Consider the following 57,671-nt stretch of genomic DNA (forward strand, 5'->3'; position numbering starts at 1 on the left):
CGACATTATGTTGGTATTGATGATCATCTTCCTGGTGACAGCGACCGTTGCGAACCCATCAATTCCATTAACCTTGCCACAAACGACTGCGGAAATTATTGATCTTCCGCCAGAGAACATTACCATCAGCATTAACTCTCAGGGTGATGTGGCATGGAATGGTGATGTGCTTAGCCTGGAACAGCTGGAAACCCGTTTCAATGAAGCTGGGCAGGCAGAGCGTCAGCCAACGATTGTATTGAAGGCGGATAAGGAATCACGTTACGACACCGTTGCTCAAGTGATGTCACGCGCGAGTGGAGCCGGACTCACCGATATTGCTTTTGCAACCGATAACTGATTTTTCCAAGATCAAAAAAAGCGACCTGAGATGGTCGCTTTTTTATGACAATATTGCTTTACTTCAACAGTTCTACAAACTTGGCACGTAGCTTGTTGAGCTTTGGAGGAATGGCAAAGTTGCAATAACCCTGACTTGGGTTTTTGGCAAAAAAGTTCTGATGATAATCTTCAGCTGGATAGAAGGTCGGAGCAGGACTGAGTTCAGTGACTACATTTAAACCTTCAGCCTTCAGTGCATCAATAGCTTCTTGTGACTGCCGTTGCTGTTCTTCGTTCAGATAGTAAATAACAGAACGATACTGTGTACCGACATCATTGCCTTGGCGATTGAGCGTTGTTGGATCATGAGTGGCAAAGAATACATCCAGCAATTGCTTAAAGCTGATCTGACTTTCATCGAAATCAATCAGAATCACTTCTGCATGGTTGGTATCACCATTACAGATCTCTTCATAGGTTGGATGAGTGGTATGTCCACCGGCATAGCCACTAACGACTTTGCTGACACCACGAATCTGCAGGAATACCGCTTCGGTACACCAAAAGCATCCACCACCAAATAGCGCCTGTTGCATAATCTTGTCCTTAATTCCGAGTTTCTGTCTCTATTCTACGCTGTAAATATCAAATAGAAAAAAGCCTGTAAAAACAGGCTTTTTATTTAAGCTTTAGCGCGGTTGTACCGGGCTTGCCAGCTGAATGACTGGGTTGCCATAGCTATCGAGCAGCTTCAGGGTTTTACCAAAAACCTGATAGTGGGTCACTTTAGCCAAGGCTTCATTAAATTTTTGATCCAGATTGTCATTGTTCAGACAAGCCATTTTTGTACCCGCCATCTGGCTAAGATTCAAAGTGTCTTTGCCTGCAGTATAGCTGCCCATAATACGGTTACAGCCATCGGCACCGCTAACACGCTGAGTGGCAGCATCAAATTGCAGGCTTGGGATATTACGTGTGGTAGGTGCAGTGGTGATTTCTGTACTGCCAATGTGAGTGACAATCCAGGTGCGGTTCTGAAGTTGCTGTAGATTTTCAACCGCTTGGGAAGAGGTCTGGTCTGGTGTGGTTTGACAGCCTGTTATTGCCAGCGCTGAAACGAACATTGCAATTGTGGTCACTTTTTTTAACATTGGGCTTACTCTTTTTCTTTGATACATCACTGTATATAAACAGAAAAAATAGAATGATACCAATACAATTTGTATCTTCGGGCTCCCGGGATGATAGGTTCTATTCTGCTTTTGGCGCAGGTAATCCTTGCCGCAGTAGGGCAGAATATTGTTCACTACTGACCTGAGCAAATTCTTTGACACGTGGGTTTACATGCGCTCGAGCATACCAGGTGCTTAAGTCCCAATCCTGATTCAGCGCTTGCAGGTCATACATATAATTTGGCAAATAACCCGACGCCAGCAGGCGATAATCTGTTGGTAATGGTTTCAGGGAAACAGCCTGAACCATATCAAACACCAGGGTAGTGCAATTACTGGTTAGAGTGTTATACCACTTCGGCTGTTGAGCCAAATCATCCACCTTGTTGAGATATTCTTTGAAAAGCGCCTTGGCTTGTGCCTGTGGCATATTAACCGGAAAAAAATATACCTGCTCACCGCGGGTGTTGCTACGGGTGTAGATAATATCCCGTTCATCAGCTGCCACCAGACTCAGCTCAAACTTGCGGAAGAAGCCGCCGATAGCAGAGAAATCTTCATTTTTTTCCTTACGGATTTCAATCGAAAAAGTCAGCGGCTTCTGGTCAGCAAAGTCAAAACTCACCAGGGTATGGGCAATATGCGGTCCCATCCAGTAAGAGGTGATGACATTGACCCCGGTGATCTGATTTAAATTGATGCTGCGACTTTCCCAGCGCTCAATATATTTCCCATTTGGCAGCCAGACAAAATTACGCACATTATGTAAGGTGACTTGATCGCCTTGTTGTTCATAACTGAGAATACGGGCAACTTCAGGATTCCACTCCCGGTCCTGACGAGCGTCCAGACTGAAATACCAGAACAGGCTAAATAGAAAAGCCAGAATATAAAGAAGGGTATCTACACCACGTGAAATCAGATGACGGCTAAAATAAATGCCGAGAACTGCACAGGCTAAAATAATCCAAAGACCAATCAGCACAGAACTGCCAATCATGCCTAAGGGTTGCTGTACCCAAATCGCAAGGCACAGCCATAGACTTGATGCGATGACAAACAGGGTAAATACTGCATTCAGTAACCAGAATAGCCAGTGAGGTGCAGGATTTCCCTGTGTATGCATAATTGAATCTTTAATTAAAAATTATTCTTCATTTTCTATAAGTTGCAAACTCAAAAGCAATCCCGGTTTTGTCGTCGATATGTTGTTCGGAAAAAACTTTTTTGAATTCAGCAGGAATTTCCGGGTAGAAGGCATGACCTTGTACATCCAGTTCGACATGGGTCAGTTCCAGACGGTCAGCAATACTCATTGTCTGTTTGAAGATTTCACCACCCCCAATAATATAAATAGACTCCGGTTTTTCTGACGCTTTTACATCTGCAACAGCTTGGTTCAAGGCATCTTCAATCGTGTGTGCGACTTTAGTACCTTCAAAAGACCAGTCTGTATCACGGGTAATGACCCAGTTGACACGTTTAGGCAAGGCACGTCCCATGGATTCAAGGGTCTTACGTCCCATTACAATTACACCGCCCTGGGTGATTTCCTTAAAATGTTTTAGATCTGCTGAGATATGCCAAGGCAGGTCATTGTCCTTACCAATACAGCGCTGCTGATCCATTGCAACGACATGAACGACTTCTAAATCCTGAAATGCCATACCCACACTCAAAAACAAGTAAAAATTGTTCCTATTAAAATGCAAAATCCCACTTTAAGCAAAGTGGGATTTTGATTTTCTTGGGTTTGGGAAAAATTAAACCGTGATAGGCGCTTTAATTGCCGGATGGGATTCATAGCCGACAATTTCAATATCTTCAAATTTGAAATCGAATAGATCTTTAATTTCAGGATTCAGTTTTAACTGACATAGACCTAAAGGCTCACGACTCAGCTGAAGTTTGGCTTGTTCAAAGTGGTTGGCATACAGGTGCTTATCACTAATTTAAAAAATTAATTATAGTATTATTAAAATCTTCAGGCTGTTCAAGGTTAGAAATATGAGATGCATTTATATTAAATAATTGGCTGTTAAAAATTTGCTTTTGAATAAACAAGCCATCTTCCATGGTCGTAACGGGATCTTGTTGACCAGCAATGATAAATACCGGAATTTTAACTTGCTTTAGTTGTTCTCGAAGATCTGCCTTCGCTAAAGCTTCACAGCAACTTGCATAACCTTCAGGGCTGCCAGCGCCTAAGTCGTTTGAAAGTTTAGTAATAATGTCTGGGTTGCTTTGGACAAAAGCTTCAGTAAACCAACGCCCAGCTGCAGTCGATGCGATCGGCATTAAACCTTGTTCACGAACCAGTGTCGCACGCTCTAACCATGCTTTTTCCTAACCAATTTTTGCTGCCGTATTGCATACTATCACCTGATTAAAGCGTTCTGGACGGTTAATTGCCAACCATTGACCGGTTAAACCACCCATTGAAATGCCACAGAAGGCAGCTTTTTCAATATTCAGATGATCAAGCAAATTTACGACGTCCTGACCCAATTGATCAATCGTGTAAGGGCCTTGTGGCGCTTCCGACCCACCGTGACCACGGGTGTCATAGCAAATCACAAAATGATCTTGTGCAAAGAAATCAATCTGTGGTTGCCACATTTTGAAGTTGGTACCCAGCGAATTTGAGAAAACCAGTGCAGGTTTTGCGGCATCACCAAAAGTCTGGTAATTGATTTGGGCATCATTTGATGTAAATGTTGGCATTGAAATCCCTCCCGACCTCCCTTTCTTGCATTTGATTCAAAGCAGTACTTTGAATCTACATTCAGGGAGGAGGTTTATCTTTTTAATAGGTTGTTAGACGCGTTCAATAATCAAAGCGATGCCTTGACCCACACCAATACACATTGAGCATAGCGCATATTTGCCACCAGTCTGTTCAAGCTGGTTCAGTGCAGTCGTTACCAAACGTGCACCTGAAGCACCCAGTGGGTGACCGAGTGCAATCGCACCACCATTCGAATTCACACGTGCTTCATCATCCGCAAGACCTAAATCACGAGTTACCGCCAGTGCCTGAGCAGCAAAAGCTTCATTCAGCTCGATCACATCCATCTGCTCTAAAGTCAGACCAGTTTGTGCCAATAGTTTCTTGATGGCAGGTGCTGGACCAAAGCCCATGATGCGCGGTTCAACACCGACAACGGTTGAGCCAATGATTTTGGCACGCGGTTTTAAGCCGTATTGTGCAATGGCGTCATCGGATGCAACCAACAGTGCTGCTGCACCATCGTTAATGCCTGATGCATTACCTGCTGTGACTGTACCATCTGCTTTTACCACAGGTTTCAATTTCGCCAACGCTTCTGCAGTGGTAGACGCACGTGGATGTTCATCTTTATCCACGACCACTGGATCGCCTTTACGTTGTGGAATCACCACAGGCACGATTTCATTCTTAAAGAAACCATTGGCCTGCGCTGCTGCGGTACGTTGCTGGCTGGTCAGGGCAAACTTGTCCTGATCTTCACGGTTGATGTTGAACTGTTCCGCCAGATTTTCAGCCGTTTGCGGCATGGTTTCGACGCCGTACATTTCTTTGAGTTTCGGGTTAATGAAACGCCAGCCCATGGTGGTATCTTCAATCTTCTGGCTACGGCCATACGCTGTTTCTGACTTGCCCATCACGAATGGGGCACGCGACATGCTTTCTACACCGCCGGCAATAATCAGATTAGCTTCACCGGCTTTAATCGCCCGTGCTGCCATTGCGATTGCATCCATCGATGAACCACATAGGCGGTTCACGGTCGTTGCCGGCACCTGATAAGGCACACCTGCAAGCAGGGATGACATGCGCCCGACGTTACGGTTATCTTCACCAGCCTGGTTGGCACAGCCATAGATCACGTCATCAACCTGTTCCCAGTTCACACTTGGGTTGCGTTCCATCAATGCTTTAATTGGCAGCGCACCCAGGTCATCTGCACGGACAGGCGCGAGGCCACCGGCATAACGGCCGAATGGGGTACGGATGGCATCAATGATGTATGCGTTTTTCATATTTTTACTTTCCAAATCTTTGAATCCCTCCCGACCTCCCTTTAATAAAGGGAGGAGTTCCATACATAAAATAGAGATATGGAAGTCCCCCCTTTGAAAAAAGGGGGATTTAGGGGGATTTAAAATTATCTTTAAAGTGTATTAACCTTGAGTCGCATCAATCAGTTTGGCACCGGTCAATGACTGCAATTCTTCAAATGACAGACCTTCGACTTTCTCAATCACTTTCATGCCTTCAGAGGTGACATCAATCACACACAGGTCGGTATAAATACGGTCGACACATTTCAGGCCAGTCGCAGGATAAGACAGTTCAGCTACAATTTTTGGCTCGCCTTTTTTAGTCACATGGTCGGTGGTGATGAAAACTTTCTTGGCACCGACAGCCAGATCCATCGCACCGCCAACCGCCGGAATCGCATCCGGTGCGCCAGTATGCCAGTTGGCCAGGTCACCATTTTCAGCCACCTGGAACGCGCCCAATACGGCGATGTCTAAATGACCACCACGCATCATCGCGAAAGAATCACCATGATGGAAGAATGAGCCGCCTTCAAGTAATGTGACGAATTCTTTACCTGCATTGATCAGCTCCGGATCACGGTCTTCTTCAGCAGGAGGAGGACCGAATGCTAACAGGCCATTTTCAGAATGCAGGAAGACGTCTTTATCGCTTGGCAGATAGCTTGAAATCTTTGTTGGTAAACCAATACCCAAGTTCACATAAGCGCCATCAGGAATATCTTGTGCCACACGTTCAGCGATCTGGTCACGGGTCAGTTTGCTATAGCTCATTATTTATCTCCGATGCCAATTATTGTGCAGGCTTAACTTGAACAATGTGTTGAACAAAAATTCCCGGGGTGATGATGTGCTCTGGATCCAGTGCACCCAGTTCAACCACTTCAGAAACTTGAGCAATGGTCACATCTGCTGCCATTGCCATGATTGGGCCGAAGTTACGCGCAGATTTACGGTAGACCAGATTGCCCCAACGATCGCCTTTAGAAGCTTTAATTAAAGCAAAGTCAGCTTTAATTGGATTTTCTAAAACGTAGTCTTTACCTTCATAGTTCATGGTCGGTTTGCCTTCAGCCAGCAAAGTACCAAAACCGGTAGGGGTATAGATTGGACCTAGGCCCATACCAGCGGCCTGGATACGGCAAGCCAGATTACCTTGCGGTACCAGTTCCAGTTCAATTTTTCCTGCACGATAAAGCTCGTCAAATACCCAGGAATCAGACTGACGCGGGAATGAGCAGATGATTTTACGCACTGCACCAGCTTTGAGTAATTTAGCCAGACCATAGTCGCCATTACCGGCATTGTTGTTAACAATAATCAGGTCTTTAATACCCAATTCGATTAGACCATCAATCAGTTCAGCAGGCTGACCCGCTGTACCGAAACCACCGATCATAATGGTAGAACCGTCCTTGATTTGGGAAAGAGCTGTTTGTAATGATGTTGATTTATTAATCATAAAAATTGCTCAAACTAATATTAATTTATATTTAAATCATTATTAATCAGTATTTTTACTTATAGTGATTAGTAATGATTCAATTCAATTAGAGAGGAAAAGAATGGATAGTGTGGACTATCCATTCTTAAGAGTAATTAAGCGCTGACGCGACGACGCTCGATTTCTGTAGTTGGCGCAGATGCAGTTTCTTTTACAAGTTGAACATTAAATTGAATATGTTTGAATGGCTTATTTACGCCACGACGTACAATTTCCACTTCGTCAGTAATGTCTACAGCTATTGCCACTAGGCCATCACGGGTAGCAAAAGCAAAGTCATCCCAAAGATATTGATCACCTTCGATGTTAAATTGAGTCGTCAACTTACGATAACCAGGTGCTGATACGAAGTAATGCACATGAGAAGGGCGGTTGCCATGACGGCCCAATTTATTTAAAACAAATTGAGTGGTACCTTCTGGCGGGCAGCCATAGCCGACAGGCATTGTGGTCTGAGCAACATATTTACCGTCTTGATCTGCATGGATCGTACGGCGAAGGTTGAAGTCTGATTGAGACTTATCAAAGAATGAATAATTGCCTAAGCTATTTGCATGCCAAACTTCAACTTTAGCACCTTCAATAATATTGCCTTCAGTATCAGTCACGGTACCTTCAATAAATAAAGTATCAACTTTGTCAGATTCCGATCCATCGTCCATGCGTGCGAAACCTACAGACTCTGGTGCACCTGCTACATACAGAGGACCTTCGATGGTACGCGGAGTACCGCCTGTTACTCCTGCTTTTGCATCAGCTTCATCAGCACGAAGGTCTAAGAAATGTTCTAAGCCTAGACCCGCTGCAAGAAGACCAAGTTCATTTGCTTGACCTGCATCAGTGAAATATTCAAGACCTTTCCAAACTTCTGATTGAGTTAAGTCTAAATCCTCAATGGCTTTAAATAGATCTGAAACCAAACGAACAACAACTTGCTGTACACGTGCATCTACAGGCCCAGTTGCAGTATCTACGTTCATTTTTTTTACTAAAGCATCGATTTCTTGATGGTTCATGCTACTTACTCCTTAAGTATTTTTTGTTAATTAGGACAATTTTTACTTTTGAAAAAATCTTGTCCTGATCCTTATTACTAACTATTTATCGTATTTATTAGATTGATCTTAAGATATTGAGACAAATCAATTAACTATCATTATCTCGAATTGAAGATGGATGACGGTTTAAGGCCATCACTTCAATTTTCATAAATGGATAAAGCGGTAAGCCTTGTAAAAGGTTGTGTAATTCCTCATTACTTTCCACATCAAAAATACTGATATTCGAGTACTGTCCCGTAATTCGCCAGATATGACGCCATTTACCTTGACGTTGCAATTCTTGTGAATACGCTTTTTCAACAGCTTTAATTTCGTTAACTTGCGCTTCTGGCAAGTCACGAGGAATATTCACATCCATTCGTACATGAAACAACATAGTTTCACTCCTTAATATCAATGTTCAAATTATTTACGTCGAAGTTGATCTAGTTTATCTTCATTAATTTCAATACCTAGGCCATTACCTTGGGGTAAATGCAGTTCAAAGTTTTCGTATTGAAGGGGTGTTTTTAAAATTTCTTGAGTCAAAAGTAGGGGGCCGAATAATTCGGTTCCATATGCTAGATTCTTAAAAGTAGAAAAAAGATGTGCCGAGGCCATCGTTCCAATGGATCCTTCAAGCATGGTCCCGCCATACAAGTCAATTCCAGCTAGATTTGCAATAGTTGCAACATCACGTCCCTCAAATAGGCCACCTGATTGCGCAACTTTGACAGCAAAGACAGATGCAGCATTCGTTTTTGCTAAACGATAAGCAGAAGCAGGGCCCATCAAAGATTCATCAGCCATAATGGCAATATCAAATCGATGGGTTAATCGCTGCATAGCGTCGATGTTATCAATTGCACACGGTTGTTCGATTAGATCGACACCACCGTCTTGGAGGAGTTGAATTCCTTTAATCGCTTCTAGTTCAGACCAAGCTCTGTTTACATCTACACGGATTGACACGTCAGGGCCGAGTGCTTTCTTAATGGTCAATACATGTTCGACATCAGCCTCAACTGGGCGTGAACCAATTTTTAGTTTGAAGAAATTATGACGTTTTGCTGCCAACATTTTTTGTGCTTCAGCAATATCTTTATCTGTGTCACCTGAAGCCAATACCCATAGAACTGGAACGCTGTCACGTAGTCGGCCACCTAGAACTTCTGATAATGGCAAACCTAAACGTTGTGCTTGAATATCCAGTAAAGCTGTTTGTATTGCGCATTTAGCAAAACGATTCCCATTGATATTTTTTTGAATAATCTGCAATGTTTGTGCGATATTCAAATGTGATAAAGTTTTAAGTAGAGGAGAGAAGTAAGTATCAATGTTTACCTTGATACTTTCAGGACTTTCTTCACCATAACCTAAGCCACCAATCGTGGTTGCCTCACCCCAACCTACAAATCCATCTTCAGTCTCAATTTTGATTAAGACTAATGTTTGGGTTTGCATTGTTGCAACGGCCATTTTATGAGGGCGAATTGTCGGTATCTCAGCGAGTATAGTTTCTATATTCTTGTACATATAGCGTTATAATCCATATATTGCTGTAAATACCTTAGTTGATATTTTTCTTTTTAAATAGAAATGTTTTAGTATTTAAAAATACTTAAAAGGTATAATAGTGGGAAATTTCAATGGAATTGAGAAGTTTAAAGTACTTTGTCGCAGTGGTTGAGGAAAAAAGTGTTACCAAAGCTGCGGCACGATTATGTATCGCCCAGCCACCTTTAACGAGACAGATTAAAAATTTAGAAGATGAATTAGGGGTTACCTTATTTGAAAGAGGTACACGGCCGATAAAAACTAGCGAAGTCGGTGAGTATTTTTATCAATATGCTGTGCAAATTTTAACACTTACGGCACATGCTAAAACGATGGTAAGCCGCTACAATGTTAAGAACACTGCGATCAGAATCGGCTACGTGGGTTCACTGTTCTATTGGAAGTTGCCTGAAATCATAGATCATCTTCGTAAGAATATAAGAGATATTAAAATTGAACTTATCGAATGTGGTACGCGAGATCAAGTTGAAGCCTTGAAAATGGGTAAGATTGATATGGGATTCGGTCGTCTCGGTATTAGTGATCCATCTATACGTAGAACAATCCTAGAGCGAGAAAAATTGCTCTTAGCCGTACATAAGGATCATCCTCTAACTCAATATCAGCAGCAGGGGGTTTATCTATCACAATTTCTTAACGAAATCATCTACATTTATCCAAATGCTCCAAAACCAAGTTTCTCGACATTTATTCAGAGTTTATTTTCAGAGTTAGATTTAATTCCACAGAACCTTAGAGAAGTACGAGAAATTCACATGGCATTAGGATTGGTATCATCTGGTGAAGGGATTTGCATTATTCCGGTAAGTGCGAGTGCTATTGGTATGCGTAATTTGCAATATATTCCTATCCTAGATAATGAGGCATATAGTCCTATTTCAATTGCTTATCGCAGCATTGATAATAATATCTATATCTCTCAGATTTTAGATTATATGCATGAGCTTTCCCCAACAAATACATCCATATGAGTATGAGGGATGTTCATAAGATAATTTAAGTAATAGAGCAAAAGAGTTTTCAATCGCTGCCTTAGGAAAGAGAATTAAGGCAGCAAAGATAGCAAGTTAAATACCAATTTAGCGTGTAGGCATTAAATCAAAAATTTTCTTTAATTGGGTATTAAGCTGCAAAAGCTCCTCTTCTTCAAAAGAGTTTAAAATCCCGGCTAAAGTAATTTTGTTAATCTGATTAATCTGTTCAACGAGGTCATAACCTTTATCAGTTAACTTCACCATTGAGATCCGTTCATCGAAAGGTGAGGAAAAAATGGTCACAATATCTTCATCAACCAAACGGTAAATTGCTTTTGTAGCAGTCGTAAGCTTAATGGTAGATAAATTTGAAATCTCAGTAATATTCGCTTCATTGAGCGCATTTAAGCTGAGAATGATTTTACGCTTTGTATTGTCTAATCCAATTTTTTTTAAAGATTTATCAATTAGTTGAGCATATTTTCCATTCACCTGTGAGATCCAGAAGAAAGGAAACTTCTCGAGGCTTTTAGGGTCCTGGTTAGGTAAGAAACTCTCAAAATCTTTCAACATAATCGTACGCTAGTAAATTGAAATAAATCGTATTATACAAGCATTCATTATATTACGGAAAAATAAATAACTTATTTACTTGACAATTACATTGAATTTTCAGATATTGGATTTAATTAATAAAATTACATGGAAAAGTGAATTGAATAGTGTATATGAAGCTACGTTAATCGGTTCAGGCCGCCATCGTGTAATCATAAAAGACTCAATTGATATTAAGGGATTGCGAACAACTTTGGGAAGTTGTGCACTACTTGATGTAGCACCAGCTACAAAGAATGCAGATGTGATAGACCATTTACTAGCTCATGATTGTCAAATTGTCGGTAAGGCAGTCATGCATGAGCTTGCTTATGGCATTACAGGAATAAACTATCATTTTGGAACGCCAACTAATCCTAAATATCCTGAACTGATTCCTGGGGGGTCGTCGAGTGGTTCTGCAGCAGCTATTGCAGAAAATTTGGCTGAATTTAGTTTGGGCACAGATACAGGTGGTTCTATACGTATGCCAGCAGCGTGTTGTGGCGTATATGGTCTAAAACCGACTTTCGCACGCGTTAGCCGTATCGGAGTTCATCCTAAAGATACGTCACTTGACTGTGTAGGTCCATTTGCAAACTCTGTAGATGCAATTGAACTTGCAATGCAGTGCATTGATCCAACCTTCAAACCTTTCCCTCTTATTAATAAGCCGCCACGCTTAGCACTACTTGATGTTGATGCAGAAGAAGTCGTGAAATCGACTCTGTTACAGGAATTGAAAAATACAAGTATCGCTTATGAGGTTGTGAAAGCAGAGTCTTTTAAGGCTGCTTTCGAAGCAGGCATGCATGTGATTAATTATGAAACATGGCAAGCCTTTGGTCATTTAACTGAGACTGGAAAAATTGCAGATGATGTTCAGCAGCGTTTGCTTAAGGCATCTGCTACAACACTGGAACAAGTCGATAATGCAAATCAAATTCGAGAAAAATTCCGTAAAGAAATTGATGACATCTTAGAAAAATTTGATGCGATCTGTTTGCCAACACTTCCACAGATTCCACCTAAAGTAGTTGATGCTGCTAATACTGTTGCGTTCCTAAATTTAACGGCATTAGTAAGACCTTTTAATTTATCAGGTCATCCGGCTATCACTATTCCTTATGAAACGGCACAAGGTCAACCCGTAGGGTTGCAACTGGTCGCTAAACACCATGCAGATGAACAACTCTGTGCCATAGCAAAATATATTTCAGATGCGAATAAATCTGCACAAGGAGCTAGCTCATGAACGCTTTAGCTGAAAAAAAATCAAAAATAGAAATAACGGATATGACAGCGTTATGTCAGGAAATTAAAACACGTGCATGTACTGGCGAGTTTGATGATCAGGGATATGTGTCTCAAGACATTATCGAAAAATTAAAAGAAGTTGGGATTTATCGTGCTTTGGTTCCAGCACGTTTTGGTGGTGATGAATGTTCCCCAAGACAATTCTGTGAATGTATTGAACGTATTTCAATGGCAGATGGATCCGTAGGTTGGGTAGCAAGTTTTGGAATGAGCCCAGCTTATTTAGGATGTCTACCAGTCCCTACTTTGGAAAAAATTTATCAAAATGGACCTGATGTGGTTTTTGCTGCCGGTATTTTTCCGCCACAACCTGCTGAGGTCACAGACAACGGTTTTAGGGTCAAAGGCCGTTGGAAATTCTCAAGTGGATGCTTAGGGGCGGATATTATCGGCGTGGGAATTGCACCGAAAAAAGTCAATGAAGCTTCAGGTCTACCTAGAATTGCAGTGATGCCTGCAAGCAAATTGAAAATTGAAATGACTTGGGACACCGTCGGTTTAAAGGGCACAGGTAGTCATGATCTTGTTGTTGATAACATTGAAGTAAGTGAAGACTGGACATTTGTTCGAGGGGTGGCTTCACCTTTACCTGAACCTTTTTTTAAATATCCATCTTTATCATTTGCGACACAAGTTTTAACTGTGGTTGGAATTGGTGTGGCAGCAGCAGCACTGGAAGAATTTAAGGCTTTAGCGCCCGGAAAAGCTTCAATCACAGGTGGTTCTGAAATCGCAAATCGTCCTGTTACTCAGTACGAATTTGCTCAAGCTGAAGCTGAGTTTCAAGCGGCTCGTTCTTGGTTCTATCAGACGATGGATAATGCTTGGCAGGCAATTTTGAATGGTGAAAAACCAAGCCCTGAACAAATCAGCAATATGCGTCTTTCATGTACACATGCAGCGAGAACCAGTGCCGAAGTCGCACGAAAAATACAAATGCTAGCAGGTATGACAGCCATTTATACCAACAACCCATTTAGCCGCTATGTCAATGATGCAAATGTGGTGACGCAACATGCATTCATGGGGGATGCAACATTATTAAATGCAGGAGCAATGAGCTTTGGCTTACCACCAACTCCAGGCTATTTGTAATTTAAAAGACAAAATTGATCACATTTTAAAATGAACTAAAAGGAAAAATCTCATGGAAAAAAAATCACCTTTACGCGTTTTATTCTGCATGGGCATTAACCAAAACTTTTTTGATGCTGCTCCAGAAGAAGCAAAAGCAGTGTGGGCAGCATTTGGTGAAATGTGGAATGGTATTCATGACCTACCAGGTGTACATGTATACGGCAATTTAGATGATGACCAAAGTATGGTTGGTCCAAGTACTGGTTTTCCTTGGACAACTTATCTGCTCGCAGATGTACCTGACATTGAAACTGTACATGCGGCATGTAACTTAGTGCGTACAACACTTGTGGGTGAAGGTCCTTATAAGTTGTGGAAGTACTGCAAAATTGAAGCACGTACAGGACGTGAATTGATTATCCAACGTTAAGTTTAGACCGTTTGAAGGTAGTGTTATGGATGTCAGCGAATTAGATCTTAATCAATTGATTAAACGTGTGGAGCATTTAGAAGCAGCTAATGCGATCCGAAATTGTATTAATCGCTATATGGAAATTTGTGACAATTTAGATGCAAATACAAATCTAGATGAGCTCATGGCGCTATTTGCTGCTGACAGTATTTGGGAAGGTATTGGTGAGAAATATAGTAAAAGTTTTGGACGTTATACAACGTGGCAATCTATTTACGACATGTTCAAAAGCTATACACAAAAAGACTCCCATTTTCTTATGAACGCTCATTTTTTGAGTTCCGAGCAGATTTATGTAGATGGCACGACAGCAAAAGGTAGTTGGTTAATGCTACAGACCTCTACCTTTAAAAGCCATCAGAGCCATCTCAATGCTGCAAAGTTGACGGTTCAATTTAATAAAAACCCAAATGGGCAATGGCAGATTAAACACTTTCAAACGGAAAACATTTTTAGTCGTCCTGTAGGTCACTGGAATAGCACTGCTGAATTACCTGTACCTCAAGCGCATAGCTCAGATATGCAAGCTTAAGACTAGTCAAAAAAAATAGGAAATAGATATGAATAGCCTTATTCCAACACAAAATATTGAACTTGATTACAACGAATTAGTCCAAAGTGATCGTGTGCATACATCACTTTATAAAGATCCAGCTATTTTCGAACAGGAAATGGATAAGATTTTTAATAATACTTGGGTCTGGGTCGCACATGCCAGTGAAATCCCAGATATGGGTAGTTATAAAACCATCAATATAGGTTTACAACCTGTTGTAGTTGTACGTGATCGTAAAAAACAAGTACACGTTTTACTAAACCGTTGTCGTCACCGTGCAGCAACAGTATGTGAACATAAAAAAGGTAAAACCAATAGCTTCGTATGTCCATATCATGGTTGGAGTTATGCATTGGATGGCACATTACGTGGCGTTCCGTCTCCAGAAAGTTATGGCGAATGCTTAGATAAATCAGAATTGCCAATGGTGAGTCTGCGTGTCGAAGAATATAACGGCATGATCTTCGCAACCTTCAAACAAGACATCGAACCATTAGCAGACTTCCTTGGTCCTGCGAAAAAATGGATTGATTTATTTATGAAACAAGGTGCAGGTTATCCAGTTAAAGTCTTAGGAGAACATCGTTTTACTTTCCCGGGCAACTGGAAAATCCAACTTGAAAATACAACAGATGCGTATCACTTCCCCTTGGTACACAAATCCTTCTTAAGTTCAGTTGATGAAAAAACAGAAGAACTCTTTAACTTCGAAAATCAGCCGGGTTACGTTGAAGATTTAGGTAATGGTCACAGCGTCATGGTGATGATTCCAGAACTTATTGATTTAGAAGAAGAGTTAATGGAGCGCCCTATTCAAGAACGCTTTGAAGAACTTGCTCAAGCACTACGTAACGAAGGTCATGAAGAGCTCGAAGTTCGTCGTATATGCCGTGCAGTGGGTGGATCGGGTTTTAACCTGAATATTTTCCCAAATATCGCATGCTCAATGGCATTCTTCCGGGTTATGCAGCCTTTAGCAGTTGATAAAACGGAAATTCATCATTCAGTCATCACTATGGATGGCGGTCCACAAATTGCCAACCAATATCGTTTACGTTTGCATGAACATTTCCAAGGCCCATTTGGTTTCGGTACGCCTGATGATGCAGAAGCATGGGAACGCGTGCAAAAAGGTTCAAGTGCAGGCAATGATCTTTGGATCATGTTACATCGTGGTCTACCAGGCGAAATCAAAACTGAAGATGGCTTGAAGAGTGATGTAAGTGCGGAAACAGGCATGCGTGCTGCTTACCAGCAGTGGAAAAAGATGATGACGGTCTAAGGAGAATGCAATGAAAATTGATGTGAATTTAGTGAATGAAGTAACAGCATTTATCTGGTCAGAAGCTGACATGCTTGATCATTCCGAGTATCGGACATGGTTATCACTGTGGGAAGAGCAAGGTCTCTATATTATCCCGATTGATCCTGCATTAACCGATTATGAAAATCATCTGAACTATGCCTATGACAATCACCATATGCGTCAGCTACGTGTAGAGCGTTTAGAAAATGGTGAAGCAATTTCAACTTCACCGAAGGCCAATACAATTCGTAGCTTATCACGTGTCCGTATTCTTCAAAATGACAACAATGAAATCGTATTACGTTGTGCGCAAAACCTACGCGAATTCCGTAAAGAAAACTTGCGTCATTATACCGCAGACGTTACTTATCATTTAGTTCGCGATGGAGAACAAGGTTTTAAGATCCGTCGTAAAATCATTAATTTAATTAACTCAACTGATACCTTAGCTGGTATTAGCTATATCTTGTAATGGAGTGAAGATGAAAAAAGTCGCTTTAGTTACAGGTGCAGCATCAGGTTTAGGTTGGACGATTGCAGAACATTTTGCATCATTAGATTATCAGGTTATCGTCTCAGACATGAATCCTGAGCTCGCTCAACAAAATATTGCTAAAAGTCAATTTTTGGCAAATATGTCTGTTTTGAAACTGGATATAGCAGAGTGTGCTGATTTTAAAAATGCGATTGTATTTATTGAGCAAAATTTTCAGCGTTTAGATGTCGTAGTGAATAATGCAGCAGTGACTAAAGCGACGCCGGTACTTGAAATTACAGCAGAAGAATTTGACTGGGTTTGTCAAGTCAATCAACGAGGTACGTTCACTGCCTGCCAAGTATTTGGTCAATACATGGCAAGTAAAGGCTATGGCCGTATGATCAACCTGTCTTCGCTGGCGGGTCAAAATGGCGGAACTGCAACGGGTGCACACTATGCCGCATCTAAGGGTGCCATTACAACATTGACCAAAATTTTTGCTAAGCAGTTTGCAGCACAAGGAGTGACTGTAAATGCAATTGCGCCAGGTCCAATGGATTCACCAATGGTTCGTCAAGTTGTCGGCGAAGAAAATTTCGAAAAATTCGTGACCAATATTCCTGTCCAACAACTTGGTTCTATGCATTTTATAGCACAGACAATTGCTTTATTGGCTCAGCCAGAGGCGGCCTTTGTTACAGGTGCAACATGGGACATTAATGGTGGCTTATTTATGCGCTAAATGCGTATAAGGTGAAAATATGACTGAATTATTTGATGTAGTACTCCAAAGCCGCCGGGTAGAGGGTGGCACAATTGCTGTGCTAGAACTCACCTCAGCAAATAACGTTACATTACCAAGTATAGAAGCAGGGGCACATATCGATGTGCATTTGCCAAATGGTTTAATACGCCAATATTCACTATGTCAGAATCCCAAGCAAACTGGAATTTTCCGTCTAGGTATTTTGAAGGATCCACAATCGCGTGGTGGGTCAACTTGTGCATTTGATGAGTTGACACCAGGCATGCATTTACAAGTGAGTGCACCCAGAAATTTATTTCCACTCGTAGACGCTTCTCATTCGATATTGATTGGTGGGGGCATCGGAATTACACCATTGATTACGATGGCATATGAATTACTAGCGCAAGGTAAATCATTTGAATTGCATTATTGCGGAAGTAGTCGTGAATGCTGTGCTTTTGTTGAAGAAATTGAACATGGTCCGCTGGGTGAGTTTACAAAATTCCATTTTAAAGCCGAAGGTGCAAGTCACCGTGACTATCTGACAGACCATTTTAAACAGCTCGATACTAAATCACATATTTATACTTGCGGTCCGAATGGCTTTATGGATTGGGTAATCGATTTAGCGAAGGCAAATCAATTTATAGATCAGCAAATCCATAAAGAATATTTCAACGTAGAAACAGATGTTACTGGCGATACCTTTGAAGTTGTGGCTCAACGAAGTAATAAAATTATTACAGTTGCAGCGGATGAAAGCTTAATTGATGCATTAGCAAGAGAAGGCATCAAAATCGAAAAATCATGTGAACAAGGTGTCTGTGGTACATGTTTGTGTGACGTATTAGAAGGCGAACCTGACCATCGTGATGTGTATTTAACGGATGAAGAAAAAGCAGAGAATGAACAAATCTTAGTATGTTGCTCTCGTTCTAAATCTGCTCGTCTGGTCTTAGATATTTAAGATCCGACTTTAGGAATAAAAAGGAAAGAATATTATGTCTACATTATCACAAGCGCAGTATAGCGTTGATCCAATGAAGTTCAGACGTGCTCTAGGTAACTTTGTGACTGGTGTTACCATTATGACAGCACAAAATTCAGTGGGTGAGAAAGTCGGGGTCACAGCCAATAGTTTTAACTCTGTTTCACTTGATCCTTCACTTATTTTGTGGAGTATCGATAAAAAATCTTCAAGCTATTCAGTTTTTTCTGAAGCGTCACATTTTGCGGTAAATATTTTATCTGCAAACCAAATTGAATTATCGAACAAATTTGCACGCCGTACTGCAGATAAGTTTGATGGTGTGAACTACGGACTAGGCAAGGGCAATGCCCCAATTTTAGCCAACTGTTCAGCTGTTTTTGAGTGTGAGCGTCATCAAGTTATTGAAGGTGGAGATCACTGGATTATTATTGGTAAAGTTGTGGCTTTCCATGATGAAGGTCGTAGCCCACTGGTATACCATCAAGGAGCTTATTCCGCTGTCACACCGCATCCCATGGTTCAATTGAAACAGTCCATCCAAGAAAGTGAATTGGGCAAGATGCATCACGGTTATTTAAACCAGAATGTTTGCTATCTCATGAGTCGCGCTTTTAAGTTTTACCAAAATGATTATATTCCTAAACAACTGGGTAGTGGTTTTAGAACCAGTGAGGCTCGCTTACTGTTAGTGTTGGGTAGTGGTACAACTTCAAGCAAAGCAGATTTACCTCGTGATATTGCTATGCCGATGCAGCAAGTAGAACAGGCTGCAGAAATCCTGAAAAAAGATGGTCTGTTAATTGAAACCGAGCAATTCTTCCAACTCACTGAAAAAGGGCAAGAAACTGCACATACTCTATTTGATATCGCAAATAGGCACCAAAATGAGGTGTTCTCAAAATATAGTGAAATTGAAAAAGAAAATTTTACTAAAATATTGAGAGATATTGCCGGAATTTAGTCGTAAAAACGCTTTTCTTAAAGGTATAAGTTAGTGATATTTATAAAAAAGTATAATATAGATATCACTTTTGTAAAAAAGAATAAAAATCACGTAAAAATTTTAAATTGGCATGGAATTAGCTTAATTTAATTATTGCAAATTACATTGAATATTCTTTATTTTAAGTATATTAATATACTTATAAGATAATTGAATTTTCTATGGAATTATAAAAGAATCAAAGAGCATCATTAAGTATTAGAAACTTAAATATGCTGAGAGTTCTGCAATGGAATACATTTCTCGCCAGCTAAAAAAAAGCGCCAGTGAGAATAAAAATTAATTTGATAAAAAGGTCTAAATAATGGAATTAGCAGTCAAAGTGGGGAAACAAAATCGTCTCAAATTTATATCAGCCTACACATTATTAGCATTGAGCTGTAGCAGTGTTGCATATGCTGATTTTGTCAAAGATAGTGAAACATCTTTAAACTTTAGAAATTTTTATTTAGAACGAGATTTTGATAGTGCTCAACCTGACATTGGCAGTTGGTCTCAAGCAGCAGGTATTAAATTTTCATCTGGTTATACGGAGACCCCACTGCAAGTAGGTCTTGATCTCACAGCAAATTACGCACTTCGTTTGTCTGATCGAAATGAAGAGCGCCCAGATACCGTTTTGCCATTTGAAGATGGAAAACAGGTGAATCACTATCATAAGTTAGGTGCAACGCTTAAGCTTAAATATCAAGATTCTGAATTGCGTATTGGTGAGCTTATGCCACGTACTCCAGTGGCATTTATTGATGATTCACGCCAACTGGTGACAACCTATGCAGGTGTGGCATTTGAAACTAAAGTGATTGATAACCTGAAGCTATCTCTAGGACGCATTACCCATATTAATGCTCGTAATGATGATTCATTTGAAAAACTCAGTTTATTTGCACCGAATGGTCCGCGATTTGAAAGTGATGGTCTAAATTACTTGGGGCTGGACTACAACTTTACTCCAAGTGTCACGGGTACATATTGGTATGGTCAATTAGAAGATATCTATCAACAGCATTATTTAAATGCTGCTTATAACACCACAATCGGTGAGAGTAAGGTGAAATTTGATGCACGTTATTTTAATAACAGTGAAGCGGGTGATGCTTATTACGGTAACATCGACAGCCAAACTTTTGGTATACAAGCCAATTTAAACAACGGTCCACATACTATTACAGCAGGTGTGCAAAAAAATAAAGGCGATAGCCCGTTCCCAACATTGGCAGGTTATGCACCTCAACCATTTTTACATACATGGTCATTACTTGGATTTATTAAACCAGAAGAGTTGACCTATCACATTCTTTATTCATACGACTTTAAAGCACTAGGTGTACCAGGTTTGCGTGCGACAGCACGTTACTTGCATGGTAGCGATATTGCTCGTGCTGGATTTAAAGATAATGAAGAAACTGAAACCAACTTCATTTTAGGCTACACCGTTCCTCAAGGCACATTCAAAGGGCTAGGTTTGGAATGGCGTTATATCGACACAACCACAAAATATGGCGCAGGTAATACACCAGGCATAGATTTCGTTGAAAACCGAATTATCACTACTTACACCTATAAATTCTAAGTACTAAAAAAGACAGAATAATCTGAATAATGGAGATACAGATGAATTTTAAAAAACTATTGATGGCAAGCTGTGTCATTGCTGCCGTAAGTACTACGCAAGCAGATATTACAATTGGCGTTGTCACGTCATCATCTGGTCCAGTTGCAATGGTAGGCATTCCGCAGAAGAACAGTATTGCCTTATTACCTAAAAAAATTGGTAATGAAAATGTGCGTTATATTTCACTTGATGATGCAAGTGATCCCACAGCATCTGTAAAAGCTGTTGAAAAGCTGATTAAAGAAAATAAGGTTGACGCAATTATCGGTCCATCAGGTTCACCGAATGCAACTGCAGTCATTGGAACAATTGCTAAAGCACAAGTTCCACTTCTTGCTCCTGTAGGTACCTCTTCAATTGTCCAACCAATGAATGAACAGAAGAAATGGGTTTTTAAAACTACACAAAACGATGAAATTATTGCAGAAGCTCTCGTTCAGGATATGGTGAAGCGTAAAATTAAAACCTTAGGTTTTATTGGAACAGCGGATCCGTATGGTGAGAACTGGGGTAAGGTACTTGCAAACCTTGCTGCAAAACATGGCATTAAGATTGTCGCTAAAGAGTCTTTCCAACGTCAAGATACTTCTTTGACAGGGCAAGCTTTAAAACTTATTAGCCAAAAGCCTCAAGCGATTTTAGTTGCCGCGCCTGGTAGCTCTGCCGTTCCACCACAAGCGGCACTTTATGATCGAGGTTATCGTGGGCAAGTCTACCAAACGCATGGTGCTGCACTGGATCAGTATCTAAAACTTGGTGGTAAGAAAGTAGAAAATACGATTTTAGCTGCAAGTTTAATGTTGGTTATTAACGAAGTGCCTAATACGCATCCTTCGAAAAAAGTGGCATTGAAATATATCAATGACTATAAAGCAAAATATAAACAGGTTCCTGCAACCTTTGGTGCCAATGTCTATGATGCTGGCTTGCTACTAGAAAAGGCGATTCCAGTAGCCTTGAAAAAAGCAAAACCGGGCACAGTTCAATTCCGTAAGGAACTACGCCAAGCACTTGAAAATACAAAAGAAGTAGCAGGTACGCAAGGTGTTTATAACATGAATGCCAAAGACCATAGCGGATTCGATAAACGTGGTCGTGAGTTAATTATTGTTAAGAACGGTCAGTGGAAACTTCTCAAGTAATTCCTCATTTTTTAAATATTATTCAATAACTACCCAAAAGTGATGATTCATTCATCACTTTGGGATGATTCATCCGCAAGAATGGTTAGGAAGATGTTATGGATTTGAATATCGCATTAATTCTTGGACAGGATGGGATAACCAGTGGTGCAATTTATGCATTATTGGCTTTATGCATCATCTTAGTCTTTACAGTCACACGTATTTTATTGATTCCTTTAGGTGAATTTTCAGTTTTTGGCGCATTAACATTAGCTTCGATTCAAGCAGGTCATCCTAGTTTAATCGTTTGGCTAGTTGCTGCGCTATTTTGCATCAATACGGTTTTAGATCTGTATGCAAAATTCAAACATAACGCAACCTTTAATCATAAAGTCACATTATTCAGTGCAATTTACTTCGGGCTCATTATTGCTGCGATGTACAAATTACCTTTAGCTGAACTTTCAATGTGGTGGCAAGTTATATTAACGCTTGCAGTCATTACTCCACTTGGTCCGCAACTTTATCGAACTTTCTTCCAGCCTTTAGTGGCTGCTAAACCATTAGTCCTTTTAATTGTTTCTATTGCTGTTCATGTAGTTTTAGTGGGTATCGGATTACTGATCTTTGGGCCGAATGGTGCTCAAACTCAACCTTTCAGTGATGCAACATTTGAATTGGGTAGCTTGATGGTCAATAGTCAAACACTAGTGATTATTGCAGCGTTCTTTATTTTAATTTTTTTATTGTGGTATTTTTTCGAAAAAACCTTATATGGAAAAGCTTTACATGCAACAGCAGTGAATCGTGTCGGTGCTCAGCTTATGGGTATTTCACCAATTTTTGCAGGTAAATTGACTTTCATTCTAGCTGCTTTCATTGGCACCCTTTCGGGTATATTAATCGCGCCTATTACGACGCTTTATTACGATTCAGGTTTCGTGATCAGCCTTAAAGGATTTGTAGGCGCCATTATCGGTGGTTTGATTAGCTTCCCCGTTGCAGCAATAGGTTCTTTAGTTGTCGGACTCATTGAAGCTTTCTCTATGTTTTGGGCAAGTGACTACAAAGAAATTATTGTCTTCACACTCATTATTCCTTTCTTACTCTGGAAATCTTTGACTGCTCGTCACGTCGAGGAGGATGAAGAATGAAATCTAAATATTTATTTTTAGCCTTTGCCTTAGTGGTATTTGTAAGTCCATTTTTTCTACCAACCTATCAAGTGACCTTACTGAATTACATTGGTTTGAATGCGCTGGTTGTATTAGGTCTAGTGCTCCTGACGGGTGTTGGTGGTATGACCAGTTTCGGTCAAGCGGCCCTCGTTGGTATTGGTGCATACGCAACTGCGTATTTAACAGTGACCGAACAGCTTCCGTCGTTTTTGGCTTGGACAGGGGGTAATCCTTGGTTAGGACTCTTGTTAGGTATTGTTATTACGCTGGTATCAGCAGTTCTTGTGGGTGGTCTAACCCTTAAATTATCAGGGCATTATTTACCTTTAGGTACAATCGCCTGGGGCATTTCACTTTATTACTTCTTCTCGACCATTGAATCTTTGGGTGGGCATTCCGGGATTTCAAATATCCCTAGTATCTCTATGGCAGGTTATGCCTTTGATAGCAGCAACAAAATCTATTATCTCATTTGGTTAATTTTGTTCGGCGCAATCATTATTACCAAGAACTTACTCAATTCACGTGAAGGACGGGCGATACGTGCACTGAAAGGTGGACAGCTCATGGCTGAGTCGATGGGCGTAAATACTTTCCGTTCAAAAATGATGGTATTTATTACAGCATCTTTATTTGCCTCTGTTTCAGGTTGGCTGTATGCCCATACCCAAAGCTTTATTAACCCAACTCCATTTGGATTACAAATGGGTATTGACTACTTATTTATGGCACTTTTAGGTGGTGTAGGAAGTATCTGGGGAGCAATACTGGGTGCGGGTATTTTTACTATGGTTCGTCAATGGCTTCAGGATATTTTGCCAATCATTTTTGGCAGTGAAGGTCATTATGAAACCATTTTCTTTGGTTTGATCATTATTATTCTGATGCAAAAAGCACCTGCTGGTCTTTGGGCATTTATTGTTAAATATACGCCAAGTCGTTTTAAACCAGTTGATATTCATCCGACGATCCAACCCGTCGAAAATACATTGAAAGAAACCGAAATTCCTGCAAAAGGAACAGTGATTCTTGAAGCGAAAAACATTACCAAAAAGTTTGGTGGTCTTGTTGCCAATAATGATATGAATTTAACAATTCATGCCGGTGAAGTACTGGCACTCATTGGTCCGAATGGTGCTGGCAAAAGTACCATGTTTAACCAAATTTCCGGTGTAGATGTTCCAACCAGCGGAGAAGTAATATTCCAGGGTAAAAAAACCAACGGAATAGCTTCTCGTGAAATTGCCAAATTAGGTTTAAGTCGAACTTTCCAACATGTCAAAATTTTGCCTGAAATGACCGTTTTGGAAAATGTCGCGATTGGGGCGCATTTGCGTGGTGATAAAGGGGTTTTATCCTCCATGTTTTATCTAGATCGTGAACAAGAAAATATCTTGTTAAACGAAGCTAAAACTCAACTCGAACGTGTTGGTCTAGGTGACTATTTATATGCTGAAGCAGGCAGTTTAGCACTTGGACAACAGCGCATTCTCGAAATTGCACGTGCTTTATGTGCGAGCCCAAGTTTATTACTCCTTGATGAGCCTGCAGCAGGCTTACGTTTTAAGGAAAAACAGGCTTTAGCAGAATTACTTTCTAGATTACGTGAACAAGGTATGGCTATTTTATTGGTTGAACATGACATGGACTTTGTCATGAACCTTGCAGATCGCATTGTCGTGATGGAATTCGGTCAAAAAATTGCTGAAGGCTTACCGGAAGAAATCCAAAAAAATGAGGCTGTTCTCGAAGCATATCTTGGAGGTGTGGCATGACACTCATAAATACAAATCAAAATGATCAAGGTAAATCTTTACTCGAAGTAAAAAACTTGAGTGTTGCCTACGGCAAAGTTGAAGCTTTGATGAATTTTAATATGCGCGTCAATGAAGGTCAGATCGTCTCAGTGGTCGGTCCAAATGGTGCTGGTAAAACCACTCTATTGTCCGCAATCATGGGACTATTAGGTTCTAAAGGACAGGTCGATTTTGATGGGCATATTGAACAAGGGCCACAAGTTGAAACTATGGTGGTCAGAGGTTTAGGCTTAGTTCCAGAGAAGCGCGAGCTTTTTGGTTCTATGAGTATCGAAGACAACCTTATGCTTGGCGCGTTCCAGCGTTATCGTCAAGGTGATCGTTCTTTGAAAGATACCTTGGATGAGGTCTATACCATTTTCCCACGTCTCAAAGAGCGTCGCGGACAAGAGGCGGGTACACTTTCAGGCGGTGAGCGACAGATGCTGGCTGTAGGACGTGCATTAATGGCAAAGCCTAAACTCCTGATGTTAGATGAACCGAGTCTGGGCTTAGCACCACTTATTACACGTGAAATCTTTAAAGTGATCGATCAATTACGTGGTCAAGGTGTTTCAATTTTACTGGTTGAACAAAACGCACGTGCAGCCTTAAAACTTGCTGATTATGCCTATGTACTTGAAATGGGCGAGTTGTCTATGCAAGGGAAGGGCAGTGAGCTTGTTGAAGATCCAAGAATCATTGAAAGCTATTTAGGCATTAATAGTAAGCACCAAGATATTCTGGCGGTTTAATCGCAACTGTTGAGTGCAACTCGGCAATAAAGGAGGCGATGATGCAACAATCAGCTAAAAAGATATTGGTTTATGGAGCAGGTGCGATAGGAAGCGTATTGACTGTTCGATTGACCCTGGCTGGCCATCAAGTCAGCGTGATTGCACGTGGGGAAAACTATCATGTGATTTCTCAAGAGGGTATCCATCTTGAAGATCTCACCGGTCATCACCACATCCGACCTTACCGTGTGGTGAGTGATGTGAGTGAACTTGAACCACAGGATTATATTTTTATTGCAACCAAATTTCATGCCTTGGCTGAGATTACACCGCAGTTAAAAGCTTTATTGCATGATGATACGGTGATTGTTCCATTAATGAATGGAATTCCATTCTGGTATTTTTATGGAATAGAGCATTCAAGTGAAAAGACTTATATCAAATCCTTAGATTCCAATGCGCAATTATCAACACAATTTCCTTTGAAGAATTTAATCGGGTCAGTTGTTTTTATTACTGCACAATTATTGCAACCTGGAAAAGTGAAGTCTATTAATCCTTATTTGTTGATTTTTGGTGAACCAGACCATCAACTTAGTAATCGATTAAAACAACTTGTTGAACTGTTTGTGGATACCAATATTGAAGCTCGACCAGTTGAAACAATTCGTGATCAAATTTGGACTAAGGTGATGGCTAATCTGAGTTCTAACCCACTTTCAGTAGTAGCCAATACCAGCCTAGACCAAATTTATTCTCATCCATATTTACATCCTATCTCACGTGCTATCACCCAAGAGGTTAGGCAAGTCGCAGCGTGTTATGGCGCCCGTATCACTATTGATCCCACTACTTTTTTGAAACTTGGTACAGAAATGGGCGCAACCTATACGTCCATGTGGTATGACTATCAAAAAAAACATCGGCTGGAATTAGAAAGTATTGCAGACGCAGTTTTTGAACTTGCTGAAGTTTATGGCTGTGAAATGCCCATGACACGCTGTATTTACGACCTTACTCAATTTCTTAGCACACAATCACTTAAGCAAGAAGGAGCTGCATCATGAATTCAACTGTAAATCCTTTAAATGTTTCAGATACTGAATGGCAACTCAGAGTAAAGCTTGCTCATTGTTATCATCTTATTGATTTTTTTGGCTGGACAGAGACGATTTTTAACCACATTTCTGCTCGTCTACCAGGTGATGAACATTATTATTTAGTGAATCCATTTGGTCTCAATTACACAGAAATCACCCCTGAAAATCTATTAAAAGTGGATCTAAAAGGCAATAAAGTAATGCCTTCCGAATATGATGCCAATCCTGCAGGTTTTGCTCTTCATAGTGCGGTTCATGGTGCCCGCGATGATATCCGCTGTGTGATCCATACCCATACAACACCAATTAGTGCGATTACACAAAAAAAGCAGGGCTTTAAATACGATAATTTCTATGGTGCACAGCTATACGGTCGAATTGGATACCACACTTTTGAAGGTATTACGCTTTTCGAAGACGAAAAACAGCGCATGATTGAAAGTTTAGGCGATCATCATATTTTGGTTTTACGTAATCATGGTGTGGCTGTCGGTGAAAGCAGTATTGAAAAAGCATTTTTCTTGCTCTGGACAGTACAGCGTGCAGCGGAAATTCAGTGTCAGGCAGATGCAATGCAAGGAGAAGATGTTCATTTGACTGAAACAGTACAGCAAAAGTGTGCAGACCTCACACAAATGCTGATCAAGGAAAGTAGTTTTGCCGATAAATTTTTCAATGCCATGGTCAGAAAAATGCAAGAAAACCATTAAAGAATAGGGGGAGCGTAACAATGGAATCTAATCTTAATAAAAATATTATTTTGACAACACCAATCCAAGAAAGAACTGCATGGGTTGGAAAAGATCTAATCCATAAAGATGACTGGATTTATCATTTGTCAGCAAATGCAATTCAGGCTTTAGATGAAAATCTAGCTTATATAGAATCGGAAAAACTTACGCTAGCACAGATCAATCACGAGCATCTGACCGTAAAAGATCCAGGAATTCTGGCGGAATTTTCCAAATGGTCAGACGAATTAGAAAATGGATATGGATTCTTCCTTTTAAAAGGATTAGATGTTAACCGTTATTCTGAAGATCAAATGGCTACGCTGTATTTTGTGATTGGTTTATATATGGGGCAACCTGTCACACAAAACGCACATGGTGATTTACTTGGCAAGGTTGAAAATGTAGGTGATTTAAAGAATAAGTCAACACGTGTATATGAAACCAATGCCTATCTTCCATATCACACTGATTTGTCCGATGTCGTTGGTCTATTATCGATTCGTAAAGCAAAGCAAGGCGGGCTTAGCAGTCTAGTTAGTGCAGCCACTGTATATAATCAAATTTTGGAAAAATACCCTGAATATCTCGGTTATTACTATCATCCGACCTATTGTGATCATTTAGGTGATCCAGAGCCAAGTTTAACGCCCATTTTTAGCTATTGGGAAGGTAAATTAAGCTGCCGATATATGCGAGCATATACCGAGTTAGGGCATGAGCGTCTCGGCATACCACTTTCTAGTGTACAAAAGCAAGCATTTGATATTTTTGATCATTTTATTAATAATCCTGATCTTCGACTAGACATGATGCTTGAACCAGGAGATATGCAGTTCTGTAACAATTATAGTGTCATGCATTCAAGAACAGCATTTGAAGATTTTGAAGAGCAGAGTCAGCGTAGAAAACTCCTACGTTTATGGTTGAAAATGTCGAATGCACGTGAACTAGCTAAAGATTTTCCTGGTCGAAATGGTATAGCGGCAAAAGTTGCATAGTCTATTCGTAATATGCGGTATTCAAACAAGAAAACAAGCACTGTATTTTTAGCATAGTTTATGAAGAATTCAGCGTAGGATGGCTTATTTTTTACTAGTGGTTAAGTCATCCTTATGCTCTCTTTGTAGATGGATTTAAATACCAAATTATGTACATTTTAATTATTTAAATCATGAATTAAATTAAAAGAAAATCATAATTTTACCTCTAGTTTATTTTTATAGAATAGCGAAATATAAATATGAGCTCTCTTTCGTAAATCACTTTTTATGTATAGATTCCGGTGATTAAATTGAATCTCAAACCAAGTCTTTTGCCTCTATTTTGATAACACTCAACAAAGATTTTAGAGGTTTTTTGCTGCCAAATATGTGCTTAATACCTATTCTTCTTTCATTGATTTCTTGATTATAGATTTTGAGGTTAGTAACCAATTTAAAGTTTTTTAGCCTGATAATTTAAATCCATATTAACAATGAGAAAACTTAATGGTTATAGAGCAGTCAGCATTCTACTTTAAGGTTTATAAGAAAGTGTAAGATTAATCAATTCGGAGTCCAAAAGTTACTTGAATTTATTATAAGCATTTGATAATTATAAGCATTTGATAATTATATTTTATTTTTTTAAGTGCCTTGTCTGTTGGTATGCTGGTTAATCAAAAATTAGGATAATCACTTATAGATTTGTGAAAAAGGGCTCTTAAACTCTATAATGTGAATTGATTTCGTTGGGGAGAAATTTTTTGTTTAAATGCCACAGAAATTGTGACCTGATGAGAAGTTAATTTAGCTGAGCGAATTTGATAATTACTTAAAATTAGGCAATAGTCAGATTGTTAAGCTATAACAATTAAGGTAGTTAAATGAAGCAATATCTAGATTTGTGTCAACGCATAGTTGATGAAGGCGTATGGGTTGAGAATGAACGAACTGGAAAGCGTTGTTTAACCGTTATTAATGCTGATTTAGAATACAATGTAGGGGCAAATGAGTTCCCTTTAGTGACAACTCGAAAAAGTTATTGGAAGGCAGCTATTGCAGAGTTGCTAGGCTACTTACGTGGGTATGACAATGCTGCTCAATTCAGAGCGATTGGTTGTAATACTTGGAATGCGAATGCTAACGAAAATGCAGCTTGGTTAGCTAACCCCCATCGTAAAGGTGAAGATGATATGGGGCGCGTTTATGGAGTTCAAGGACGTCATTGGCGTAACTCCGAAGGTCAAGAGTTTGATCAACTTCGTAAAATTTACGATGACTTACGTAATGGCATTGATGATCGTGGTGAAATTCTAACTTTTTATAACCCAGGTGAGTTTGATATGGGATGCTTACGCCCATGTATGCATACTCATACCTTTTCTTTAGTGGGGGATACCCTTTATTTAACCTCATCTCAACGTTCATGTGATGTGCCCTTAGGTCAAAACTTTAATCAAATTCAAGTTTTTACTTTACTCGCTCTGATGGCCCAAATCACAGGGCATAAGGCTGGAAAGGCATATCATAAGATAGTAAATGCACATATTTATGAAGATCAATTACAACTCATGCGTGATGTTCAGCTAAAACGTGAACCTTATCCATCGCCTAAGCTTCATATCAATCCTGATATTCAGAGTCTAGAAGATATTGAAACATGGGTGACATTGGATGATTTTGAAGTTGAAGGATATCAATATCATGAACATATCGCGTATCCATTTTCTGTATAGAAACATCTCATCAAAATAAAATGAGAATTGGTGGCAAACACGTTTACTTTGATTCTTGACATATAACTTTAGAAAATCACCTATCTTGATTGCGATTTAACCTCCTAGACAAGATAGGTGATTTTCTGCTATCGATATTATTATGTGAGCTGATTTGAATTAATACCTTTGAGTCCTAATAATTTTTTAACTTCTCAATTTCCTGTTCAGCATTAAAAAGAGACTCCCGATCCGCTTTATATAACATCTCATAATAATCTCAAGGCGCTTTCATCTTAAAATTGCGCTCATCATGACTTTTTCTCAGTTCCACATCGCCGGGAAGGGGGAAGGTGACTGGAGGAGAGAGACATCCATAATGGATGCCTTTTTATCGCCTGCTTTAAGCTGTTGGCTTACCAGTATGTACTGTGTCAATCAGATTAGACAAGTCATAACCGAGCGATTGTGCATAAGCCAGATATTCCTGCTTAGTCGCTTCATCAATGGTTGGGGTGCGATGCAACAGCCACAGATATTTCATGCTTGGCTCACCGACCAAAGCCGTTTGATAACTAGCATCCAGCTTCAATACCCAGTAATCTCCCTTGGTAAATGGCACCCAGCGTAAACCTTCTGGCAGGAAACTGACCTCAAGTTTGGCATTGGCAGCATCTACAATCGTTGCCTCACCAATGGATTCATCCAGCTTGCCATCACCATCCAGACAACGATTCTGAACACGTACGCTACCACTTTCATTCAGGCTATAAACAGCTGAAATATCAGTGCTGTCTTCAGGTTGATGTTTCATTGGGAGACGGGCAATTTCATACCAAGTGCCTAAATATTTGGTGAGATCAAAATTTGAAACGGTAGGGATATCATGATTCATTATTTTCTCCTTATTTTCTCCGCTTTATTTCAGTTCATTTTTTTCGCTCAATCAGTCTAAACATGGAGCTGCTAAAGAAAAGATGTAATCATGTAGTGAAATGTTGTGTTTGTTTTCAATGAGATGGGAATGGGTAGAGCATATATAAGAAATGTTAAGTAGGTCGAAATCTAGTCATTTTTTATAATTTATTGCTTAAAAGTATGTCGATTAATTAATTTATTATTCAATAAAACTTAATAATAAAAATTTTTGTAACTTAATAGAGTTAAATAATTCTATGCGGAATAGTAGCTTACATTTAATCAGTTAAATATTGATAAATTTATTTACATTTTGAACGTGAAAAATAACATTAATGGGGCTAGTATTTGGGCCTTTCAAAAGATATGAACGCCTGCTTAAGGGCGAGGAGTACTTGGTTTAATATGATTTATGATCATCAAGTGAATATGAGTGAAGTTCATGCTCCTGTTCAAGCGAACGTCATAATTCGTTCCCAGTCGGGACAAAATTCTAAACGTCAGCCTCAGCGTAACAGCTCTGAATCAGCTCGTAACACAAGTTCTGAATCACGCAAGACTTTTAGTGCGATGAATGGCCAGCGTTTTAATATTGAAAAATTCACCAGTTATCTGCAAGGCATTACCCGTAGTACCAGTACACAGAAATGTGCGCGCAGTATTCGTATCGGTTTGCAATCTTCAGGTGCAAAAATTGTGAATCATCCTGTGGCTGCAGCTGACTGGGGCAGTACCTTACAGAAATTGGGCTACCGTAAAATCAACCTGTCATTTGACCGTCCGAAAAAGGGTGATATCTATATCATTGACCGGACTTCCAAGCATAAGTACGGGCATATTGCAGCATACTCAGGTTCTGCATGGGTATCGGATTTCAGACAGTCAGGTTATGCGGTTTATCGTAATTCTGATGTGAAATACACTTATTACCGCCTTGATTCTCACCTTTAAGTTAGAAGTTAAAAGTAGCATTTGCGAAATGATTCAATCTTCGAAGCGTTTCGCACGATTCCCGTAAATAGATAGGATAAACAGTCCAAGCGCGCTGAAGCCAATGCATTGAATGCCTAAAGCTATCTTGTGCTGTTCAGGCAGATAGCCAAACAGGGTGATCAGGGCAATCAGCGGAATACAGAAAAACAGTCGTGTAAAACCTTCCCGATAGGGATTCTGCTCAGGCAGTTTCAAGGCGACTGTACGTAAACCATGACTAAGCATCCCAATTGCCAGACTGATGCCGACAAATATTGTATTCAGTTCTGCAAAGGTAGAAGCGTAATAAATCACTGCACAGGTGGCGATACAGACGATCAGCCTGATCTGGCGTGAGCAGCGTTCGGAATACCAGTAATTAAGCATGAGGCGGTGGAGTGTCCGTGTTTTTATGCATTAAAGACAGTGGCGAAAACATGCAGATGGCAATCGCCATAAAGCCAATGCCCTGCGCACCTGCAACCAGGATCTCGCCATCTTTCATATTCATGAAGACTAATGCCAATAATAGGGCAATTGGAATCCAGGTCAGTATGCGATAGAACAAGCCTGTCGGATTCTTTGCAGCAAAATGAATTTTGCAATAACGGCAGATCAGGAAAATAATTCCAGTACCGGCAAACATCAGAATCGCATCCAGCGGTAAAGGTTCTATCCAGTACAGCACTGCTGTCAGTACGGCAATCACGATAAAAATCAGTAATTTTTTAATGACAGAAATTTGCGGATTAAACCAGTATTCAAGCATGGCAACCGTGAAGATCCAAAAGAGTTGATCTGCACTTTAGCATATTTCAGATATAAAAAAGCGAGGCAGATGCCTCGCAATATGTTCAGGATGTCTTATACGTTTTTCTGTGGACCCCAGTCATAAATTTTTTTCTGGTAGGCATACCACATCATCCATAGGCCAATCAGAATCATTGGCAGGCTGAGGAATTGCCCCTTACTCATCCAGCCAATAAATAATTGACCATTGTCCGGTTCACGGAAAAATTCGACGATGAAACGTGCCAGACCGTAACCAATCAGGAAGAGCGCAGAAACTGCCATACGTGGGCGAGGTTTAGAGCTGAACCACCACAGTACAATAAACAGAATCAGACCTTCACAAAGTGCCTGATACAGTTGTGATGGATGACGAACCAGTTGGAGTGGATCGGTTGGGAAAATCATGCCAAAAGCAAAGTTTGGGTCAGTCACCTGACGACCATACAGTTCCCCGCCGATGAAATTACCAATACGGCCAAACATCAGACCGGTCGGTACACACGGCGCGATAAAGTCCAGAGTCTGGAACCAGGTCATGTTGTATTTTTTACACCAGAGCAGCATCGCCAGGATTACACCTAGGAAACCGCCATGGAAGCTCATGCCACCTGTCCAGATCTGGAACAGCCACAATGGGTCTGCCAGAAACTGGGAAAAACCGTAGAAAAATACATAACCAACACGGCCACCGATAATCACCCCAAGCGCCCCGAAGAAGATTAAATCCGAGACCATATCTGATGTCCAGCCGCGTTGTTTAGCGCGATACGTCGCCAGTCCCCAGGCAAATAAAAATGCCATCAGGTACATCAGTCCATACCAGTGGACCTGCAATGGCCCGAGCGAAATCGCTACAGGATCAATATTGGGATAGTTGAGCATGCATCTTCCTTTGTCTTTCTGTTTTGTCCTGATTTTAGCCTAAACTTGGGAAAAATGTTGTACATTCAATGTGTAAAGATCTAGAGCATCAATTATGTGTATCGTCGCCTTGGCCTGGCGTGTACTGGATGACACGCCACTTTGTCTGATCTCAAACCGGGATGAGTTTTATCAGCGTCCGACAGCCGCCCTGCATGCCTGGCAAAATAGCCCAATTATTGCAGGTCAGGATTTGCAGTCTGGTGGTACCTGGATGGGGGTGACTGCTGCGGGCCGCTGGGCGGTGATTACCAATTTTAGAGATGGGCAGGACCAAAAGTCTTATCCGACTTCACGCGGTCATATTCTTCAGGATTTTCTTGAATCTGAATTAACACCAATTCGGTTTGCCCAAGAACTGGAAAAAAAGCAATGTGACTATGCAGGCTTTAACCTGTTTGTCGGTGATCGAGAGCAGGCGGTCTATATGAGCAACCGTGGTGAAGCACCGCAAGTGTTGGCACATGGTGTATATGTGGTATCCAATGGTTTGCTGACTGAACATTGGGAAAAGACCCGTCACTTACGCAAGCGTTTTACCCAGGAATTCCTGCCCATGATGCAGCATCCCGATATACCTAAGTCGGATCTTTATTATGCCGTCTGGGATATTCTGGAAGATGAACGCAAGATCATTCCGGAATTGTTGCCGAAGACCGGGATTTCACATGAACTGGAACAGTTGTTGTCTTCAACCTTTATTCAAAGTCCGGCTTATGGCACGCGCTGTTCCAATTTCCTGAGAATGAAAACCGATGAGTGGCAGTGGCTGGAAAAATCCCAGCAGGGTGAAACAGCAGGGCAGATCGTTGAACAAGTTATTCCGATTATTAGCTAAATAACAGTATTGGTGATGATATTTATAAAGATATCAGTTTAAACAACACCCTTCTGAGTATATAGAGATGTGCTAGGATAAAGCCTATCTACTACTCCTCACTTTATATTCTTTATGGCACTGCTCCTACCACTTATCTCATTTTTGATTGGATTCTGGGGCATCCATTATTTAAAGCCGGTTCGTCCATTTATGGCCGCTTTACTGGCTCGTCTGCTGATCCCGTTGATTGTGATTTACAACATGGTGTTCTATAAGCAGGGTAGCTTGTGGCTGATTGGCTTTAGTATCTTTAGCTCGCTGTTTCTGTTCGGCCTGTTCTACTTTTTCTCCAAAGATAAATTACGTGCATTATGTTTTAGTTATTTGAATGGTGTCTGGCTGGGATTTCCTTTTACCTTGGCGTTATTTGGTCCTGAAGCTTTAAATACTATTGTAGCTCTATATATCGGCGGTTCTTTATTTGGTAATGTCAGTGCAGTTGTAGCAGTGAGTGCTGAAAAGCAGACACCACAATTCATTATTAAAAATATGCTGAAGTCTCCACCGGTGATTGCACTAACGGTTGCAGCAGTTTTATCGTTTTGGGATTTTAGTGCTTATGAATCGCATCCAGTGATTCAGTGGGGCTATGCCGTGAACAAGTTTCTGGTGACCTTTGCTGGCATGTGTATTCTAGGCATGTGGCTCCGTCATGTCCGGATTCAGCTGAGTGATTTGACCCGTAGTTTAATATTGATTAGTGGTCGCTTTATTCTGTCTTTAGGACTGGCAGCAGGTGCTTATTTCTTATTGCCAATTCCGCATCAAATACTAACTTATGCTGTTTTAATGATGTATTTCCTGCTTCCACCAGCAGCCAATATTGTGGCACTGGAAACCCATTATCAAGGTACGGGTTATTCAGCGAAATATATTGCTTCAGGAACGATTGCCAGTGCGATCTTGATCGGCGTATATGGAGTGATGGTGCATGCGTTGGTGCCGGGTTTATAAAAATATCAGAAAAGTCCTTTTCCTCGAGAGAGAATAAGATGCATTTTAAATCCCTCACCCCAGCCCTCTCCCAACGGGAGAGGGAGCCATGAGAGATGAAACTTACTTTTCCAGACTCGCTTTAAATAGCTGCATTGCCTGACCACGGTGACTAATTTTATTTTTCTCTTCCTTGCTCATTTCCGCACTCGCAATACCCAGTTCAGGTAACCAGAACAGCGGATCATAGCCAAAGCCATTTTCACCACGGGCTGCTTCCAAGATCTCACCTTTCCAGATGCCCTGGAAGATTTGTGGTAGAGGGTCTTCGGCATGTTGAACTAAGGCTAGTACACACACAAACATGCCTTCAATCGGTTCACCGTCGTTACGCAGTGGTTTCAGGTCAGCCAGTAATTTTTCATTATTCGCAGCATCATCACCATGTTCACCCGCATAACGTGCAGAGTAAATCCCAGGTGCACCGCCCAGAACTGGTACACAAATCCCTGAATCATCAGCAATCGCAGGTTTGCCAGAAATACGTGAGGCATGACGTGCCTTGATAATGGCATTTTCAACAAAGCTCAAACCATCTTCAATTGCGTCTTCAATATGCAGCTTACCTTGAGGAATAACTTCAACTGGAAGTTTGAGTTCTGCAAACATCTTTTCAAATTCTGCAATCTTGCCCTTGTTATTACTTGCCAGTACCAGTGTGCCTTGGGATAACCAGTCAGTTGAAGCCATATCAATTACTCATCTTTCAAATTACATATATGTAGTGTAGCAACTTGCTACAGTTTTCAGGCCATAAAAAAGCACCCGAAGGTGCTCTTTTGCAGATCCAGCTTATTGTGCCTGAATCCAACGGTCTGCACGATCACGTGCCTGACGGATCTGTTCCTGGGTCAAGTTGGCTGCCAATGCAGTTTTTTTGCCTTCAGATAAAGTAATCACTTTATTGTCCAGCATGCCGTCACGGGTAGAGAGTTCATACCACTGATAAGCACCCATATAGTTTTTCTTTTTCTCTTCCATCATCGCCAGGTTAAAGCTGGCACGATTATCACCACGGCTGGCTGCTTTTTCAAAGTACTGGCGAGCCAGTGTTTCATCTTTCTTGGTGCCAATACCATCTGCCAGCATACGGCCTACATTCAATTGAGCAACTGCCAGACCTTGATCGGCTGCTGCTTTATACCAGGCAAAAGCCTGACGTTCATCTTTCTGAATGTCTTTACCATACTGGTATTTGGTTGCTAAATAGAATTGTGCACCTGGCTGTCCTGCCTTCGCTGCCTTAATTAAGCTATTGATATCCATGATGGAATATTGTGCGGCCTGACTTGCGACAGAAGGTGTTGGAGCAACATAGTCTGCATGGGCCTGAAAGCTAAAAAGTCCAGCCAGTAGCGTCGTACTTAGTAATAATTTTTTCATAGAGCGCTCACTCGATAAATTGCGACTTCACCAAACAGATTAGGGAGGTGCTTGCTGAGCATGCTGCCTTGTTGATTCCCATTCACAGCGAGTCGGTTAATAATTTTGATATTATTTTCCGCGCAAAGTGCTTCAAAGTCACGGAAAGTACATAAGTGGATGTTCGGTGTGTTATACCACATATAGGGTAAAGCTTCCGAAACAGGCATTTTCCCTTTTAGTGCCAGGAAAGAACGAGTCTTCCAGTGCGCAAAGTTCGGGAAAGTAATAATCGCCTGTTTACCCACTCGCACCATATCACGCAATAAAACGTCCGGTGCATCTACAGCTTGCAAAGCCTGTGCCATGACAACATAGTCAAAAGACTGGTCTGCAAAACGACTTAATCCCAGATTTAAGTCTTGCTGGATGATATTTAACCCACGACTGACTGCAATTGCAATCTTTTCTTGATCAATTTCTAATCCGTATGCACGAATATTGTGCTTTTTGCTCATATGAGCCAGTAATTCACCGTCACCACAGCCCAGGTCAAGGACGCGTGAACCCGGTTTAATCCAACGTTCTGCCAGTTGTTGATCAATACGCATTACACCGTCTCCTTCGGGGTTGATTTTAACAGTTCTTCACCACCCAGGAAGGCACGCAATGACTTCACATACAGTGGAATTGGGAACAGGAAGGAGTCATGGCCTTGCTCAGCATCAATATCCAGATAGCTGACAGGCTTATTATTGGTAATTAAGGCGTCTACGATTTCAACAGAACGTGAAGGTGAGAACCGCCAGTCAGTTGTAAAAGAGACCACGAGGAATTTACATTTGGTTTGGGCCATTGCCTTTACCAATGATTGTTGGTATTCACGTGAAGGATCAAAGTAATCCAGCGCCTTGGTCATAATCAGGTAAGTATTGGCATCAAAGTTCCGGCTAAATTGTTCACCTTGATAGCGCAAATAGCTTTCGACCTGGAACTCCACATCGAAACCATACATAAATTTACCGGATTTTAAATCACGACCAAATTTCTGCTTCATGGCCTCTTCAGACAGGTAGGTGATATGACCGACCATACGTGCCAGAATCAGACCACGTTTTGGATAGCTGTCATGTTCCAGATAACGGCCATTATGGAAATCCGGATCTGACAGAATTGACTGACGTGCGACTTCATTAAAGGCAATGTTCTGTGCAGATAATTTAGGTGCGCTGGCAATAATCACACATTTTTGCAGACGATCTGGATAATCTACTGACCATTGTAATGCCTGCATACCACCTAATGAACCACCGATGACGGAATACCACACATCAACACCGAGATGGTCAGACAGCATGGCTTGGGTTTTCACCCAGTCACGTACAGTCACTAGAGGAAAATCAGGACCATAAGGAAGGTTGTCATTTTCAGGGTTCGGAGAAGTTGGACCTGTTGAACCACTACAGCCACCAATATTATTCAGGGCAACCACAAAAAATTTATTGGTATCAATTGCCTTGTTTGGACCAATACAGGCATCCCACCAGCCTGGTTTTTTATCATCTTCATGATGATAACCAGCAGCATGATGATGACCGGAAAGGGCATGACAAATCAGAATGGCATTGGACTTATCGGCATTGAGTTCGCCATAAGTTTCAACCATCAGTTCAAAACGGGGGAGGATGCGACCGCATTCAAGCTCTAACGGCTGTTCGAATTGGAACTTTTGTGGGACAACAAGGCCCACTGAGTCAGCTGGAAAAGACACGGGAATGATTCGCCTTAAATCTTTAGTATGAATAAATAAAAGGATACCATTTGCAGGTATCCTTCTAAAGTCTTTTTAGTGCTATGAATTATCGCTAATTCTAATACCGTGTCTAGACGGCAGCAGCAATCACCTGTTCAGTGCTTAACACACCCTGGTCAATCAGGCGGTTGGTACATGCGATAATCGCTTCAATTGAAGAGGTCACAATGTTGTCGTGGACACCAGCACCAAAGGCGGATTTACCGGTACCTTTCACTTGAAGTTCAACCAATGCCAAGGCTTTGGCATGTGCACCAGAACTGATGCTACGTTCTTCATAGTTCAACACATCAATTGGCAATTGTAATGCATCCAAAATCGCAGAGATTGGACCGTTACCTTCACCACGTAAGCGCTGAGTTTCACCATTGACTTCAACATCTAGCTCAATCACCTGGTTGCCATTTTCATCTGACAATTTATAGTTCTTGGCAGCGTAATGTGCATCTTTGGCATCAACATAGGTGTCTTTAAACAATGTCCAGATCGCTTGTGCTGAAATCTCAGTACCGTCTTCATCGGTTTTTTGCTGCACGATTTGCGAGAATTCGATCTGTAAACGACGTGGCAAGGTCACGTTATAGTTCGATTCTAACAAGTAAGCGATACCACCCTTACCTGACTGTGAATTCACGCGAATCACGGCGTCATAGTCACGGCCCAGGTCTTTCGGATCGATTGGCAAGTACGGCATATCCCAGATTTCTTGGTTTTTCTGGAATTCGAAGCCTTTTTTGATCGCATCCTGATGTGAACCAGAGAATGCTGTGAACACCAAGTCACCCGCATATGGATGACGTGGGTGGACTGGCAAGCCAGTACATTCTTCAACAGTTGCAATGATTTCGTTGATATTCGAGAAATCCAAGTTTGGTGCAACACCCTGGGTATACATGTTCAAGGCAATTGCCGCTACGTCCACGTTACCGGTACGCTCACCATTACCGAATACACAACCTTCAACACGGTCAGCACCGGCCATAATTGCTAATTCAGACGCTGCGATGCCACAGCCACGGTCATTATGACAGTGAACTGAAATGATCACGCCGTCACGACGCTCGATGTTACGGTGCATCCATTCCACTTGGTCGGCATACACATTTGGTGTAGAGACTTCGACAGTGGCTGGCAAGTTCAAGATCACTTTGTTTTCTGGAGATGCTTCCCAGATTTCAGTCACAGCGTCGCAGACATCTTTGGCAACTTCTAATTCAGTTGCAGAGAAACATTCAGGACTGTACTGGAAGACAAATTCAGTTTCAGGCTGTTTTGCTGCGTATTCTTTCACTTTTTGCGCTGCATTTATCGCTAACTGTTTTGCACCTTCAACGTCTACGTTCAACACTTTTTGACGGAAGGTTGGAGAGTTAGAGTTGTAGATATGCACGATTGCGCGTTTCGCACCTTGTAAAGATTCAAAAGTACGTGCAATTAAATGGTCACGTGCCTGAACCAATACTTCGATGTAGACGTCATCCGGAATATGACCTTCTTCAATCAATTTACGAGTGAAGTCGAAATCAATTTGAGAGGCAGACGGGAAGCCGATTTCAATATGTTTGAAACCGATTTTTACCAACATCTGGAACATTTTGAACTTCTGCTCAATGTTCATTGGCTCGAAGATCGCCTGGTTACCATCACGCAGGTCAGTACTCATCCAGATTGGCGCTTTAGTAATTTCATTATTCGGCCATTGACGGTCTGGTAAGTCCACACGTTGATACATGCGACGGTATTTTTTACTTGGATCAGCCAACATCATGAGAGAGCTCCTTAGGTAGCCTGGCATACTTGCTTGGTGTAGCAGTTGCTCGGTCTACAGCATAGATTTTGTCTATATATTCGTTTACAGGCAGGTGAGGGTAAATTAGATCAATCCTGTCTTTTTTAAGTTTTGATCATCAGGATCAACCAGACACCTGCATGGTGAACCTATAATTAAATTTTAGTCCAGAAAACGTGAAAAGTTTTTGCTTTTTCTATGGATTTTAGTCGTATCTTAAAAAAGATTTTCTTATAAAGTTATTAATTGGAAAAATATTTCTATAATCTATTTTAATTTTGTTGGATTTTCCTGTAATTAAGCGATAAGGCTAAAATATTTCTTTATATAATAGCTTTGTTGGAAGTTTTTAAGCAATGCATACATGAAATCTTTCATATCAAAAAATAAAGGCTAGTTTGATGAATCCAGACTAGCCCTTAATATCATGAAGATTGCTCAGATCAGTATTTAAAATGCATGCCTAAAACACCACTGATGCCTTCTGCTTCAGTGGCATAGTGGGAAGAATAGGCTTTGCTAAAATAACGTGTATCGGACAGGTTATTGATATTCAACTGTAGATCTACATTTGGGTTCACCTGATAACGTGCCATGGCATCGTAACGCACATAACCGGGAACAAATTTGGTATTGGCGGCATTGCCATAAATTTTATCCATTGCCACAGCACCGGCACCCAATGTCAGTTGAGGCATGACCTGATAGGTCGTCCATAAGGTTGCACTGTTTTCTGCTACGTTCTGAACCCGATTGCCATTGTTCGAGCTTGGTACATAGATGGGATCTGCTGTAGTTCCAATATTTTCAAAGCCACCATCAATCAGTTCACTATCCAAATAGGTATAGCCTGCGGAAATTGCCCATTTCTCGGTGACATTTCCATTGATACCCAGCTCAATCCCATCGACACGGGTCTCACCAATATTACGGGTGGTGCCATCAGCATCGGTGGCGCGGGTATTGGTCTTTTCAGTACGGAAAATGGCAGCCGTCAGATTCAGTTCATCTTCCAGAAGATCCCATTTAGTTCCCAGTTCCATGGTGCGAACTTTTTCAGCTTTTAAATTTTCAATAGCTGCGCTAATACTTTCAGAGCCATCACCGCCATCGATACCGACCGGATTTGAGGAAGTGGCATAGCTGACATAAATACTGCCATTTTCTCTTGGCTTAAAGACTAGACCTGCCTGATAATTAAAAAAGTCTTCTTCATTTTCGAGGGTAAGCTGATCACCTGGAACGGCGGTAATCGGCGTATTGTTGGCACCTGTCACCGCATTATTGAATCGTCCATAGGTTAATGTTTGCTGGGTCTTATAGTCATCCCAGCGCACTCCCAGATCCACAATCCATTGCGGATGCAATTCGATACTGTCCAGTAAGTAGATCGACTTTGATTTGGTCTCGATATCATAACGGTCCGCACCGTCCGTACTAATAGTCCCTGTCCACGCACCCCGGTCTGGATTGTCTACAGAAGTACACCAGCCTAAGGCCACATTGGCAGGGGTACCACACGCCGCAAAAGAACTTCCCGTGGCATTCAGACCATTAATAATATATTGGGTACGTTCAGTATCCTGATCTGAATATTCTGCACCCAGGTTAAAGCTGTGTTGAATAGCACCAGTATCAAATTTGCCTGTTAAAGCCAGTAGGTCAGTAAAGGTATCGGTATTTGCGATACGTGAATTGGCCCGTGCCCAGACACTGCCATTCAAAATGAAGTTCCCGCGTGAATCATCGGGGTTGGTCCAGAGGTAGTCATTTTTAGAGCGGTTAAAGACCGCCGTATTACTCAGGGTTAGATTGTCATTCAAATCATGTTCTAATTTTAAAGTACCAATCTGGTTTTCCTGTTTCTGGAAATCACGATCTTTCCAGCCATAGTATTGACCTGCTTTCACATCAATTGGTTTCCCATTGCCATTTAAAGCGACATTGGCATTGGTGGCTGCAAATGGATTGTTATAGGGAATGCCAGAGTCTGGAATATCATCAGTTCTTAGATAGTAATAACTGAAAGTACTACGCGTTGCGCTGTCCAGGCCGAAACTGAAGCTGGGTGCAATACCAGCACGTTTATATTCAGCACCGTCATGTTGACCGGCCTTTTCATTTTGATGGCCCATGACTGCGACACGAGCCGCCATACCATTGCCGAAGTCCTTGTTAGCATCCAAAGTGATACGTGCATACATATCTGTACCACCCGCAACAGAGCCTTCCAGCGCATCTCCCTTTTTCGCTACTTTGGAGATCATATTAATACTGCCACCCGTAGTGCCCGCACCGCCCATGGCAGAAGCAGAACCTTTGGTAACTTCGACCTGCTCAATGGCAAACATTTCCCGGTTTTGTGAAGTCGAATTTCGCACGCCATCGACATACATTGAACTTTCCGAGTTATACCCCCGGATAAAAGGCCGGTCCCCATTCGGATTGCCGCCTTCACCTGCGCCTAAAGTAATCCCCGGAACAGTACGCAAAGCATCAGCTAAGGTAGTGACCTGCGTATCTTCAATCAGTTGTTGGGGAATCACGACCACAGATTTTGGCGTGTCCAGGAGTGGCGCAACAAACTTGCTATTGGCTGACTGATCGACTTTTAGACCCGGCACGGGTTCAGCTTGTACTTCCTGATGAATGGTCTCAAGCTGCACCACATTTTCCTGTGCAATCGTGTGTGCAGATGCAAAAGAAAGGGAAGAAACGATTGCTGAAGAAACGATTTTTTTACGAGATTTTATCTGGCTCATCATAGTTCTTTTTTATTTTTAAGTTTGGATTCGCAAATAATAATTATTATTGTTATCGTTGCTATCCTTTCTAAATTGATATTGGCGATGAGTAAAATTTAATCAATTTTAAAAATAGATGAAAGGATCAGAGGGTAGAGGATTAACTCTATGTTTTTGCTATAAATTGATAAAATATAGGTCTAGGTTAGTTTTAATTGATAATAATTATTGAGATATAAAATATTTAGGATTGTCTTAAATAATAGTTCAAGAAGTAGAATATGGCACTTCCGACTTCTTGAAACTTCATTTTTATTTTCAAATAAATATCATCATTCAATTCTATTCAACACACAGCCCGGCTGAATTTCAGCTACTGTGGCTGTCCCCATTAGCGCCATGGTGATTTCAAATTCTTCTTTAAGGATTTTAATCACATGTGCTACGCCTAAAGCTCCGGCAGTCGCCAGTCCATAAATATAAGGACGGCCAACCAGCACCGCAGAAGCACCTAAGGCAATTGCCTTGAAGATATCAGAACCGCGGCGAATACCGCCATCATAAAGCAGAGGAAAATCTGCTGGCACTACCTTCTTAATTAGTTGTAGGGCAATCAGTGGAGAAATGCAGGTATCCAGTACTCGGCCGCCATGATTGGAAATGATCAGACCTTTCACACCATACTGAATAGCGAGCTGGGCATCCTGCGGATGTACGATACCTTTTAGAATGACCGGTAAATGAGTCTGCTTTACCATCCAGGCAATATCTTCCCAGGTCGGGGCAATTTTCATCAGCCCATGAAAGACCGGATGATCACCTTCTTTTAATTCTGGCAGGGGAATATGTACTGGTGTATGCGGGTGCTGCATGTCTTCCGGTAAATGGAAAAAAGCGCGACGTTCACGATCACGGATGCCGGTATGTGGTGAATCCACGGTAATTACCAGCGCCGTATAATGGTGTGCTTCAGCTATTTTCACCAAAGCCAAAGATTTTTCTCGATCACCTTGCCAGTAAAGCTGGAACCATTTGCGAGGATTATCCTGCTTGAGTGCCCGCATATCGGTATTAGTAAAAGTGCTGAGAATGATATTGCTGCCCATGACTTCTGCAGCAAGCGCTGAAGCTGTTTCAGCCTCAGGATGAAATTGCTGCTGGTGTCCAATCGGTGCCAGGAAAATCGGATGCGGAAATTTCTGTCCAAAAATTTCAATTTCAGTACTGCCTTGGCTCAGGTCCTTCAGCATTCGAGGTAATAACTGAATATCCTGAAACTGCTGTAAATTATCCCGGACACTGACTTCATCCATAGAACCACCTTGCAGATAATCCCAGACCATACTGGACAGATGTTTTTTTGCCTCCATTTCATAGTCGGCAATGGTTTGTAAGTAGGCGGGAATCTGGGTCAGTGGTGCGATTGGGTCCTGCGACATTATAAGTCACCCCATTGACGAATCAGGTTGTGATAATGATGGGTCAGCTGCAAGACTTCTTGCGTATCGCCAATTTGCTGACGCAGTTTGATAATGGTCATATCCAGATCAAATAGCATGCTACGTTTGGCATCTTCCCGAACCATACTTTGAATCCAGGTGACAGCTGCTATACGTTTGCCTTGAGTCACCGGTTCAACCCGATGCAGACTGGTCGATGGATAGACAATGACATCTCCAGCATCCAGCTTGACTTCATGGCAGCCATATTGGTCTTCGACCACCAGCTCACCGCCTTCATATTCATCGATTTCAGATAAAAACAAAGTCAGTGAGACATCAGTGCGAATAGCCTGTCCAAGCAGGGGAGAGTAATGAATGGCATTATCGACATGATTGCCATAGTTACCAGAATCCTGATAGCAGTTAAACAGGGGCGGCAAGATATGTTTCGGCAGTGCAGCAGAAGTAATTAAATGATGGTTTTTAAGTGCCTGTAAAATAATCGGGCTAATCTGCCCATACAGGGCAGACGAAGAATCCAGTTGCAGGTTCTTTTTGATTTTCTGTGCCTGACTCCCGGCACTGAGTTGTCCATTGATCCAATGTTCTGAGGTATCAAGTTGTTGTCTCAGTTCGGCAACTTGTACTTTGTTTAATACTGCCGGGATATGTAACATCATTTTAAAAGCATTCCTGCAATTGAAAATATCGTGCATTCAAGAGAATACACGATATTGGTAAGTAGAGATAAAGGCTGAATTAAAATTTATAATTTAAGGTTAAAGCTGCTGAACGTGGTTGACCCAGGATCATACGGCCACCGCCATTATTCAGTGTGCTGATGTACTCTTTATCTGTCAGGTTATAGACATTCAGGTTTAAAGAAGCACGATCATTAAAGATATATCCGGCCATAGCATCAAATACCACATAGCTTGGAATACTTGGCATATTGGCTGTTGCAGTGCTGTTGGTAATCACACGTTTTTGCTCATCCACATAACGCGCGCCCAGACCCAGTTTTAAACCAGAAATGTTATAAGTGGTCCATAGGGAAGCCGTCCATTCAGGTGACCAGCGCACGCTATTGGTCTGGGTTATTGCCCCCGTGTTGGCATTGACACTGAGCTGGTCTTTTTGCTCGGTTTTCATATGGGCTACGCCAGCTGAAATATTCCAGGCATCGGTAATTTTACCGACAGCACCCAGCTCGACTCCCTTAACAACAGTTTTACCTTCCTGAATAGACTCGCGGGTAATGGGGTCTTGAGTGAACTGGTTTTCATTTTCGGTATGGTATACCGCAGCATTTAAAGCCAGGTTACCCTCCAGTAAATCCCATTTGGTCCCGATTTCATAATGATGGGTTTCTTGAGGATCAGCAGCCGAGCTGTTTGCTCCTGTAGTTGAAAGGCTAAAATTGTTGCTACCTGGAGGTGTCAGGGACTTGGCATAAGAGGCATAGACACTGCTATAGGCTGTGGGCTTATATAAACCACCAAGCTTCCAGCTGAATAAAGTATCATGTGCTTTTAAATCTGTTCTAGTTTCAGTCACTGCCAAGGTATTGCTGTCGGTTGAGTAACCCAATGCATCGTAATTGGTATCATAATAGTCGATACGGACTCCACCGTTTAACTGGAAGCGTTCACCAAACTTGAGCGTATCAAAAAGATAAGCTGCCGCCGTCTGGGTTTCGCCATCAGAATATGCACCCGTATAAACAGGGTCCGGTAGATTCTGGTAACGATCAGGATGATATAGATTCGCGGGTGGTGTACTGTTGGTTGGTTGTCCCGGCATTTGTGTGGCCAGTGTTCTAGAATATTGCCGCTCTTTTAATAGCTCTACGCCAGCGACCATATCATGTTCTACTGAACCAGTTTTGACATTCCAGTTGATCGTACTCTGATTAGCTAGAATTTTATTTTCCTGATCTACCCCTTGTCGCGAACGGCTGACTGTCCAGTCTTGAGGATTAGTAGAGTCGTTTCTTGAAATCGTATTAATCCCTGTCAATGTGCGCTGCATCTGGGTATTTCCCAGGCGGGTAATATTGGTGAATTTCAGATTTTCAGCCCAGTCACTTTCGATTTTGGCTGTAAACATATCAGCATTAATATCTTCATGGTCATCTGCGTGACCATAATAATTTTCACGGTCTACTTTAGCTGCATTGGCAATCAGCGGGTCTGCATTCCAGAAACCTTGCATGCCAATAGTCGGAATACCGCCATCCGGGATATTACGCTGACGAATGTGTTGTGAGTAAAGATATAAACGAGTATCGCTATCCAGACCAAAGGCGATGGAAGGAGCAATAGCCCGGCCTTTATTTTCGATATAATCGCGTCCTTCCACACCGCCATCTTGTCCCATTGCATTCAGGCGAATGGCGATGCTGTCACTAATGGCCTGATTAATATCGGTAGCAAGGCGTGTATGTTCTGCCGTGTTATAGGTTGCAGACACTTCACGGCTGTTTTCCAGATGAGGCAGTTTGCTGACCAGATTTACATAACCGGATGCTGTACCACGTCCACCCTCTGCACCTGCCGGGCCTTTTACAACCTCCACCTGCTCCAGATTAAATACATCACGACTCACAGCACCCAGATCACGAATACCATCCAGATAGGTCGAGCTTTGAGTTGAAAAGCCGCGCATCTGGAAAGCATCGCCAGCACTGGTATTGCCATTTTCACCCAGTTGTAAGGTAATTCCTGGTGTATTACGCAGAGCTTCAACCAAGGTAGTCGCACCTTGTTCTTTTAATAAATTTTTGTTGATAATCGAAACAGTTTGCGGCGTATCTACCAAAGCTTGGCTAGATTTAACAGAGCTTAATTGATCTACTTTATATTCACTTACAGTTTTGTTTTTAACCGTAATTTCTGGAAGCTGAATAACTCCTTCATTGGTGGTGTTATCCGCATGAGCGATGAGAGGCAGAGTTGCAGCAAGTGCGACCAATGAAGTCTTATAATGATTTTTCCGGCTTTTGATATGCGCCATATTGCGGAATTCCTGAATTAAATAATATTTCCCTTACCACCTTGATATGCTCGAGTTCATCAAATAGCAGCAATTATGGAGTTATTGTTATGGCCTTTAATAATTTTGCGAATTGTAGTGATAATAATTATCATTAACAATATTGAATTTAGTCATTGTTATAACTTTGTGCATGGAATTACTGTTTAAATTTTAGAATTTGATTCAGGATTTCTATAGAAAAAAGGTAAGGTCTATATTTTCTTGAGGTTTTAAGCCATGACTTAAATAAGATAACTAACAGGTGTTAAAAACAGTATGTTCAAGTAGTCCTTGATATATAGGACAGAAATAAAGATAGCCTCATGAATGAGGCTATCTTTAAATAGGGAAGAAGCGAAAATTTAGTATTTAAAGTTTAGAGAAAGGACTGCATTGCGACCTTCTGCTTCAGTTGCATAGTGAGATGCATAAGCTTTAGTGAAATAACGTTGATCAGTCAGATTGTTTACATTCAACTGCAGGTCAACATTTTGATTCACGTTATAACGCGCCATTGCATCGTAGCGAACATAACCTGGAACGTATCTAGTGTTGTCAGCATTACCGTAAACTTTATCTATGGCAACTGCACCCGCACCAACTGTGAAAGCAGGGGTTAGGTCATAAGTCGTCCAAAGAGTTGCACTGTTTTCAGGAACATTTGGTAAGCGTTTGCCTTTTGCAGCATTCGGGTAGGTGCACACACCAGCACGTGTACAAGATGGACCTGGATCTGTTTGTTCACTATCTAAGTAGGTGTAACCTAGAGAAGCTGCCCATTTATCCGTGATGTTACCGTTCAAACCAAGTTCAAAACCGTCTACTTTACTTTCGCCGATATTTGCATAGGTGGTTGAATCAAGCTGGATACGGGCATTCTGTTTTTCAGTACGGAAAATCGCAGCGGTTAAATTCAAGCGATCATCGAATAAATCCCATTTTGTACCCACTTCAAAAGTACGGCTTTCTTCTGGGTCAAGGTTACTGTAAGCCTCTCCGATACCTTCAGAGCCATCACCTGCATCAACACCAACTGGGTTAGCTGAAGTTGCATAGCTTGCATAGATTGAACCATTTTCAACAGGTTTGAAAGTTACCCCTGCTTGGTAGGTGAAAAAGTCGGTATCGCTTGTTACCGTGTCTTGGTCACCAACATTCTTCTTAGGAGGAATGACAACACCATCTACGGTTGTTGGCTTTGTTGCAGCGTTATTCGCGCCATAAGTCATGGTTTGCTCTGTATCAAATTTATCCCAACGAAGACCTAGATCCAAAATCCATTGAGGATTAAATTCAATACTGTCTAAGAAATAGATCGAGGTAGATTTGGTTCTTGTGTTGTATTGATCAGCGCCCTCTGTACTAATTGTGCCAGTCCATGGGCCTCGGTTGGGATTTTGAACTGGAGTACACCAACCAGCTGGTGCACTATCAGGACATGTTTGATAGGCACTACCAGTAGCATTTAAGCCATTGATAATGTACTGAGTACGGTCATTTTCTTGGTCAGAATATTCGGCACCCAAGTTAAAGCTATGTTGTAGTGAGCCAGTATTGAATTTACCTGTAAGTGCTAATTGATCCGTAAAAGTATCTGTATCAGCTACACGTGAATTTGCACGTGCAAAAACACTATTATTTAGATAAATGTTACCTTTTGAGTCATCAGGATTGGTCCACAGGTAATCATTTTTAGATTTACTGTAGCTAGCAGTATTGGAAATTGTCAGATTGTCGGTTAAATCATGTTCAAGTTTGATCGTACCGATTTGATTTTCCTGTTTTTGGAAGTCGCGATCTTCCCAACCATAGTAAACGCCTTGTTTAACATTAATTGGTTTACCATTGCCATTTAAAGGTCTATTGTCTGTCGCACCAGCAGCTGGGGCACCAAATGGATTGTTATAAGGTACACCTGAATCTGGCGTGTCATCAGTTTTTAAGTAGTAATAACTTAAGGTTGCACGGGTAGGGGTATCCAGGCCAAAAGTAATACTTGGCGCAATACCTGCACGTTTATATTCAGTACCGTCTTTTTGACCGGCTTTTTCATTATGATGACCCATCACCGCCACACGTGCTGCAACACCATTACCAAAATCTTTATTACCATCTAAGGTAATACGTGCGTAGCTGTCAGTGCCTCCAGCAACAGAACCTTCTAAAGAATCCCCTGCTTTGGCAACTTTAGAAATCATGTTAATGCTACCACCAGTGGTCCCTGCACCGCCCATAGCAGAAGCCGAACCTTTGGTGACTTCAACCTGTTCTACAGCAAACATTTCACGATTTTGCGAAGTTGCACTACGAATTCCATCTACATACATTGAGCTTTCAGAGTTATAACCACGGATAAATGGACGATCACCATTCGGGTTGCCACCTTCACCGGCACCAAGGGTAATACCTGGTACAGTACGTAAAGCGTCAGCAAGAGTAGTAACTTGAGTATCCTCAATCATTTGTTTAGAAATGACAGATACTGATTTCGGGGTATCTAATAAAGGTGCAACAAATTTTTTATTGGCAGAATTATCTACTTTTAAGCTTTGTTGTTTTTCAGCAGTAATTTCTTGATGAATAGTTTCAAGTTGAACAACTTTTTCTTCAGCCACAGCGTTCACTGCGATCATGGAGAGGGAAGAAGCGATCGCAGAAGAAACGATTTTTTTACGTGACTTGATGAATGACATGGAATACTTGAATCGTGTAATTTGTGATGTGCGAATAATAATTATTCTTATTTGTTTAATGTTTGTTTTTGTTATTGGTTTTGGCAATGTTTAGCTAGGCTAAACTTGGAAATGTAAATGTAATAGTGTAACAAAATATATCTAAGCTAATGAATTTAATAAATATCGGAGAAATAAGTGTTTCAAGTCTCTTTGATGGGGATTTTTTATGTAGATGAAGTAGGGATTTCATAAGAATTTTCAAAATATAAAAAACCTGCCGTAGCAGGTTTTTTATTGACTAGATATGATTAGAAATCATATGAAACAGATAACCAGTAGTTACGGCCTGGAATATAAGTACCTGTTGTACTAGAACCGATATCTAAATATTTATAACCGGTAGCAGTTTGTAGACGACCACGGTTGTCTAAATATTCATATGATTTTGCACCTTCGGTAAAATCTTTGTCTAGCAAATTGTTCACGGCCATATTCAGACGTAATTGATCGCTAACGGTATAACTTGCACCGAGGTTGAATATGCTATAGCCCGCTAACTTGTCACCAAATAATTTATATTCTTCATAGTCGCTTGAGCCTAAACCTGAAGCAGGTGCTGTTGGCGTAGTCAGGAAGCGTTGACGATCAGATTTATATTCGTACTGTAACCATAGGTCTACAGCAGGCACCAGATGCCATGTCGAAGTGAGGTTAAAGGCATTACGTGGCTGGTTATTATAATAAGTGCCTTCGTTTTCTCCATCCGTAATTTCACTTCTGGTATAGGTATAGGCAGCTTTCATATCCCATTCAGGCAAAATGCTGTATTGCAAAGTTGCTTCTGCACCATAAACTTTGGCTTTATTCGCATTCACGCTGGTTGAACATGAGCTTGCAGTCAAGCATTCAGCGGATACAGGAAGATTCTCTGAAACAATCGCATCTTTAATCTGGTTGTAAAAACCGGTTGCCGTAAAATTAATATCATCTGTCGGCTGTAAATTAAAACCTAATTCATAGTTGGTTGAAGTTTCAGGCTTTAAGTCAGGATTACCAAATGTCAGGTTTTGTCCCTGTCCACTGAGGCCAACAACGCCATCGTAGAGGGCTTTCGCGGAAGGTGCTTTATAACCTGTACTTACACCACCTTTCACAGTCAGCATGTCGTTGGTATTCCAGACAAGATATGCACGTGGACTAAAATGACCGCCAAAACCGGAGTGATCTTCAAAACGACCGCCATAGGTTAAACTTAAACTATCCAAAAGACGCCATTCATCTTCAGCATAAACTGACCAGGATTTTTTATCGAATTCGTCTACACCAGTCGAATACAGGGCGATATTATCTTTATTGGTTTGCTCTTTGTATTCCGTACCCACGGTGAGCTTATGCGCACCCAAAGTTGAAATAATATGGCTGTCTGCAATTAAATCGGTATTTTTTAACACACGATCTGCACCAATTTGTGCATTTCCGACAGGTAATGCAGCCGAAGGTATCGTACGACCTTTGGTTTCAGTTTCTGAGTGGCTGATATAAGTATTCCACTGACCAAAGCTATAGTCGCCATCATGCCCGATTGCAAACTGGGTACGATCAAAAATTAATTTATCTTTATAACCATTTGCTGTTGTTGCAGTATCTAAAGTCCCTAAACGGCTATCTTCATTCTTATAGTTTTGATGGCTGTAGAATGAGTCAAGCCACAAGGCATTTTGATCATCTACTTTGTATGTAAGTTTACCGCCTACATCATAATTATGTGCGGTGGTCGGGCGTGGATCTCGACCTGTTGAACCTTCGACACGCTCAGACTGACCCCGGTCATAATAACTACCACGAAGTTGCAGACCAAGCACATCATTGACCAATGGACCATTTACCAAGAAACTGGTTTTCCATGAATCTGCTTCAGCGCCATGCTCCATAACGTTACCACTGACAGTAACGTTCCCATTCCATTCGTCTGAAACTTTTTTGGTAATGATGTTAATCACACCACCCATGGCATCTGAACCGTAGAGGGTCGACATAGGCCCACGAATGACTTCAATACGCTCAATGGCTGAAAGGGGTGGCATAAAGCCTGTTGATGCTTCACCAAAACCATTCGGGGTAACATCGGTAGAGGTTGTCTGGCGACGACCGTCAATCAGGATAAGCGTATCATCAGCATTCATACCACGGATGCTCACATTTAACCCCGCAGTTTTGCCTACACCATTGCGCACATCGACACCCGGGACATCCACCAACAGGTCAGCAATATTAGTAGCATTCTTACGTTCAATATCTTCTTTGGTTATCACACTAATTGAAGCAGGCGCATTTTTTAGTTCTTGTTCAAAACCTGCTGCAGAAACGACAATCGTCGACATTTGATGTGTTGTTGTAGGCGTTAATGTTGTTTCAGCAAATACTGAGGATGATGTGACCCCAAGGATAGCCACTGCAAGAGGGCGAAGATTGAAAGTGCGCATAACCAAGATTCCAGAATAATGGAGATAAAATTAGAGTTGTGTATCAAATTTTTGCAATATTAATGATAATATTTATCATTTGCAACAAGGTGTATATAGATATTTTAATCAAATGAATAATTCATCGCATAAATAGGAATAATGTGAAGAAATCGTTTCTAAAAACTGTAACAAGGCTGTATGTTTTGTATATCTTTAAATGATGTCATATAATGTGGCACATTTTTTTATAACCTGTTATTACCAAATATATAGAGGAAGCCATGCAAGTAACTTCTGAAGCGGTTTCGGGCGTTGCCCGTCGTTTAAATGTTTCTGTACCGACGAGCCGAATTAATGAGCAATTTGAAGCTCGTTTAAAACGCACTGCTAAAACTGCGAAGATCAACGGCTTCCGTCCTGGTAAAGTGCCTTTGAACGTTATTCGTCGTGAATACGGCGCTGGTATTTACCAAGAAGTTGTTAACGACATCATTCGTGATACAGTTTTTGAAGCAATCCAACAAGAGAAAATCAACGCTGTTGGTATGCCAAACATCGAAAAAACTGAAATGAAAGATGATGCTTTAGTTTATGAAGCAACTGTTGAAGTTTACCCAGAAGTTGAAGTGAAGTTTGAAGGCCTTGAAGTTGAGCGCAACGAAGCTGAAGTAAACGACAAAGACGTTGAGAAGATGATCGAAAATCTTCAAAAACAACGTGCTGCTTGGGCTGAAACTAAAGGCATGGCGAAAAAAGACATGCAAGTAACTTTCGATTTCGAAGGTTCAGTTGATGGCGAAAAATTTGAAGGCGGTTCTGCAGAAGACTTTAAACTTGTTTTAGGTTCTGGTCGTATGATCCCTGGCTTCGAAGATGGCATCATCGGCATGAAGAAAGGCGAAGAGAAAGTTATCGATGTAACTTTCCCAGAAGACTACCAAGCTGAAAACCTTGCTGGTAAACAAGCTCAATTCAAAATCACTGTGAAACTTGTTGAAAAGCAAAAACTTCCAGAAATTGATGCTGAATTCCTGAAAATTTTCGGTTTAACTGAAGAAGAAGGCGTTGAAAAACTTAAAGCTGACGTTCGTAAAAACATGGAACGTGAAGTGAAAAACGGTCTTCGCAACCAGGTGAAAGGCGCAACTTTTGATGCACTTGTAGCTGCAAACGAAGTTGAAATTCCAGCTGCAATGCTTGCTCAAGAGGTTGACCGTCAACGTCAACAAATGATCCAGCAGTTCACTCAACAGTTTGGTGCTCAAGGCGCGAAAGCATTTGATTCAAGCATGCTTCCAGATGAACTGTTCAAAGAACAAGCTGAAAAATCAGTGAAACTTGGCGTGTTGGTAAGTAAAGTACTTGCTGACGCGAAAATCGAAGTTGATCAAGCACGTGTAGAAGCTTACATCGAAGACATGGCTTCTTCTTATGAAGATCCTGCTGAAGTGATTGAATACTTCAAAAATGACAAGCAACAACGTGCTCAAATCGAAGCAGTTGTTCTTGAAGACCAAGTTGTTGATCACATCCTAGCTGCTGCTAAAGTGACTGACACTAAGGTTAGCTATGAAGACCTATTAAAAGCTCAGCAAGCTCGCCAACAAGGCTAAGTTTAGCTGGTCATAAAAAAGGCGCTTTAAGCGCCTTTTTTTAATACTTTAGCTTTCTATGACCTAATCAGTTTTCACAAAACTAATGCAAAAAATATCATGGAATTCATGGCGAATATTTTGCAATTTAGATCATTATCCCTCATATTGTAATTATGGGTTAAGTCACAAAAAATTTAGGAATAAATAAACGTATGTATGTTCCAGCGATTGAAAACGCTTTAGTTCCAATGGTGGTAGAACAATCATCTCGTGGTGAGCGTTCTTTTGATATTTATTCACGTCTTTTACGTGAGCGGGTAATTTTCTTGACTGGTGAAGTTGAAGACAACATGGCCAACTTGATTGTTGCACAAATGCTGTTTTTAGAAGCTGAAAATCCTGACAAGGATATTCATCTATATATTAACTCGCCAGGTGGTTCGGTGACTGCAGGTATGGCAATTTACGATACCATGCAATTTATTAAGCCGGATGTTGTGACTTATTGTATGGGTCAGGCTGCATCAATGGGGGCATTTCTGCTAAATGCGGGCGCAAAAGGCAAACGTTATTGCCTTGAAAATGCCCGTGTCATGATTCACCAGCCATTGGGTGGTTTTAAGGGTCAGGCATCTGATATTGAAATTCATGCCCGTGAAATCCTGTTTATCAGAGAGCGTTTAAACCGTCTGATGGCAGAACACAGTGGCCAGGACTTTGATAAAGTCGCGCGTGATACTGACCGTGATAACTTCATGACTGCTCAGCAAGCGAAAGAATATGGCCTCGTGGACGAAGTTCTAACGAAACGTCCATAAGTTTGAAAGATTGAGATATTGGAGAGACTATGTCCGAACATACTCAAGGACAAAAGCATTGTTCATTCTGCGGTAAAACGCAGTCTGAAGTCGGCAAGCTGATTGCTGGCGAAGACGCCTACATCTGTAATGAATGTGTAGACGTATGCTTGGATCTGGTTCAGACCAGTCAACAGGTAGAAACCAATGACTGGGCGAATCGTCCTTTGCCGAAACCGCATGAGATCCGTGCGGCGCTGGATCAATATGTAATTGGTCAGGACGTAGCGAAAAAGACGTTATCTGTTGCAGTATATAACCATTACAAGCGTTTAAAAGTGCAGACCAATGGTAAAAAAGCTGATGACAGCGTTGAAATTGCCAAAAGTAATATTTTGCTGGTCGGTCCAACAGGTTCGGGTAAAACCTTACTGGCACAGACACTTGCACGGTTGCTGGATGTACCATTTGCCATGGCAGATGCAACGACCTTAACCGAAGCAGGTTATGTCGGTGAAGATGTTGAAAATATCGTACAGAAGCTATTGCAAAAAGCTGATTATGATGTCGAGAAAGCGCAAAAGGGTATTATCTATATCGATGAAATCGACAAGATTACCCGTAAGTCTGAAAACCCATCCATTACACGTGATGTATCGGGTGAAGGCGTACAGCAAGCATTATTAAAAATGATCGAAGGTACGGTTGCTTCAATCCCGCCACAAGGTGGCCGTAAGCATCCGCAGCAGGAATTCATTCAGATTGATACTTCAAATATCCTGTTTATCTGTGGTGGTGCATTCTCAGGACTTGAGAAAATTGTGCAGCAACGTCAGGAGAAGGGGGGTATCGGCTTTACTGCGGAAGTACGCAATAAAGAGGAAACCAAGAAGCTATCTGACCTGTTCCGCCAAGTTGAAGCAACTGACCTGGTGAAATTCGGTCTGATTCCAGAATTCATTGGCCGTCTGCCAGTGATCGCAACGCTTGATGAGCTGGATGAAGAAGCTTTGATGCAAATCCTGACTGAGCCGAAGAATGCTTTAACTCGTCAGTATAAGCATCTGTTCGATATGGAAAATGTAGACCTGGTCTTTGAAGATTCTGCATTACGCGCTGTGGCGAAAAAAGCCCTGGAACGTAATACAGGTGCACGTGGTCTGCGTTCTATTCTTGAGAACTCATTGCTTGAAACCATGTATGACCTGCCAAGCCGTACCGATGTTGGTACTGTGGTAGTGAGTGAGGCTGTGATCAATGGCGAGGCTAAACCGGAATTCCGTCCGGAACGTCAGGCTGCTATTGAACAGACTGCTACTCCCAAGGCTGATTTAAAGGTAGTAAATAGTAAGTCTGCTTAACTGCTGTTCGTCTGAAACGTGCGAAAATGAACTGTTTTCGCACGTTTTTTATTTTCAAAAATAAATCACAATGTTAATCTCGTTTCTTAGGCGTGGACGCCTGATCATTCATATAAATTTATAAAAATGTGCATAAAATAATAAAGACGCAGTGAGGGATAAGCATGCGTGGAGCCGCAATTGTACTCATCAGCAGTTTAGCCTTGATGGGGTGTCATTCGAAGCACGCTGTTCAGGAACAGCAACTGACATCAACACTGAAAAATATCGATCTGAACAAAAAACCGGGTTTTGTCGAGCAGCATAAGGTAGGCATGTTCACGATTGGTGGATGGGTTAATCAAAAGCTGGGTCAACGTTTTACACCAGTGAAACCGCAACATGAACAGGCAGCAATGGTTTACTTATATCGTCCAGATTCGAAATGGAACCGCCAGGAAATTGTGGCTGCCAGTATTTTTATCAATCAGGAACGTATTCCAAGTCTGTTGCATAATCATTATTATTGGGTTGAGCTGCCACCGGGTATGTATCGTCTGAGTACCAGCCGTCCGCTCGGTGCACTGCATTTCCAGAAACCGAAATATCTGGATTTTAGCGTGGAATCTGGCAAATCCTACTTCATTAAATATGACGAAGAAAATATAACGACTCGCCGTACAGCTACAGGTCCGCTAATGCTGATGCCTGAAACTGTAGGTTTAAATGAAATTGCATTTACCCAGCTTAAGTCGGATAGTTTTAATTTTGTTGCCCAAGATCAGGATACGGGGAAACTTCGCAAGAAAGCCCAGAAAATTAAAGCCATCGAATATAATCCGACTGAAGACGTACAATTGACTACCCCATTTAAGTTATGGGATCCGCGTACTTGGTAATTAAACCTTTATAGGAAAAGAGTACAATAAAAAAAGCACCCATCAAGGGTGCTTTTTTTGCAGATTAAATTAGCCTGCAGCAGC

At 41.3% G+C, this 57,671-nt stretch carries 54 protein-coding genes and 2 pseudogenes (2 of these 56 cut by a window edge); 27 read left to right on the top strand and 29 right to left on the bottom strand.

The annotated features are described in order from the left end of the window. Positions 1 to 340 carry the 3' portion of an ExbD/TolR family protein gene (locus B3D47_RS11820; RefSeq protein WP_004813257.1) on the top strand. Its footprint begins 65 nt before the window's first position, so only the last 340 of its 405 coding nucleotides appear in the window; its start codon lies off the left edge, out of view; the stop codon is at positions 338 to 340. A 58-nt stretch (positions 341 to 398) separates the two neighbouring features. On the opposite strand, the gene msrA is transcribed toward B3D47_RS11820, so the two are convergent. From msrA to B3D47_RS11880, 12 genes and pseudogenes are all read right to left on the bottom strand, one after another. Further along, complete coding sequence (gene msrA / locus B3D47_RS11825) at positions 399 to 917, bottom strand: peptide-methionine (S)-S-oxide reductase MsrA (RefSeq protein ID WP_004813253.1); 519 nt, start codon at positions 915 to 917, stop codon at positions 399 to 401. A 93-nt stretch (positions 918 to 1,010) separates the two neighbouring features. Beyond that, the gene (locus tag B3D47_RS11830; RefSeq protein ID WP_004890277.1) at positions 1,011 to 1,472 is read right to left on the bottom strand and encodes an META domain-containing protein; all 462 of its coding nucleotides are present in this window, start codon (positions 1,470 to 1,472) and stop codon (positions 1,011 to 1,013) included. Between the two features lie 100 nt (positions 1,473 to 1,572). Continuing rightward, positions 1,573 to 2,619 carry a DUF4105 domain-containing protein gene (locus B3D47_RS11835; protein ID WP_286862171.1) on the bottom strand — a complete coding sequence of 349 codons (1,047 nt, stop codon included), beginning with the start codon at positions 2,617 to 2,619 and terminating at the stop codon, positions 1,573 to 1,575. A gap of 28 nt (positions 2,620 to 2,647) precedes the next feature. After that, positions 2,648 to 3,160: a trimethoprim-resistant dihydrofolate reductase DfrA44 gene (gene dfrA44, locus B3D47_RS11840; protein WP_031380727.1), complete on the bottom strand. Its 513-nt coding sequence runs from the start codon at positions 3,158 to 3,160 to the stop codon at positions 2,648 to 2,650. 96 nt (positions 3,161 to 3,256) lie between these two features. Then, positions 3,257 to 3,439: pseudogene (locus B3D47_RS11845) on the bottom strand (thymidylate synthase); the annotation flags it as partial. A gap of 1 nt (position 3,440) precedes the next feature. Continuing rightward, positions 3,441 to 4,217 (bottom strand): annotated as a pseudogene (pcaD, locus tag B3D47_RS11850) (3-oxoadipate enol-lactonase). A 93-nt stretch (positions 4,218 to 4,310) separates the two neighbouring features. After that, entirely contained in the window at positions 4,311 to 5,516 is a 1,206-nt protein-coding gene (pcaF, locus tag B3D47_RS11855) for a 3-oxoadipyl-CoA thiolase (RefSeq protein WP_286862174.1), read from the bottom strand. Between the two features lie 141 nt (positions 5,517 to 5,657). Next, positions 5,658 to 6,311 carry a 3-oxoacid CoA-transferase subunit B gene (locus B3D47_RS11860; RefSeq protein WP_262737470.1) on the bottom strand — a complete coding sequence of 218 codons (654 nt, stop codon included), beginning with the start codon at positions 6,309 to 6,311 and terminating at the stop codon, positions 5,658 to 5,660. A 19-nt stretch (positions 6,312 to 6,330) separates the two neighbouring features. Continuing rightward, a complete protein-coding gene (locus tag B3D47_RS11865) occupies positions 6,331 to 6,999 on the bottom strand; it encodes a 3-oxoacid CoA-transferase subunit A (protein ID WP_286862175.1) in 669 nt (222 codons plus the stop codon). 137 nt (positions 7,000 to 7,136) lie between these two features. After that, a complete protein-coding gene (catA, locus tag B3D47_RS11870) occupies positions 7,137 to 8,057 on the bottom strand; it encodes a catechol 1,2-dioxygenase (RefSeq protein WP_286862176.1) in 921 nt (306 codons plus the stop codon). Positions 8,058 to 8,187: 130 nt separating this feature from the next. Further along, on the bottom strand, positions 8,188 to 8,478 hold the full coding sequence (catC, locus tag B3D47_RS11875; protein ID WP_286862177.1) for a muconolactone Delta-isomerase: 291 nt from the start codon (positions 8,476 to 8,478) through the stop codon (positions 8,188 to 8,190). 29 nt (positions 8,479 to 8,507) lie between these two features. Further along, positions 8,508 to 9,617, bottom strand: coding sequence for a muconate/chloromuconate family cycloisomerase (locus B3D47_RS11880; protein ID WP_004890259.1), 1,110 nt, complete (start codon positions 9,615 to 9,617; stop codon positions 8,508 to 8,510). A gap of 113 nt (positions 9,618 to 9,730) precedes the next feature. On the opposite strand from B3D47_RS11880, the gene B3D47_RS11885 reads away from it, so the two are divergent. Next, positions 9,731 to 10,630, top strand: coding sequence for a LysR family transcriptional regulator (locus tag B3D47_RS11885; protein WP_286862178.1), 900 nt, complete (start codon positions 9,731 to 9,733; stop codon positions 10,628 to 10,630). Between the two features lie 108 nt (positions 10,631 to 10,738). On the opposite strand, the gene B3D47_RS11890 is transcribed toward B3D47_RS11885, so the two are convergent. Continuing rightward, a complete protein-coding gene (locus tag B3D47_RS11890; RefSeq protein ID WP_004890253.1) occupies positions 10,739 to 11,206 on the bottom strand; it encodes a MarR family winged helix-turn-helix transcriptional regulator in 468 nt (155 codons plus the stop codon). A gap of 142 nt (positions 11,207 to 11,348) precedes the next feature. Here B3D47_RS11890 and B3D47_RS11895 point away from each other — a divergent pair, with 142 nt between their 5' ends. From B3D47_RS11895 to B3D47_RS11980, 18 genes are all read left to right on the top strand, one after another. Next, positions 11,349 to 12,482 carry an amidase gene (locus B3D47_RS11895; protein ID WP_286862253.1) on the top strand — a complete coding sequence of 378 codons (1,134 nt, stop codon included), beginning with the start codon at positions 11,349 to 11,351 and terminating at the stop codon, positions 12,480 to 12,482. Beyond that, positions 12,479 to 13,639, top strand: a complete 1,161-nt coding sequence (locus B3D47_RS11900) for an acyl-CoA dehydrogenase family protein (protein WP_262478566.1) — start codon at positions 12,479 to 12,481, stop codon at positions 13,637 to 13,639. Before B3D47_RS11895 ends, B3D47_RS11900 begins: the two co-directional genes overlap by 4 nt. 52 nt (positions 13,640 to 13,691) lie before the next feature. Continuing rightward, the gene (locus B3D47_RS11905) at positions 13,692 to 14,051 is read left to right on the top strand and encodes a hypothetical protein (RefSeq protein WP_004890246.1); all 360 of its coding nucleotides are present in this window, start codon (positions 13,692 to 13,694) and stop codon (positions 14,049 to 14,051) included. A gap of 25 nt (positions 14,052 to 14,076) precedes the next feature. After that, entirely contained in the window at positions 14,077 to 14,625 is a 549-nt protein-coding gene (locus B3D47_RS11910) for a nuclear transport factor 2 family protein (RefSeq protein ID WP_004890243.1), read from the top strand. Between the two features lie 28 nt (positions 14,626 to 14,653). Then, the gene (locus tag B3D47_RS11915) at positions 14,654 to 15,931 is read left to right on the top strand and encodes an aromatic ring-hydroxylating oxygenase subunit alpha (protein ID WP_286862181.1); all 1,278 of its coding nucleotides are present in this window, start codon (positions 14,654 to 14,656) and stop codon (positions 15,929 to 15,931) included. A 10-nt stretch (positions 15,932 to 15,941) separates the two neighbouring features. Then, positions 15,942 to 16,427 carry an aromatic-ring-hydroxylating dioxygenase subunit beta gene (locus B3D47_RS11920; protein ID WP_163167253.1) on the top strand — a complete coding sequence of 162 codons (486 nt, stop codon included), beginning with the start codon at positions 15,942 to 15,944 and terminating at the stop codon, positions 16,425 to 16,427. Positions 16,428 to 16,437: 10 nt separating this feature from the next. Then, positions 16,438 to 17,175, top strand: coding sequence for an SDR family NAD(P)-dependent oxidoreductase (locus tag B3D47_RS11925; RefSeq protein WP_286862183.1), 738 nt, complete (start codon positions 16,438 to 16,440; stop codon positions 17,173 to 17,175). A gap of 19 nt (positions 17,176 to 17,194) precedes the next feature. Next, positions 17,195 to 18,148 carry a PDR/VanB family oxidoreductase gene (locus B3D47_RS11930; RefSeq protein ID WP_286862185.1) on the top strand — a complete coding sequence of 318 codons (954 nt, stop codon included), beginning with the start codon at positions 17,195 to 17,197 and terminating at the stop codon, positions 18,146 to 18,148. A gap of 34 nt (positions 18,149 to 18,182) precedes the next feature. Continuing rightward, the gene (locus B3D47_RS11935) at positions 18,183 to 19,133 is read left to right on the top strand and encodes a p-hydroxyphenylacetate 3-hydroxylase reductase component (RefSeq protein ID WP_286862186.1); all 951 of its coding nucleotides are present in this window, start codon (positions 18,183 to 18,185) and stop codon (positions 19,131 to 19,133) included. Between the two features lie 346 nt (positions 19,134 to 19,479). Beyond that, entirely contained in the window at positions 19,480 to 20,748 is a 1,269-nt protein-coding gene (locus B3D47_RS11940; RefSeq protein ID WP_286862187.1) for an OprD family outer membrane porin, read from the top strand. A gap of 41 nt (positions 20,749 to 20,789) precedes the next feature. Continuing rightward, the gene (locus tag B3D47_RS11945) at positions 20,790 to 21,932 is read left to right on the top strand and encodes an ABC transporter substrate-binding protein (protein WP_286862189.1); all 1,143 of its coding nucleotides are present in this window, start codon (positions 20,790 to 20,792) and stop codon (positions 21,930 to 21,932) included. A gap of 98 nt (positions 21,933 to 22,030) precedes the next feature. Next, positions 22,031 to 23,068: a branched-chain amino acid ABC transporter permease gene (locus B3D47_RS11950; protein ID WP_004890222.1), complete on the top strand. Its 1,038-nt coding sequence runs from the start codon at positions 22,031 to 22,033 to the stop codon at positions 23,066 to 23,068. Continuing rightward, positions 23,065 to 24,867 (top strand): ABC transporter permease subunit, encoded by a 1,803-nt coding sequence (locus B3D47_RS11955; RefSeq protein WP_163168688.1) that lies wholly within the window; start codon positions 23,065 to 23,067, stop codon positions 24,865 to 24,867. The genes B3D47_RS11950 and B3D47_RS11955 overlap by 4 nt, the downstream gene beginning before the upstream one ends. Then, positions 24,864 to 25,643, top strand: coding sequence for an ABC transporter ATP-binding protein (locus B3D47_RS11960; protein ID WP_163167241.1), 780 nt, complete (start codon positions 24,864 to 24,866; stop codon positions 25,641 to 25,643). Before B3D47_RS11955 ends, B3D47_RS11960 begins: the two co-directional genes overlap by 4 nt. 41 nt (positions 25,644 to 25,684) lie before the next feature. Further along, positions 25,685 to 26,692, top strand: coding sequence for a ketopantoate reductase family protein (locus B3D47_RS11965; protein WP_286862191.1), 1,008 nt, complete (start codon positions 25,685 to 25,687; stop codon positions 26,690 to 26,692). Beyond that, positions 26,689 to 27,435 (top strand): class II aldolase/adducin family protein, encoded by a 747-nt coding sequence (locus B3D47_RS11970; protein ID WP_004890211.1) that lies wholly within the window; start codon positions 26,689 to 26,691, stop codon positions 27,433 to 27,435. The genes B3D47_RS11965 and B3D47_RS11970 overlap by 4 nt, the downstream gene beginning before the upstream one ends. 20 nt (positions 27,436 to 27,455) lie before the next feature. Further along, complete coding sequence (locus B3D47_RS11975; RefSeq protein ID WP_286862194.1) at positions 27,456 to 28,457, top strand: TauD/TfdA family dioxygenase; 1,002 nt, start codon at positions 27,456 to 27,458, stop codon at positions 28,455 to 28,457. 866 nt (positions 28,458 to 29,323) lie between these two features. Next, a complete protein-coding gene (locus tag B3D47_RS11980) occupies positions 29,324 to 30,175 on the top strand; it encodes a thymidylate synthase (RefSeq protein ID WP_286862196.1) in 852 nt (283 codons plus the stop codon). A gap of 382 nt (positions 30,176 to 30,557) precedes the next feature. On the opposite strand, the gene B3D47_RS11985 is transcribed toward B3D47_RS11980, so the two are convergent. Beyond that, positions 30,558 to 31,049 (bottom strand): lipocalin family protein, encoded by a 492-nt coding sequence (locus B3D47_RS11985; RefSeq protein WP_103800890.1) that lies wholly within the window; start codon positions 31,047 to 31,049, stop codon positions 30,558 to 30,560. A 428-nt stretch (positions 31,050 to 31,477) separates the two neighbouring features. On the opposite strand from B3D47_RS11985, the gene B3D47_RS11990 reads away from it, so the two are divergent. Continuing rightward, positions 31,478 to 32,023: a CHAP domain-containing protein gene (locus tag B3D47_RS11990; RefSeq protein WP_004890200.1), complete on the top strand. Its 546-nt coding sequence runs from the start codon at positions 31,478 to 31,480 to the stop codon at positions 32,021 to 32,023. Between the two features lie 33 nt (positions 32,024 to 32,056). Here the strand turns inward: B3D47_RS11990 and B3D47_RS11995 are convergent, their stop codons facing one another. The 3 genes from B3D47_RS11995 to lgt form a co-directional block, all read right to left on the bottom strand. Then, on the bottom strand, positions 32,057 to 32,431 hold the full coding sequence (locus B3D47_RS11995) for a hypothetical protein (RefSeq protein WP_004813240.1): 375 nt from the start codon (positions 32,429 to 32,431) through the stop codon (positions 32,057 to 32,059). Then, positions 32,424 to 32,813, bottom strand: a complete 390-nt coding sequence (locus tag B3D47_RS12000; protein ID WP_286862198.1) for a hypothetical protein — start codon at positions 32,811 to 32,813, stop codon at positions 32,424 to 32,426. The genes B3D47_RS11995 and B3D47_RS12000 overlap by 8 nt, the downstream gene beginning before the upstream one ends. 95 nt (positions 32,814 to 32,908) lie before the next feature. Then, the gene (lgt, locus tag B3D47_RS12005; RefSeq protein WP_004813235.1) at positions 32,909 to 33,718 is read right to left on the bottom strand and encodes a prolipoprotein diacylglyceryl transferase; all 810 of its coding nucleotides are present in this window, start codon (positions 33,716 to 33,718) and stop codon (positions 32,909 to 32,911) included. Between the two features lie 94 nt (positions 33,719 to 33,812). Here lgt and B3D47_RS12010 point away from each other — a divergent pair, with 94 nt between their 5' ends. Both B3D47_RS12010 and B3D47_RS12015 read left to right on the top strand, forming a co-directional pair. Then, the gene (locus tag B3D47_RS12010) at positions 33,813 to 34,595 is read left to right on the top strand and encodes an NRDE family protein (RefSeq protein WP_286862200.1); all 783 of its coding nucleotides are present in this window, start codon (positions 33,813 to 33,815) and stop codon (positions 34,593 to 34,595) included. A gap of 114 nt (positions 34,596 to 34,709) precedes the next feature. After that, positions 34,710 to 35,591: a permease gene (locus B3D47_RS12015; RefSeq protein ID WP_286862202.1), complete on the top strand. Its 882-nt coding sequence runs from the start codon at positions 34,710 to 34,712 to the stop codon at positions 35,589 to 35,591. A 102-nt stretch (positions 35,592 to 35,693) separates the two neighbouring features. On the opposite strand, the gene rdgB is transcribed toward B3D47_RS12015, so the two are convergent. From rdgB to B3D47_RS12070, 11 genes are all read right to left on the bottom strand, one after another. Next, positions 35,694 to 36,320, bottom strand: a complete 627-nt coding sequence (gene rdgB, locus B3D47_RS12020) for an RdgB/HAM1 family non-canonical purine NTP pyrophosphatase (protein ID WP_004890188.1) — start codon at positions 36,318 to 36,320, stop codon at positions 35,694 to 35,696. 102 nt (positions 36,321 to 36,422) lie between these two features. After that, positions 36,423 to 37,013, bottom strand: coding sequence for a tetratricopeptide repeat protein (locus B3D47_RS12025; RefSeq protein WP_004813225.1), 591 nt, complete (start codon positions 37,011 to 37,013; stop codon positions 36,423 to 36,425). Beyond that, positions 37,010 to 37,603 carry a methionine biosynthesis protein MetW gene (gene metW, locus B3D47_RS12030; protein WP_004890183.1) on the bottom strand — a complete coding sequence of 198 codons (594 nt, stop codon included), beginning with the start codon at positions 37,601 to 37,603 and terminating at the stop codon, positions 37,010 to 37,012. The genes B3D47_RS12025 and metW overlap by 4 nt, the downstream gene beginning before the upstream one ends. After that, the gene (gene metX / locus B3D47_RS12035; protein ID WP_286862204.1) at positions 37,603 to 38,763 is read right to left on the bottom strand and encodes a homoserine O-succinyltransferase MetX; all 1,161 of its coding nucleotides are present in this window, start codon (positions 38,761 to 38,763) and stop codon (positions 37,603 to 37,605) included. The genes metW and metX overlap by 1 nt, the downstream gene beginning before the upstream one ends. Before the next feature lie 112 nt (positions 38,764 to 38,875). After that, positions 38,876 to 40,573, bottom strand: a complete 1,698-nt coding sequence (gene leuA / locus B3D47_RS12040) for a 2-isopropylmalate synthase (protein WP_286862206.1) — start codon at positions 40,571 to 40,573, stop codon at positions 38,876 to 38,878. Positions 40,574 to 41,037: 464 nt separating this feature from the next. After that, complete coding sequence (locus B3D47_RS12045; protein ID WP_286862207.1) at positions 41,038 to 43,356, bottom strand: TonB-dependent receptor; 2,319 nt, start codon at positions 43,354 to 43,356, stop codon at positions 41,038 to 41,040. A 314-nt stretch (positions 43,357 to 43,670) separates the two neighbouring features. Then, positions 43,671 to 44,777 carry an alpha-hydroxy acid oxidase gene (locus B3D47_RS12050; protein ID WP_286862209.1) on the bottom strand — a complete coding sequence of 369 codons (1,107 nt, stop codon included), beginning with the start codon at positions 44,775 to 44,777 and terminating at the stop codon, positions 43,671 to 43,673. Beyond that, positions 44,777 to 45,460, bottom strand: a complete 684-nt coding sequence (locus B3D47_RS12055) for a Fe2+-dependent dioxygenase (protein ID WP_048882521.1) — start codon at positions 45,458 to 45,460, stop codon at positions 44,777 to 44,779. The genes B3D47_RS12050 and B3D47_RS12055 overlap by 1 nt, the downstream gene beginning before the upstream one ends. 79 nt (positions 45,461 to 45,539) lie before the next feature. Beyond that, the gene (locus B3D47_RS12060) at positions 45,540 to 47,795 is read right to left on the bottom strand and encodes a catecholate siderophore receptor Fiu (RefSeq protein WP_286862211.1); all 2,256 of its coding nucleotides are present in this window, start codon (positions 47,793 to 47,795) and stop codon (positions 45,540 to 45,542) included. 383 nt (positions 47,796 to 48,178) lie between these two features. Beyond that, positions 48,179 to 50,509, bottom strand: coding sequence for a TonB-dependent receptor (locus B3D47_RS12065; RefSeq protein WP_286862212.1), 2,331 nt, complete (start codon positions 50,507 to 50,509; stop codon positions 48,179 to 48,181). A gap of 290 nt (positions 50,510 to 50,799) precedes the next feature. Continuing rightward, positions 50,800 to 52,974 carry a TonB-dependent receptor domain-containing protein gene (locus B3D47_RS12070; RefSeq protein ID WP_004890160.1) on the bottom strand — a complete coding sequence of 725 codons (2,175 nt, stop codon included), beginning with the start codon at positions 52,972 to 52,974 and terminating at the stop codon, positions 50,800 to 50,802. Positions 52,975 to 53,237: 263 nt separating this feature from the next. Here B3D47_RS12070 and tig point away from each other — a divergent pair, with 263 nt between their 5' ends. From tig to B3D47_RS12090, 4 genes are all read left to right on the top strand, one after another. Further along, complete coding sequence (tig, locus tag B3D47_RS12075) at positions 53,238 to 54,569, top strand: trigger factor (protein WP_004890158.1); 1,332 nt, start codon at positions 53,238 to 53,240, stop codon at positions 54,567 to 54,569. A gap of 194 nt (positions 54,570 to 54,763) precedes the next feature. Then, entirely contained in the window at positions 54,764 to 55,369 is a 606-nt protein-coding gene (gene clpP / locus B3D47_RS12080; RefSeq protein ID WP_004813202.1) for an ATP-dependent Clp endopeptidase proteolytic subunit ClpP, read from the top strand. 29 nt (positions 55,370 to 55,398) lie between these two features. After that, a complete protein-coding gene (gene clpX / locus B3D47_RS12085) occupies positions 55,399 to 56,709 on the top strand; it encodes an ATP-dependent protease ATP-binding subunit ClpX (RefSeq protein ID WP_004813200.1) in 1,311 nt (436 codons plus the stop codon). A gap of 164 nt (positions 56,710 to 56,873) precedes the next feature. Beyond that, positions 56,874 to 57,587: a DUF2846 domain-containing protein gene (locus tag B3D47_RS12090; RefSeq protein WP_286862215.1), complete on the top strand. Its 714-nt coding sequence runs from the start codon at positions 56,874 to 56,876 to the stop codon at positions 57,585 to 57,587. A gap of 69 nt (positions 57,588 to 57,656) precedes the next feature. On the opposite strand, the gene B3D47_RS12095 is transcribed toward B3D47_RS12090, so the two are convergent. Then, positions 57,657 to 57,671: the 3' portion of a fumarate hydratase gene (locus B3D47_RS12095; RefSeq protein WP_004813196.1), read on the bottom strand. Its footprint extends 1,512 nt past the window's final position; the window shows 15 of its 1,527 coding nt (coding positions 1,513–1,527); the start codon falls outside the window, past its right edge — the gene reads right to left on this strand; it ends in the stop codon at positions 57,657 to 57,659.

This window comes from Acinetobacter sp. UBA3461 (assembly GCF_002381195.1).
GTDB lineage: Bacteria > Pseudomonadota > Gammaproteobacteria > Pseudomonadales > Moraxellaceae > Acinetobacter > Acinetobacter schindleri.

Coding starts and splice junctions, on each gene's coding strand:
- B3D47_RS12000 (WP_286862198.1), bottom strand. CDS start 32,813: ATGCTTGAATACTGGTTTAATCCGCAAATTTCTGTCATTAAAAAATTA.
- B3D47_RS11985 (WP_103800890.1), bottom strand. CDS start 31,049: ATGAATCATGATATCCCTACCGTTTCAAATTTTGATCTCACCAAATAT.
- B3D47_RS12025 (WP_004813225.1), bottom strand. CDS start 37,013: ATGAAAAAATTATTACTAAGTACGACGCTACTGGCTGGACTTTTTAGC.
- B3D47_RS12060 (WP_286862211.1), bottom strand. CDS start 47,795: ATGGCGCATATCAAAAGCCGGAAAAATCATTATAAGACTTCATTGGTC.
- metW (WP_004890183.1), bottom strand. CDS start 37,603: ATGCGTATTGATCAACAACTGGCAGAACGTTGGATTAAACCGGGTTCA.
- B3D47_RS12065 (WP_286862212.1), bottom strand. CDS start 50,509: ATGTCATTCATCAAGTCACGTAAAAAAATCGTTTCTTCTGCGATCGCT.
- rdgB (WP_004890188.1), bottom strand. CDS start 36,320: ATGGCTTCAACTGACTGGTTATCCCAAGGCACACTGGTACTGGCAAGT.
- B3D47_RS11900 (WP_262478566.1), top strand. CDS start 12,479: ATGAACGCTTTAGCTGAAAAAAAATCAAAAATAGAAATAACGGATATG.
- tig (WP_004890158.1), top strand. CDS start 53,238: ATGCAAGTAACTTCTGAAGCGGTTTCGGGCGTTGCCCGTCGTTTAAAT.
- B3D47_RS11915 (WP_286862181.1), top strand. CDS start 14,654: ATGAATAGCCTTATTCCAACACAAAATATTGAACTTGATTACAACGAA.
- pcaF (WP_286862174.1), bottom strand. CDS start 5,516: ATGAAAAACGCATACATCATTGATGCCATCCGTACCCCATTCGGCCGT.
- B3D47_RS12045 (WP_286862207.1), bottom strand. CDS start 43,356: ATGAGCCAGATAAAATCTCGTAAAAAAATCGTTTCTTCAGCAATCGTT.
- B3D47_RS12010 (WP_286862200.1), top strand. CDS start 33,813: ATGTGTATCGTCGCCTTGGCCTGGCGTGTACTGGATGACACGCCACTT.
- B3D47_RS11860 (WP_262737470.1), bottom strand. CDS start 6,311: ATGAGCTATAGCAAACTGACCCGTGACCAGATCGCTGAACGTGTGGCA.
- B3D47_RS12015 (WP_286862202.1), top strand. CDS start 34,710: ATGGCACTGCTCCTACCACTTATCTCATTTTTGATTGGATTCTGGGGC.
- B3D47_RS11905 (WP_004890246.1), top strand. CDS start 13,692: ATGGAAAAAAAATCACCTTTACGCGTTTTATTCTGCATGGGCATTAAC.
- B3D47_RS12050 (WP_286862209.1), bottom strand. CDS start 44,777: ATGTCGCAGGACCCAATCGCACCACTGACCCAGATTCCCGCCTACTTA.
- dfrA44 (WP_031380727.1), bottom strand. CDS start 3,160: ATGGCATTTCAGGATTTAGAAGTCGTTCATGTCGTTGCAATGGATCAG.
- B3D47_RS11865 (WP_286862175.1), bottom strand. CDS start 6,999: ATGATTAATAAATCAACATCATTACAAACAGCTCTTTCCCAAATCAAG.
- clpX (WP_004813200.1), top strand. CDS start 55,399: ATGTCCGAACATACTCAAGGACAAAAGCATTGTTCATTCTGCGGTAAA.
- msrA (WP_004813253.1), bottom strand. CDS start 917: ATGCAACAGGCGCTATTTGGTGGTGGATGCTTTTGGTGTACCGAAGCG.
- B3D47_RS11995 (WP_004813240.1), bottom strand. CDS start 32,431: ATGCTTAATTACTGGTATTCCGAACGCTGCTCACGCCAGATCAGGCTG.
- B3D47_RS12055 (WP_048882521.1), bottom strand. CDS start 45,460: ATGATGTTACATATCCCGGCAGTATTAAACAAAGTACAAGTTGCCGAA.
- B3D47_RS11925 (WP_286862183.1), top strand. CDS start 16,438: ATGAAAAAAGTCGCTTTAGTTACAGGTGCAGCATCAGGTTTAGGTTGG.
- B3D47_RS12090 (WP_286862215.1), top strand. CDS start 56,874: ATGCGTGGAGCCGCAATTGTACTCATCAGCAGTTTAGCCTTGATGGGG.
- lgt (WP_004813235.1), bottom strand. CDS start 33,718: ATGCTCAACTATCCCAATATTGATCCTGTAGCGATTTCGCTCGGGCCA.
- catC (WP_286862177.1), bottom strand. CDS start 8,478: ATGTTGTTTCATGTACGAATGGATGTGAATATTCCTCGTGACTTGCCA.
- catA (WP_286862176.1), bottom strand. CDS start 8,057: ATGAACCATCAAGAAATCGATGCTTTAGTAAAAAAAATGAACGTAGAT.
- B3D47_RS11955 (WP_163168688.1), top strand. CDS start 23,065: ATGAAATCTAAATATTTATTTTTAGCCTTTGCCTTAGTGGTATTTGTA.
- B3D47_RS11950 (WP_004890222.1), top strand. CDS start 22,031: ATGGATTTGAATATCGCATTAATTCTTGGACAGGATGGGATAACCAGT.
- B3D47_RS11940 (WP_286862187.1), top strand. CDS start 19,480: ATGGAATTAGCAGTCAAAGTGGGGAAACAAAATCGTCTCAAATTTATA.
- B3D47_RS11835 (WP_286862171.1), bottom strand. CDS start 2,619: ATGCATACACAGGGAAATCCTGCACCTCACTGGCTATTCTGGTTACTG.
- clpP (WP_004813202.1), top strand. CDS start 54,764: ATGTATGTTCCAGCGATTGAAAACGCTTTAGTTCCAATGGTGGTAGAA.
- B3D47_RS11920 (WP_163167253.1), top strand. CDS start 15,942: ATGAAAATTGATGTGAATTTAGTGAATGAAGTAACAGCATTTATCTGG.
- B3D47_RS11965 (WP_286862191.1), top strand. CDS start 25,685: ATGCAACAATCAGCTAAAAAGATATTGGTTTATGGAGCAGGTGCGATA.
- B3D47_RS11890 (WP_004890253.1), bottom strand. CDS start 11,206: ATGTTGAAAGATTTTGAGAGTTTCTTACCTAACCAGGACCCTAAAAGC.
- B3D47_RS11910 (WP_004890243.1), top strand. CDS start 14,077: ATGGATGTCAGCGAATTAGATCTTAATCAATTGATTAAACGTGTGGAG.
- B3D47_RS11935 (WP_286862186.1), top strand. CDS start 18,183: ATGTCTACATTATCACAAGCGCAGTATAGCGTTGATCCAATGAAGTTC.
- B3D47_RS11830 (WP_004890277.1), bottom strand. CDS start 1,472: ATGTTAAAAAAAGTGACCACAATTGCAATGTTCGTTTCAGCGCTGGCA.
- B3D47_RS11960 (WP_163167241.1), top strand. CDS start 24,864: ATGACACTCATAAATACAAATCAAAATGATCAAGGTAAATCTTTACTC.
- B3D47_RS11990 (WP_004890200.1), top strand. CDS start 31,478: ATGATTTATGATCATCAAGTGAATATGAGTGAAGTTCATGCTCCTGTT.
- B3D47_RS11880 (WP_004890259.1), bottom strand. CDS start 9,617: ATGTACAAGAATATAGAAACTATACTCGCTGAGATACCGACAATTCGC.
- B3D47_RS11930 (WP_286862185.1), top strand. CDS start 17,195: ATGACTGAATTATTTGATGTAGTACTCCAAAGCCGCCGGGTAGAGGGT.
- leuA (WP_286862206.1), bottom strand. CDS start 40,573: ATGATGTTGGCTGATCCAAGTAAAAAATACCGTCGCATGTATCAACGT.
- B3D47_RS11970 (WP_004890211.1), top strand. CDS start 26,689: ATGAATTCAACTGTAAATCCTTTAAATGTTTCAGATACTGAATGGCAA.
- B3D47_RS11945 (WP_286862189.1), top strand. CDS start 20,790: ATGAATTTTAAAAAACTATTGATGGCAAGCTGTGTCATTGCTGCCGTA.
- B3D47_RS11885 (WP_286862178.1), top strand. CDS start 9,731: ATGGAATTGAGAAGTTTAAAGTACTTTGTCGCAGTGGTTGAGGAAAAA.
- B3D47_RS12070 (WP_004890160.1), bottom strand. CDS start 52,974: ATGCGCACTTTCAATCTTCGCCCTCTTGCAGTGGCTATCCTTGGGGTC.
- B3D47_RS11975 (WP_286862194.1), top strand. CDS start 27,456: ATGGAATCTAATCTTAATAAAAATATTATTTTGACAACACCAATCCAA.
- B3D47_RS11980 (WP_286862196.1), top strand. CDS start 29,324: ATGAAGCAATATCTAGATTTGTGTCAACGCATAGTTGATGAAGGCGTA.